The following is a 57671-nucleotide window of genomic DNA, read 5'->3' as shown; positions in this document are numbered from 1 at the left end:
GCGGGAGCAGTAAATAACAGATTTAAATTTAAAGATATAGGCGGCTCAAAAGAAGATACAACAATGCTGAAAATGGGTATATTCAAATCTACAGCTTTCGATAATAACGGAAGTCTGCAATGGACAGTATCGGGAGAAGGCTATATAGCGAGAAGTGATATGCACAGAAAATACTTGGTAGTAGATGAAATCTTTAATGCAAAATCGACATATAATTCATACGGAGTAGCGGTCAAGAATGAAATAAGCAAGGAATTCAGGACAAGTGAGAGAACAAGTATAAGACCGTATGGAAGTTTGAAGCTTGAATATGGAAGATTTGGAACGATAAAAGAGAAGACGGGAGAAATAAGACTGGAAGTAAAAGGGAACGATTATTATTCAATCAGACCGGAAGCAGGGATAGAGTTCAAATATAAACAACCAATGGCAGTAAGAACGCATTTTGTAGCGACATTAGGATTAGGATATGAGAATGAGCTTGGAAAGACGGGAGAAGTGAATAATAAAGCGAGAGTATCGTATACGAAAGCAGACTGGTTTGGAATAAGAGGAGAAAAAGAGGACAGGAAAGGAAACTTTAAAGCTGACCTGAACTTAGGAATAGAAAACCAGAGATTTGGAGCAACGATAAATGGAGGATATGATACAAAAGGAAAAAATGTAAGAGGTGGAATAGGATTTAGAGTAATTTATTAATATTCATATACAATTTAGTCAGTTATGATTTAAATTATATGAAAGAACTTGCTTTATAGTTAGACATTCCCTTTTTCAAAAATAAAAAATAAAAAAAAATAGGCTATCATTAAAAAGATACTTTTTAAGATAGTCTATTTTTATTTTATAAAAAATTTTATCTATATAGTTTTGGTAAAATAATGAAAAAAATTATGAAAAAGGGTCAAATAATACTTTTGAAATATATACAGGAGAAGCGGAAGCAGAAATAGTAATATTGAAAAAACCCGTAGAATATAGGTCAAAATATTTTAAAGATACAGCTCTTCCTGTATTTGATTTGTATAGTCTTCCAATAGAAGAAAATCGGGAAATAATGATATTTACTGATTATGATAATAGAATAATAAGAAAGGAAATACCTTTTTTTAAAAAACCGAATTATGATTTATTTTTTCATATTATAGACTATTATGGATTAAGATTTTATGTATTAAATAAATTGATATATGACAAATCGCAGGGAAATGACTTTGAACAGATAGAAAAGATATTGGATAAATATTCTACTCCGGATATAGAGATATTATCAGCTACTTATGATGAAGGATGGGAATGTGGAAATTTGGATAAAAGAAGTAAACATGAATGGATTCCTTTTATGTATGTTCAGGATGAAAAATGTGTTATTCCAAAAGATTCTTATGAGAACAAGTACGATATTTACTCTATAGAAAGAATAAAAAAATACGGAGAAAAGTTTGAAAAATATTTCAGTAAAGAAAGAAAATTTGAAGAAATAGACTGGAAAGAATTTTTAGAATATAATAATATTACGCCAATAATAAATTTCTATATCTATCGTAATACGACAGATAGACGTCTAATAAAAAAAGAGGAAGCTCAGAAATTATTAATGGAAATGAGTCCGTATTATAATAAAAAAACTTATCTTATAATATTACATACGGAAGATAAAAATGAAAAAAGATCTTATGTATGGTAAAAAAATAAAATCTCTCATTTTTCTTTAATGTTCGTATGATATAAAATTATTGTAAATAAAAATTAGGAGGTAAGTATTATGAAAATAGAAAAAAATTTAAAATCTATAGGAATTTTATTATTTTTGTTAGCAGGTTCATTTTCTTTTGCAGGATATAAGTCGGAACTGTCTGAAAGAATAAAACAATTTGAAAATGAAGCAGTCAATACAGGAAATACAACCGTAGAAATGACAGACGCAGCAGAAAAATACTATAAAAATGTCGATAATGAACTGAATACAGTGTATAAAAAACTTATTAGCGAACTTGAAAGAAAAAATAAGAGTAAAGCTAAAGAAAATTTAGTAAAAGCACAGAAAAACTGGATAAAACAAAGGGATGAAAAAGCTAAAGCTGTTCCAAGAGAGGGAACTGTAACTACTATAAATATTTATTATCTTATGGCAGAACTTACTCAGAAAAGAGCTTTGGAATTAGCTGAAATGCTTGATAATCTATCAAAATAGAACTTCGATTTTACTAAAAAATATTTTTCAGTTTGTTTATCATAAAAGAAGCTGTTAAAATTCAGTTATGTCAATGTGGGCTATAGTAGAGCAGAAAAAAATGAAACTCTAAATTTAAAAATAATAAAAAAGGAGAATGGAAATGGAAAATCAAAATTTAAATAATGAAAATCAAAGCCTAAATAAAACAGATAATGAAAAAAAAGAATATAGCAGAACTACACAAAAATTTGTTGCAAGGCTTTTTGGAGGAGGTATTGTAGCTCTTATAATAGGAATTTTTAGCGTAAATTTTTTATTAATTCTTTTAGGCGTCATTTTTACAGGAGCAGGAATATTTATGGCAATTAAAAATAAAAACCGTATCAGATGGAAATAATAAATATTGAAAATAAAAATAGGATGATGAGTATTATGAAAACAGAAAAAAATTTAAAGCTGATAATAGTATTATTTTTACTGCTAAATTCATTTTCTTTTGGAGGCTATAAGGAAGATTTGGAAAACAGAATGAAAACTGTTGAAACCAATATCAGTAATGACAATATAAAAACCTCTGATATGATTAATGCAGAAAATAGAAAGTATGAAGCATGGAATAAGGAAATGAATACAATATATAAAAAACTGTTAAATAAAATTGAAGAAACAAGGAAAGAATACAGCACCGATTATAAAAACGCATTAATCAAATCTCAGAAATCGTGGTTACAATTTAGAGATAATGAAGCTATCTTTAGTAGTATGCAGTATAAAGGAGGTTCTCAGGAAAGACTGGAATACATAGCTAAAAAAGCTGAATTAACAAAAATAAGAGTGTTGAAACTTGTAGAATATTATGACGAACTTGAACGTTAATGTGTCATACAAAAAATAACATTTATTTTATATAAATAAATGTTATTTTTTGGGTAATTTTTATAATTTTGAATATTTCTTTTATATATTATTTTTATGTCATATTCTTATATAATTTGATGAAATTTTATTTGTTAACATTTTTTATCATCAATAAATTCATCGTCAATCAGTTTTTTTAAATTTTCGGGCATATTTTCGATTAAAGGATTGGAATTATTCTCTTTAGTGCCGCTTTTATTGTTTTTATTATCTGAATTTGTATCATTATCGGCAGTGTCGCTGAATATTTCTCTGAAAAAACCGACTTCCAGTTCTTTGGAAAATACATTTTTCAATATAATCATTACAACAGGTCCTATAAGAAATCCCATAACTCCGAAAAACTTAAATCCTGAATACATTGAAATCAGAGTTACTAAAGGATGTACTCCTATATTTTGACTTATCAGCTTAGGTTCAAGCATCTGTCTTACAGACAATACAAGCAGATAAATGATAATCAGTGCCATTCCTAACTTTATATCACCAAGAATAAAGGATATTCCTGCCCAAGGGATTAAAACAATTCCTGCTCCAAGTATCGGCAATGCGTCAATCAAGCATATAATGATAGATATTAAAAGCGGATAAGATACATTGAATTTTAGGAAAAATAACAGATTAAAAGAAACGAGCAATTCAAAAAAACATATTGTCATAAGAATAATCTGTGCTTTAATATAAGAACCTAAGACAGTAAACATCTCATTTTTTATATTGTATACTTTTTTTAGCCATGATTCAGGAAGCTGTTGCTCCAGAAAATTTAAAATTTCTTTTTTATCAAGACTTATAAAAAATGTAGAGAGAACTGTAATACAGATATATATTATTATTGTAGGTATAGAAGTAACAAAATATATAAGTCCATTTATAAACTTGCCTATTTCTGTGGAACCTAAGGAAATAAATCCTGCTATTGACCTTTTAATCTGATCTGTAAATCCTTTTGGAAGATAGCCTAAATAAATATATCCCTGATCAACAGTATATGTCCATAATCTTTCAAATTCTTTGGCATATGTATTTATATTTCTGGATAATTTATAGATTTCTCCAAAAAGACGTAATGATACAATACTTATAAAACTAAGAAAAAAAATAAGAAATATTACTATTGAAATAATAGTTGAAAATTTTTTCGATAATTTAAGCTTATTTTGCAGAAAATTAGCGAAAGGTTGAGTAATCAATGAAAAAAATACTGCAATCACAAAGGGAAACAAAAATATTCCCAGTTTAAAAAGTAGTAAGACTACAATCAATATAAGTGCTATATACAGAATAAAGTATAATTTTTTAAAATCAAATTTTTTATAATTAGACATATTTCCCCCTGAATATAAATTTATTGTATATATTATAGACTAAATAATGAAAATTGTAAATACACAAAAATTAGATTAAGTATAATAAAATAAATATAAATATAATCCAAATATAAAAAAAGTTATACGTATAATAAATTTATATATAATAAAAAGCGTTTTCTAAGCATGAGGGAGTAAAATAAGTCTGATTTACATTTAGAAAGAAAGGGGAAGTTTATGCTGAAAGCAATTCCTGAAATGAAAAATAAAAAAATTCAGCTTTTATTTTTAATTTTTTTAAGTGCGTTGAGTCATGGAGCAACTTTGGATGATGTCATATCAGAATATGAGCAGAAATCATATACTACAAAAATAAATCAGGCTAACTTAAGAACATACGATATAAAAGATAAAGCGTTGAAGAAAGGAGACTGGAACACAATAAAACTTACTTCTGAAAATACTTATGAAAAAAATAAGACATACGACGGAATAAGTATGGAAAACACCGCAACTTTTGGAATGCTTTATTATAAAAACGGATATAATTTCACTAATAAGGAATTTACTGAAAATAAAGTCGGTGTAACTAAAACGCTAAATGATTTTTTTTATGGAGACAATAAATACAATAAAAATGTAAATGATATTTCGAGAGATATACAAAAAATCAATAATGAAACAACAAAAAATACGGAAATTCGTAATTTGATTGATTTGTATAAAAATTATAAGAATAAGGAAAAGGAACTGAGTCAAAATAAGATTTCCATGGATGGTAAGAAAAAAGATTACGATATCCTTACCAGAAAATATCAGTTAGGAACTTCTTCTAAATATGATTATGATTTGGCAAAGACTGAATATGAAACTGCTGAACTGAAATATCAGAATACAGAACGTGAATTGAAAATACTTGGTGAAACATTTATGATTTATAATGTATCACTTCCTAAGAAGGAAAAACTGGAAGATTTAAAAGCGGTAGAGCTGAAAAAAGAGGATTTTTATAACTTGAAATTATCAGAAGCAGAAAAAATAAAACTTAATGAAACTCTTAACAGCGAAAAGATAAAAAAAGAAAAATTTGATTACAATATTCCAAAAATTACAGCCGATGCGGGATATTCTTTTGAAAAAAAGAGCTTTACAGTGGGAGTAGGTGTAACTAAATCTTTCAAGTTATACAATGATACTATTGAAGACTTGAAAAATGAAGCAGAAAAACTGAGACTGGAATATGAACAGAAAAAGAATGAGATATTATCCAATGTGGGACAGGAAATGCTGAATTATACCACATATCAGACAAATGAGCTGATAAGCAAAAAAGCTCTGGATATAGCAAAAGAGGACTATACAATATATGCTAAAAAATATCAGCTGGGAACGGATACTTTTGCTAATTATGTAGAAAAAAGAAATACTTATGAAAAAGCCATTATGGATTATGAAATAGCCAAAAATGAACTTGCGGCTTATACAAGAAAAATCAAATATTATAAATAATTATATTAAAAGAAAGTTTTATGAGGTGATTTTGTGTTAAAGGAGAAATTGACCCCGCTTTATAAAAGCAGTAAAATAATAAGTTTTTTTATATTATTCTTATTATTTCTAATTGCCTGCGGGAAAAAAAATGATGCTCAGGAGTATGAAGTTACTACTGTAGAAAGAGGAGACATCAGTCTTTCCATTGAAAAAACAGGACAAGTAGTATCTGAAAATGAGGTTGCCGTCTATACTACGGCAAGTCAGAGAGTCAGTAAAGTATTTTTTAAAGCCGGAGATAATGTAAAAAAAGGCGATATCGTTCTGACATTTTATCCTGCCGATAAAAATGAAATTCAAAGAAAAATCCAGATAAAGAGTTTGGAAGTACAGCAAAAACAAAGAGATTTAAGAAATGCTTCCGAACTGAAAAAGATAGGAGGAGCTTCTGCCGTATCGGTAGATGACGCGAGAATAGCTTTACAGACTGCTCAACTGGAACTCTCTTCACTGAGAGAAGATTATTCACTGTTAGTGGATAATATAAAAAGTCCTGTTGACGGAGTAATAACGGCAATGACAGCTGATGAAAATTATCGTGTGAATACGGAAACAACATTATTTAAAGTATCAGATTCTAAAAATATGAAAGTGGAAGTCAGCCTGACCGATACTCAAATACAGAAAGTTGCCATAGGACAGAGGGTAGAAATAACATCCGATGCACTGCCTGCCGGTGAAAAAATTGAAGGAACAGTTTCCCAAATATCGGGAGTAGCAACTAAAAATACCAATTTAGATGAAAGTGATACAAAAGTTACTATAAAACTGAATGATGTTAAAAGTCTAAGACCCGGTGCTACAATAAATGCGACAATTTTTTATAATGAAAGTAAAAATATAATAAAAATTCCTTATAGTGCCGTAATGAATGAAAATAATAAATATTATGTATTTACCGTAGATAAAAGTAACAAAATAACTAAAAAAGAAATAGGAATAGGAACTAATGATGATTCCTATTACGAAATTACTTCGGGATTATCAGTGGGAGAAAGAATAATTACAGTAGTTGACGAAGCTCTCAAAGACGGAGATAAAATAAAAATAGTAGACCCTTCAAAAAATAGAAATAGCAATGAAGAGAATGCTCAAAAACAAAGTAAAAGGAAAAAAGGGGGTCCTGGAGGCCCTCCAATGTAAAAAAATAATAGTCAGAGGTAATTTTTATGATAAAAGTAAGCGATATAGTAAAAGTTTATAAAAACGGTAATATGGAACTGGAAGTTTTAAAAAAGTTAAATCTTTCAGTAAGTGAAGGAGAATATGTGGCTTTTATGGGTCCTTCAGGAAGCGGAAAATCCACTCTTATGAATATTTTAGGCTGTTTGGACAGTCTGACATCAGGAAAATATATTTTAGATAAACAGGATGTATCGACTATAAAAGGGGACGCACTGGCAGAAGTGAGAAATAAAAAGATAGGATTTGTTTTTCAAACTTTTAATTTGCTTCCTAAAATGACGGCAGTTGAAAATGTGGCACTTCCTGCCCTTTATGCAGGACTTAAAAAAAGTGAAAGAATTAAAAAAGCAACAGAAGCATTGAAAAGTGTCGGATTAGGAGACAGAATTCATCATAAACCTAATGAAATGTCGGGAGGACAAAGACAGAGAGTAGCAATTGCAAGAGCGATAATAAATAATCCGAGAATACTTTTAGCCGATGAGCCTACAGGAAATTTGGATACAAAATCAGGAGAAGAAGTCCTTGAAATATTTAAAAATCTGAATGATAAAGGTACGACTATAGTAATGGTTACCCACGAAGAAGATGTTGCTGAACATTGTAAACGAATAATAAGATTAAAAGACGGAGTAATAGAAAAAGATGAAATTGTTCATAACAGGAGAGGAGTATAAATGGATTTTCTTGAATTATTAAAACTGTCCGTATCAAATTTATTTAGTTATAAAGTGCGTTCTTTTCTGACAATGCTTGGGATAATAATCGGAATATCCGCTGTTGTAATGATGTCATCCCTTGGTGCGGGAGTTCAGGAAAATATTACAGGAGACCTGAATAAATTAGGAGTATCAAATTTTGATATATCAGTAGACACTTCACCCGGACAAACATATAAGACACAGGATTTGCTTACAACAAAAGACATAGAAAAATTAAAAAAAATAGAAGGAATTGAAGCAGTTACACCTACGTCAAGTACTTATGCAAGAATATCAGTAGGAGATAACACCAAAATGTTTATAGGAACGGGAGTAACGGAAGATTACTTTAAAATGTCAAATTATACAGTATTAAGGGGAAGAAAGTTTTTACCTAACGAATATAGAAAAGACGGGAAATATGTAATGATAGATAGTACAACGGCTGAAAAAATGTATCCGGGACAAAACCCGATAGGTAAAAAGTTGACTTTAAATTTTAGAAAAAACAGCCAGACTGTAACAATCGTCGGAGTATTTAAAGATCCTTTTGCAAGTCTGAGTATGGGTGAAGACGATCAGGTGCCTGCAATGGGGCTTCTTCCGAATAATTATCTGAACCATATAAACGGTAATGAACAGGATAAATTTACCGCTTTACAGGCAAAGGCGACGGACGCCAATGATATGGCAAGAGTAATGGAAGTGGTCAAGCAATCTTTAAAATCAAGAGGAAGCTCTCCCAATACTTATAGTGTAAGTTCCACAAGTCAGGGACTTGACCAGTTTAACAATATCCTTAGCATGCTTTCACTGTTTATAAGCGGAGTTGCTGCTATTTCGCTATTTGTAGGAGGAATAGGAGTTATGAATATAATGCTTGTAAGTGTTACCGAAAGGATTAGAGAAGTTGGACTTAGAAAGGCTATTGGAGCAAAGACAAAAGATATTCTTGTTCAGTTTTTAATTGAAGCTATTATTTTAACATTTTTTGGTGGTATAATCGGAGCAGTATTTGGGTATTTGACAGCTCTGCTGATAGGTATTTTTATAAAAACCACACCAATATTAAGTCCTACGGTAGTAGTCATATGTATATTTGTTTCGACTATGATCGGATTGATATTTGGAGTATATCCGGCTAAAAAGGCGGCTTCACTGGAACCTATGGAAGCGTTGAGAGTTGATTAAAAATTATTATTAAATATTTTTGTGATTTGAAAAAAGTTATTTTCAAAATGAAGAAAACAAGGATATAAGTAATTATATTCAAGAATAATTATAAAATATGATAAAATCAGGAGAGTATAAAAATGAAAAAAAAGATAATTTTAGACTGTGATCCGGGACATGATGACGCTATAGCAATAATGCTTGCAGGAGTTCATGAAAAATTTGATTTACTCGGAATAACTACTGTTGCAGGAAATCAAACTATAGAAAAAGTAACAATCAATGCTTTAAAAATATGTGATTATCTGAATTTGAACATTCCTATCTATAAAGGAATGACAGCTCCTCTAATGAGAAAAAGACAGATAATAGCTGAAGATTTTCATGGAAAAACAGGGCTTGACGGGATTAAACTTCCTGATACTGATAAAAAAGAAAAATCGGAACACGCTGTCAATTTTATAATAGATACTCTCTTGAACAGCAATGAAAAGATAACGCTTGTTCCTGTAGGACCGCTTACTAATATTGCAATGGCACTAAAACTTGAACCGTTAATAAAAGAAAAGATTGAAAAAATAGTTCTTATGGGAGGAAGTTGTAAAGGTGGAAATGTAACTCCTTATGCCGAATTTAATATCTATGCCGACCCTGAAGCTGCATCAATAGTTTTTTCTTCAGGAGTTTCGATAAGAATGATATCCCTTGAAGTAACAAATAAAACTTTGCCTGATGAGGTCATAATAAAAAAAATTAGAGACATAAATACGAAAAAGTCGGATTTTTTATATCAGATATTACATTTTCCTAAGAGATATGATGAAAACGGGAATTTTATCTATCATACACTGCATGATGTAGTTACTTTAGTTTATTTGATTGATGAAAATATAGTAAAATTGGAAAAAACTGACTGCGAGATAGAAATAAGAGATAGCGAAAGATATGGACAGACAATATGCGGTAAATGCGGCTGTTCGGATAGTTCGGAAAAATCAAGCTCGGATATTTATACATCTATAGAAATTAATCTGGACAAATTTTGGGATATTATCTTTAATGTAATAGAAAAATAATAGAGAATTATATGTCAGAATAAAAAAGAAAAGGTTTAAAGAAAACAGATTTCAAAAAGATAATATAATATTATTTAGTATAATGAAAATATAAAAATAACAATAGAAAGAACAAATAACAAAAAATAAAATATAGTAAGATATAATTCCTAAATAGGACTGTTTTAAATCGGAAATTATTATTTTTAATGACATTGAAAAAAATTTCTTGTCAATAAAGTGCTTATTTCCTATTTTAAAGCAGTCTTTTTGAATTTATTTTATTTTTTTGCTCTTGCTTTTTGTAAAAAATGAGGTATATTTATAATAAGAAAGTTATGTAAGCGGTTACATTTTGAAAGAAAATGAAATTTTTTGAAAAGAGGAGGTGAAAAAATGAAAAAAGCACTTGTAATAGGTAGTTTAAATATGGATATGACTGCAAAAGTTGAAAATCTTCCTAAATTAGGTGAAACTATTTTCAGCAATGAATTTTATGAGAGCTGTGGAGGAAAAGGAGCAAATCAGGCTGTTGCCATAGCAAAATTAGGAATGAATGTTGAAATGATAGGAATGACAGGAAATGACACTCAAGGAGAAAATTTAATCCAGAACCTGATTAAAAATAATGTTAAGTCCGATAATATAATTAAAAGTGATAAATTAACAGGAAGGGCAATCATAACAGTAGATAAAAACGGTAATAATAACATTATCGTAATTCCGGGAAGTAATTTTGAAATTACGCAGGAACATATTCAGAATAAAATTAATGTAATAGCTGAAAGTGATATAGTGATACTTCAAAATGAAATTCCCCTTGATGTGGTCAAATTTTCCCTTTCAAAGGCGAAAGAACTTGGAAAAATTACAATATTTAATCCTGCTCCCGCATCAAAATTAGATGATAAAATTTTTGCCAATACAGATTATTTAATATTAAATGAAACTGAAATGGAAGAAATTTTCGATATAGGAATTAATGATAAAGTCTATATAGGAAAAATATTTCATAAAAAGAAAGAGAACAATATAAAAAATATTATCCTTACATTAGGAGATAATGGCAGTGTTCTTTTTGATGAAAATGATAATGTCAAAAAATATGATGCTTATGAAGTAAAAGCAGTCGATACTACGGCAGCGGGAGATTCATTTATCGGTGCATTTGCCATGAAAATATGTGATTGCGGAGATACGGACAAAGCAATAAAATATGCAACAGCAGTTTCAGCCATAGTCGTTACAAGACAGGGAGCACAGGATTCAATTCCTACTAAGGAAGAAATAGAAGAATTTATTGAAAAAAATAAAGATAATTAAAATTTTTTATTTATTAATGTAAGCGATTACATAATACAGAATAATAATACTGGATTACAAGCTTTCATAAAACATAATTATATTAATTTGGAGGTAAATAAAATGAAAAAGTTTTTAAAAGTAACGTTATTATTATTAATCGGTTTATTATTAATTTCCTGCGGAAACGGGAAGAAAAATGACGAAAATGGAAAAAGTGGCAACGGAAAGAAAAAAATGAAAGTTGCAGTTGTATTTGCAGGGTTCTTAGGAGATAAATCATTTAATGACTCTGCTTATGAGGGATTGAAAAAGGCACAGGAAGAATTTGGAATAGAATTTAAAGTTCTCGAATCTAAAGTTCCGTCCGATTGGGAAACAAATTTTGTTTCAGCCGCTTCAGATGACAGCTATGACTTGGTTTTGGCAATATCTTCACAATTTACAGATATAGTAAATAATCACGCAGATGAGTTTAAAGATATGAAAATAGGGATTATTGACAGTGTAGTCAAAAAACCTAATGTTTCTTCGGTTATATTTGCTCAAAATGAAGGTTCTTTCTTAGCAGGTGCAGCAGCAGCGTTATTTACTCAAAAGACAGATATTCCTAATGTCAATGGAGAAAAAATAATAGGTTGGGTAGGCGGAATGGATATACCCGTATTACAGGATTTTTTGACTGGATATAAACAGGGAGCTGCTTATATCGATCCTCAGACAAAAGTATTAGTATCTTTTGCAGGAACTTTCAATGACCCGTTAAAAGGAAAAGAGCTGACTCTTGCCCAATACAGTCAGGGAGCAGATATTATAATGAATGTAGCTTCAAATACCGGTAACGGAATATTGGAAGCGGCTAAAGACAGTAAAAAATATGCAATAGGAGTAGATATAAATCAGGATGACATATATCCCGGCTTTATACTGACATCTATGCTTAAAAGAGTGGATGTTGCGACATACAATATGATAAAACAGGCATATGAAGGCAGTTTTAAAGGCGGAGAAATCGTAAGAATGGACGCAAGTAATGGCGGAGTTGGCCTGACAGATATGGCAGTAATAAAAAGTGCCTTAAAAGATAAATTTCCTGAGGACATACTGACAAAAATCAATGAATTAACTGAAAAAATAAAAAAAGGAGAAATAAAAGTAGAATCTTATCCGGGATTTAAAGTTGAATAAGTTCTAAAATAGGAGGAATTATTTTGAAAGAAATAATTAAAATGACAGATATTGTGAAAACTTTTGGAGAAGTTCAGGCAATAAAAAACGGAAATTTTAATTTATTTGAAGGAGAAATTCATTCATTAATAGGAGAAAACGGTGCAGGAAAATCTACAATGATGAAAATATTATATGGCATATATCCTATTGATGAAGGAAATATAGAAATATATAATAAAAAGATGAAAGATTATACTACAAAAGAGGCGATAAATCTCGGAATAGGTATGGTTCATCAGGAATTTATGTTAGTAAATGAAATGACAGTTCTTGAAAACATAATTCTCGGTTTTGAACCCAAACAGTCAATGGTCATGGTTGATTTTAATAAAGCTAAGACAAAAGTTTTGGAATATGTAAAAAAATATAATTTGGATATTCAGATAAATAAAAAAATAAAGGATATATCAGTTGGAGAAGCCCAAAGAGTCGAAATAATAAAAACTCTGTATAGAGGTGCGGATATTCTTATTTTAGACGAACCTACAGCCGTTCTTACGCCTCAGGAAACTGAAAAACTGTTTGAAATTTTGGATAATCTGAAAAAATCCGGAAAATCAATTATTTTCATATCTCATAAATTAAATGAAGTAATGAAAATCAGCGACAGGATTACAGTAATGAGAGACAGTAAATACATTGATACCGTATTGAAAAAAGATACTTCACCGACAAAACTGGCAAAAATGATGGTAGGCAGGGAAGTATTACTGGAAGTAAAAAAGAAGAAAATGGAAGCAGAAGAAGTTATTTTAAAAGTAGAAGATATTTATGTTCCAAGTGATAGAGAGCTATCAAAAATAAGAGGACTGTCCTTTTCATTAAAAAGAGGCGAAATACTGGGAATAGCAGGGGTCGACGGAAATGGACAAAAAGAACTTGTAGAAGCAATAACAGGTTTAAGAGAAGTTGAAAAAGGTAAAATATATTTCAAAAATACTCAAATATCAAATATGACGCCTCAATTTATAAGAAAAACAGGTATTGCACATATTCCCGATGATAGAAATAAAAGAGGTCTGAACAGAGAGATGAACATAAAAGAAAATTTAATAGCTACGAAATTTTCAGACAGTGCTTTTTCAGGCGTGATTAATTTGAAAGAAAAAGAAATTAATAAATTTTCTGAAGATACAATAAAAAAATTTGATATAAGACCTGCCAATTTTAATATTACGACTAAAAATCTGTCAGGAGGAAATGCCCAGAAAATAGTAGTTGCAAGGGAGCTGGAAAGCGATACTGATCTACTGATTGCATCCCAGCCTACAAGAGGAATAGATATAGGCTCAATAGAAACTATAAGAAAAAATATAGTTGAATATCGGGATAAAAATAAAGGTGTTTTGCTTATTTCCGCAGAACTGGAAGAAATATTGACGTTATCTGATAGAATACTGGTAATGTATGAAGGGAAAATAGTCGGAGACTTGGATTCAAAAAATGCAAATGAAGAAAACGTAGGATTTTTAATGACCGGAGGTAAAGAAAAAGATGTTATATAAAAAGATAATAAACAGTAAATATCTAAGTGTCTTATTTTCTATAATAGTCTGCGTTGTATTGAGCGGAATGGTTATGGCATTTATGGGAGAAAATCCTTTTGAAGTATATACTCAGTTATTTAAAAGTGCTTTTATAGGAAATTTTAACCTTGGAACGACAATTGAGAAGTTTGTTCCGTTATTGCTGACAGGACTTGCTTTTATTGTTTCATCACGTGTCGGTGTCTTTAATGTAGGAGTGGAGGGAGAACTGTATTTAGGAGCCATAGCGGCAGCATATGTAGGATACACACTAAAAGGTATGCCGTCTTTACTCCATATATTGATATGTTTTTTGGCAGCGATGATTATTGGAGCATTATGGGCATTTATTCCAGGATTTTTAAAGGCTTTCTATAATGTAAATGAGGTATGTGTAACCATATTGATGAATTATGTAGCAGTATATATAACTTCATATCTTGTAAGCGGACCTTTATCAGGAAAAACAGGGATTTCCCAGACTAAACCTATCGAGAAAAGTGCGGCACTCATAAAAATATTGAAACCGAGCAGAGCCAATGTAGGTATATTTATCGCGATAATAGTATGTATTTTAGTATATTACCTGCTGAAAAAGACAAAGTTAGGATTTGAAATACGTTCTACGGGAATGAATCCTAATTTTTCGGAATATGTAGGAATAAAATCAAAAAAAATAATGGTAACAGGGATGATGTTGAGCGGTGCAATAGGTGGATTGACAGGAGCTATTGAAGTTATGGGTATTTACGGCGTATTTTTGGATAATTTTTCTTCAAATATTGCATTTGACGGTATGCTGGCAGCATTAATCGCCAAAGGAAGTATAGTGGCATTACCGTTTTTAAGTCTATTTATTGCGGCTTTGAAATCAGGTTCATTGGGCTTGGAAAGACATACAGGTATTCCCAAATCTTTAATAGATATAATTATAGCAGTGTTTATTTTACTGGTAACAATGGAAAAACTGTTTGAATTTAGGAAAAAAATCAAAAAAGGAAAAGAGGTGTAGTTATGAATAAGATTTTTTCAGTAATAGACTATACGATTATTCATGCAACTGTCAGAGCAACTACACCAATTCTTCTGGCAGCTTTTGCATCTGTTATAACTCAGCAGGCTGATATACTGAATGTCGGAGTAGAAGGAATAATGCTGATGGGAGCATTTATAGCGGTTTATGTATGTTTTATAACAGGAAGCTGGATACTGGCAGTAATAGCTGCGGTAATAGCCGGCGTAATCATAGCGGCAATTATGGGAGTAGCACATTTGAAATATAAAGGAGATATATTTGCAGTAGGTACTGTCATTAATTTATTAGTCCTGGCATTGACAAGATTTTTATTGCAGCAGTTACTGGGAGTTTCGGGAAGTTTTACACTAAAAGATAATGTTTCAATACCGCAAATTCATTTGAAAATATTTGAAGGAAACAAAGTATTGAACAGTCTTTTTAATGATTATTCATTATTTGAAATTTTAAGCATACCTTTAATAATATTTTTATGGTTCTTACTTTATAAAACTGTATGGGGACTTAGAACAAGAAGTATAGGTCTAAATCCTGAAGCTGCAAAAACCGCAGGAATAGATGTATATAAAAGAAAATTTGAAGTGATATTGATTTCAGGAGTAATAGGCGGACTTGCAGGAGCTCATTTGTCTTTGGGATATTCAAACCTTTTTACTGAAAATATGACAAACGGACGCGGATTTATGGGAGTGGCTGCGATGTTCTTCGGTGCAGCAAATCCTATTTTTACAACTATCGGATGTCTAATATTCGGATTTACAGATTCAGTAGGAGCAAGATTGCAAGCTTACGGTTTTCCGTCCCAATTTGTACTTATGCTGCCGTATATTATTACGATTTCAATATTGAGTATCTCGATGATAAGACAGTATAAAAAAATAAAGAAAAGAAGAAGTGCAATATAAAAGGAGGAATATAGAAAATGCAAAAGGAAAAAATAATTTTGGATTGCGACCCCGGACATGATGATGCCGTAGCGATAATGCTGGCTGCGATAAATCCAAAAATTGAATTATTAGGAATTACAGTTGTCGCAGGAAATCAAAAACTTGAAAAAACGGTAAATAATGCTCTTAAGGTTTGTAATCATCTGAATTTGAATGTTCCTGTCTATTCAGGAATGTCAAGACCTATGATAAGAGAACAGCTGATTGCGGATGATATACACGGGGAAACAGGATTGGACGGTCCAAAATTTGAAGAATTGAAAATAAAGGCTGAAAATAAACATGCAGTAAATTTTATTATAGACACTTTAATGAATTCGGATGAAAAAATAACTCTTGTTCCTACAGGTCCGTTAACTAATATCGGAATGGCAATAAGATTTGAACCTAAAATAATAGAAAAAATTAATAGAATAGTATTAATGGGCGGTTCATATCAGTTAGGAAATATGACACCTGCAGCAGAGTTTAATATTCTTGCAGACCCCGATGCGGCACATATCGTATTCAGTTCGGGAGTGAAGCTGGTAATGATGGGACTGGACTTGACAAGACAGGCTTCGGCAACTAAAGAAGTAGTAGAAAAAATAAAATCACTGAATAACAAAGCATCAAAATTATTTGTAGACTTAATGGAATTTTTTGCAGCTTCTCAGAAAAATGTCTTTGGTTGGACTGCTCCTCCCGTTCATGATCCTACTACTATTGCATATATAATTGACCCTGAATGTATAGAAGTGAAACCTATGTTCTGTGAAATCGAACTTTGGAGCGAAAGGTCATACGGTAGAACATTATGTGATTATTTTGGAATACTTAAGAAAAAACCTAATGTCGACGTAGCAATAAAACTTGATTTTGACAGATTCTGGAACCTTGTTTATGAAAATCTGAAATTATATAATAATCACGTTTAGGAAGTGATATAATTGAGTAAATTATTAGATGTATTTGAAAAAAAGAAATCTGAATATTTAGACTATTTAAAAAAATTTATAGAGATAGATACTCAGACAATTGGTCATGGAATAAAAGGCGGAAATGAAAAAAACGGACAAATTTTTCTGGAAAATTTATTCAATGAATTAGGTGCTTTTAAAATCGAAAGGGAATATTTGGACGATGATATTTTGAAAAAAGCATTGGAAAAATATAATGAAGGAAACTTAGGACATAATAATAATGACAGATATAACCTTATAGTCGAATTTAAAGGGAAAAATGATAAAACATTGATATTTAACGGTCATGTGGATACAATGCCAATCGGAAATAAGGAAGATTGGAAATATAATCCCTTTGGAGAAATTACCGAAAAGTATATTTATGGACGGGGTACGACCGATATGAAAGGCGGATTAATGGCAGCAATTATGGCTATAAAACTGCTGAAAGACTCAAATATGGAATTACCCTGTAACATAATAATAAACTCTGTAGCAGATGAAGAGGGCGGAGGAAACGGCAGCATTGTTACGGCAATAAACGGAAATATTCAGGGAGACGGAGTTATTGTATGTGAGCCGTCAGATAATAAAATCTTAGTTGCCCATATGGGATTTGTATTTTTCAAAGTAAAAGTAAAAGGCATTGCACTGCATTCGGCTGAAAAATGGAAAGGAATAAATGCGATTGAAAAAGCAATCAAACTTATAGAAGCCATTAATGAACTTGAGAAAAAATGGCTTATGAAATACAAACATCCGTTACTTCCGCCTCCTACAATAAATGTAGGAGTAATAAAAGGAGGAAGTGCGGGTTCTACAGTTCCTGATTATTGTGAATTTGATTTGTGTATACATTATATTCCGGGTGAGATGTCATATAGTCAGGTAAAAAAAGAATTTGAAGAAAAAATATTTGAAAGGGCACAAGGAGACGAATTTTTGAAAAATAATATTCCTGAACTGGAAATATATCAAATGGGAAGCGGGTTTGAAATAAATCAGGAAGATAAATTTGTCAAATATATAAAGGAAACTTGTGCATTAACTGACAATAATATTGATATTGCAGGAGGAACGGCAGGAAATGATGCAAGGGTTTTTTCAAATATATCAAAAATACCGACTGTAATATTAGGTCCGGGACTTTTAAAAGATTGTCATACAATAGATGAAAGACTGGATATTAATGAATATTATAAATATATAATTAATTATGCCAATATTATATTGAATTTTAAATAAAAAATTTAGGAGGAAGATATGTCAAAAATATTAATAGCAGGAGAATCATGGACAAGTCATACTATACATATAAAAGGGTTTGATACATTTACGACAAGCACTTATGAAGAAGGTGTAAAATGGCTGAAAGAAGCTCTTGAAAAAGCAAATCATCAGGTAACTTTTATTCCAAATCATTATGCGAGTGAGAAATTTCCAAAAACTAAAGAAGAAATTTCGGAATATGATGTCGTAATATTGTCAGATATAGGCTCAAATACTCTGTTGCTGCCGGCAGCTACTTTTTCAAGAAGCGAAAAAACTCCCAACAGATGTGAACTGATAAAAGAATATGTCGAAAATGGAGGCGGATTTTGCATGGTAGGAGGATATATGTCTTTTACAGGAATAGATGCTAAAACAAGATATGGAGAAACGGAAGTAAAAGATATTTTACCTGTAAATTTGTTGAAATATGATGACAGGGTTGAAAAACCTGAAGGAATTGTACCTAAAACTGTGAAAAAACATGAAATATTTGAAGGTATAGAAGGTGAATTTCCTTTCTTTTTAGGATATAATAAAACTATAGCCGATAATACGAAAGGAGAAGTAATAGCGATTATAAACGAAGATCCTTTTATAGCGACAGGAAAATTTGGGAAAGGAAAAAGTGTGGCATTCACTTCTGACTGTGCACCTCACTGGGGCTCAAAAGAATTTGTGGAATGGAAATATTATGATAAATTATGGCAGAATATTATAAAGTGGCTCACTTCATAATAAATAAACATTGACAAGCACACCGTTAAAAATATAAAATAATGGGAAATAAAAAACGAAGCGAGTGAAACGGTGGTATTATGAAAATACAGGATATAGCAAGACTGGCAAATGTATCTGTGGCAACAGTCTCAAGAGTAATCAATAATAATGACAATGTGAAAGAAGAAACAAGGAACAGAATAAACAGGATTATAAAAGAAAATAATTATTATCCTAATCTGATTGCAAGAAATCTGTCCAAAAATGAGAATAATACAATAGGAGTAATCATTCCTGATATAAAAAATTTGTATTTTGCAAGTATAATGGACGGTATAGTGAATGAAGCCAATAAAAAGGAACTGAATATTATTTTAGGATGTACTAATGAAAGTTTTAGATTGCAGAAAAAATATATAGAATTATTTATAGAACAGAGAGTGAAAGGCATAATAATTGCAGTAACACAAAATTCTTATGACAAAGTCGAATTTTTTGAACAGATTTCTTCTAAAATACCGTTAGTATTAATTGATAGAAAAATAAACAGACAAATGCCGGGAGTATTTTTTGAAAATTTTTATTCATCTTATGGAGTTATAGAAAAATTTATAAAAAATAATAGAAAAAAAATAGGATTTTTAGCAGGCCCCCAGACAATAAGTACAGCAAAAGAAAGACTGGAAGGCTATAAAAAAGCTCTAAAAGATTATAATATTAAATGTAACGAAAAATTAATACTCTATGGAGATTTTACATTGGAAAGTGGATATGATTTGGGGAAAAAAATTTTAAAAAGGAAAATAGACGCCATATATATATCCAACAACTCAATGACTTTAGGTTTTTTAAAGGCTCTGAAAGAATTAAACATAGACTCAAAAGATATGGAAATAGCAACTTATGAAGATAACGAAATCATAAAATTTATTGATGAAAAAATAATTTCATACGATATACCTTTTTCGGAGCTTTCCCGAAAGAGTATAGAGATACTCGAATTATTATTGAAAAATGATACTTTGGATACAGTGATTGAATTAAATCTTTAGAAAATAAAAAAGCTGCCTAAAAATAGGAGAATAATCATAAAAATATTGAAACTATATTTATTCTCAATCCTATTATTTTTAAGACAGCTTTTTTTATATCTTTCAGATTAATTATATTCTATATTCGTTCCTTTTAGTTTCCTATATAATCGTATATAAACTAAATTTTTTTCAGTTATATACTCATTTAGTCATTATGTTATTATCAATATTTTTTACTATTTTGATCCTGATAGCATTCTTTAAAAAGTATCCGCACATCAATTTATATTTTATCAAGTTTTATTATTTAAGGTATGATATTTCCTGCTGTTCTATATATGTCATACCATTCTTCTCTTGTGAGAAAGATATTTGACGCTTCTGATATATCTGAAATACGTTTGGAGTTCATAGTTCCAATTATTACCTGAATTTTAGCCGGATGTCTCAAAATCCACGCTGTTGCAATAGCAGTATCCGTAACATTATATTTATTGGCAAGTTTGTTTATAAGAATATTTAATTCTTTAAATTTATCATTATTAAGAAACACTCCTTCAAAAAAACCATACTGAAAAGGAGACCACGCCTGTATAGTTATATCGTTGAGACGACAATATTCAAGAATTCCGTCATCTCTGTTAATAGAGTTGTCATTTTTCATATTTACATTTAGTCCGTTATCTATAATTCCGGAGTGCATAATACTGAATTGTAATTGATTTACGATTAATTTTTGATTTATATATTTTTGCAGAAGCTCTATTTGTCCACGGTTTTGATTACTTACTCCGAAGTATTTTACTTTTCCCTCTTTATGGAGAATGTCAAAAGCAGAAGCTACTTCTTCAGGTTCCATTAATGTATCAGGCCTATGAAGCAGAAAGACATCTATATAATCCGTGTTCAGACGTCTCAGGCTTTCATTTGCAGAATTAATAATGTGTTCTTTAGAAAAATCAAAATGTGTTTTATAACTTCCGTCAGGATAATCGCAAACTTTTATACCGCATTTTGTCTGAATAAATATACTTTCCCTTTTAATATTATTTTTTTTTATAATTTTACTGAAAATTTCTTCAGATTTTCCTCTTCCGTAAATATCCGCATGATCAAAAAAATTAATTCCTGTTTCGATAGAAGTACAAACGGACTTTTCAGCTTTTTCATAAGAAATATCAGCCATTCTCATACATCCAAGGGATATTTCGGAAACATTTAATCCAATTTTTCCTAAATCAACAGTTTTCAATGTTTTTCTCCTTTATTATAATCAATTTTTATTTTTTATTTCTTTCCAGTCAAGTGTTTTTGAATATTCTTTAATGAAAGCTGCAAAAATTCCTAAAAATAATCCTAAAAATAATGAACCTGCAAGAATTATTTTTTTACTTAAAGCCGGTTTTGTATTTAGTGAAATAAGTTTGACAATGGGATTTGTATCATTTTCCAGCAATTTGTAATATGCAAGTCTGGAAACAAGAGTATCACTTAATGAATCTTTCGTCGTTCTTATATCAACATTCTGATTTAAAAAATTATATTGTTCCTGTAAAAGTTTAATCTGGCTGCTCAAAAAATTATTCTTTTTATTTGTCAAGTATTCCGAAGCAAGCTTTACATATTCTTTGGAAAATTCTTCTCCTTCAAATTTATTTTTAGTGGAAAATTTGACTTTGATAGTAGGATTATTACTCTCAGACTGGGCAGTGAGCCTTGAAGACATTTCTTTTAAAAACTTTTCATCAGACAGTCCCGTGTTTTTTAATGTTTTAGAATTTTTCTTCAGGAAAAGAAAAAAGTCGAAAGAATTCAGTGAATATTGAGAAGTTTCTCCTATTTCATTTAGAACTCTGTCGTATCCGTATAGATTGATTTCAGATTTAAAAGATTTATTTGTAAATGCATATACTGTTCCTAATCCTGTAATCAAAATAGCTGTTACAATTATAAGAAAAATATTCCTGTAAAGTATTTTTATTATTATATTTGGATTTATTGACTGTTGTTTTTCGTTATTCATTGGTTACTTCCTTTCAATTTTTTATCATATAAATTTTATCAGAAAAACATATATAATACAAACTAAATTTTAAAAAAATTCATAAAAAATATTTCTGTAACTATTTTTTAATGATAAAATATGATAAAATAAAAAATACATTATAAAGTAGAACTAAAAATAATAATACAAGAAATCATTCAATAATAACAGTGATAAATCACAAAATAATAAAATGAAAGGATAAAATCTTATTATGTATATAAATGAAGCAGTAGAAGAAATTCAAATATCAGATATAAGAAAAATATATGAAAAAATGCAGACATACAAAAATACTATAAATATGTCTCTTGGAGAACCTGATATTGATGTACCTCAAGAAATAAAACAAGCTGTGGCTTATCATGCCTTAAATACAAAGATAAAGTACTCTCCTGTGGGAGGAATGCCTGAACTAAGAGAAAAAATAGCGGATTTTTATAATAAAAATTTTGGAGGAAACTTTACCTCTGATAATGTCCTTGTAACGGTCGGTTCTACAGAGGGACTGGCTTCTATTATGAAAACTGTGATTGCTGCGGGAGATGAAATATTAATACCGACTCCTGCATACGTAGGATATGGCTCATTGATAAAATTATCAGGCGGGATACAAAAATATATTGATTTAAAAGGAAATGACTTCAAATTGACAAAAGAAATACTGGAAAAATATATAACATCCAAAACAAAACTTATAATTCTCACAAATCCCAATAATCCGTCAGGTACAACATTAGATGAGGAAGAAATGGAAAAAATTGTAAAATTTCTGAAAGATAGGGAAATATATCTTTTAAGTGATGAAATATATGCTTCCATAGTTTTTGAAAAATATACTTCTTTCGCAAAATATTCGGAAGAACTGAAAAAACAGCTTATAATAGTAAGCGGTTTTTCAAAATCCCATTCAATGACAGGATATAGGATAGGCTATATAATTACAAATCCTGAATTACAACTTCAAATAAAGAAAGTGAGCCAGTATAATGTTACAAGTACATCTACATTATCACAGTATGGAGCATTGACTGCCCTTGAAAAACATTCTGACAGAAAAGAAGTTTCAGAAATTTACAGAAAAAGAGTAGAATATTTTAAAAATGAACTTGAAAAAATAGGATTTAAATGTCTTGAACCCAAGGGAGCATTCTATATTTTTGCGGGATATGAAAACATTGAGAAACTGAAAAATATTAAATCTTTAAATTTTGCACTGGAATTACTTGAAAAAACAGGTCTTGCAATAGTTCCCGGTTCTACATTTCAGGTAGAAGGATATGTCAGATTTTCTATAGTACATGATATTCCTGTATTAAAAGAAGCTATTGAAAGATTAAAAAATTACATAGGAGTATAAAATTTTTTTAATAGACTATTTATCTGAATATTTTTGAAATTTAAAAATCGATAATCTTGCAAATTTGCAGAGAATAACAAAAAATAAAACAGGTCATAAAATTTTCGTAAAGAAATAAAATATAATGGAGAAAATAATGAAAAAAATGGATAATATGGAAAAAGTAGAAAAAAAATCATTAAAAAAGGGAGATTTATTAAAATTAAAAATTTCAAATTTAGATACGAAAGGAAGAACCTACGGTTTTCATGCAGAAAATAAAATTTATGTCAACATTAATGCAGCAGCAGAACAGACTGTTGAAGGAATTTTTGTAAAAAGACGACGTAAATACGAGCTGATAAACTGTAAAATAATTGATTTTGCAGGAAGAAAAAATATGATTTATGATGATATTGCCAGACAGAATGGCGGATGTAATTATCAATATTATACTTATGGAGAACAGCTCGCAATAAAGACAGAACATATTAGAAAAGAATTGAGTCGGATTATCAAAAATGACTATATTTTTGAAGAACCGATAAAAAGTCCAAAGCCTGAAAAATACAGGAATAAAATGGAATTTAGTTTTGGAAATATGGAAAAAGGCGGAGAGATGATTTTAGGGCTGCATCGTCAGAACAGCTTTCATGATATTGTAGAAGTTGAAGGTCTGAAATTAATGGACGATAATTTCAATAAGATATATATTTTTTGTAATGAATTTTGTAAAAAATTTTCTAAAGAAACAGGGCTTAATTTCTATCATAGATTAAGTCATATCGGCTTTTTTAGAAATTTGGTAATCAGAAAGGCGGAATTTTCAAAACAGATTTTAGTTAATATTATAACAACTACTCAAATTGATGAAGCAGAAAAAGAAAAATTTCAAAAAGAATTTAAAGAAGGACTGCTCGCATTAAAATTAACTGATAACTTTAAAATTACAGGTATTTTGCATACATTTAATGATAACTTATCAGACATGGTCATCTCTGAAAGTGAAACAATTTTATACGGAGAACGGGATTTGATTGAAAAACTTTTGGGATTAAAATTCAAGATAAGTCCTTATTCATTTTTTCAGACAAATTCTGACGGAGTCGAATTGCTTTATGAAAAAGTAATGGAATATATTGACAATATTGATGAGACAAAGTTCGATATAAAAGAAGAAAAAATAAAAGATACAAAGGACTGTGTTATTTTTGATTTATTCAGCGGAACGGGAACAATAGGACAAATTGTATCCAAAAAAGCAAAATATGTATATGGAATAGAACTTATAGAAGAGGCTGTAAAAAAAGCCAATGAAAATACTGAACTAAATAATATAGAAAATGCTGAATTTATTGCAGGAGATGTATTTGAAAAACTTGAAGAACTGGAAAAAAGAGAGATAAAACCTGATATTATAATCCTTGATCCGCCAAGAGCCGGTGTAGGAGAGAAAACAATAACAAAACTAATGAAATATAATGCTACAAATATAATTTATGTTTCCTGTAATCCGAAAACATTGGTTCAAGATTTGATAACTTTTCAAAATAATAGTTATAAAATAAAACAAGTCTGCCCTGTGGATATGTTTCCATTTACACCGCATATGGAAGTGGTAAATCAGTTAGTCAGAGAATAAATAAATTTTCATATTTATTTTGTTATTTAAGTGAAGAATATTATTTAAGTAGAAAATAAAAAAATTTATTTGAAAAAATCAGCAAAAGGTATTGAAAATATTACTATAAATAATATTTTTCTGAAATTTGACAAATTTATAATACCTGTGTTATTCTAAATATTATATTATTTTAAAATAAAATAAAAATTCCAAAAATAATTAATATTTTAAAATATAAAAAAATATAGAAAAGGGGAAGATTATGGCTATTGCATTAAATAGAAGTAAAAACGATTTTACAAATAATCCATTTTTTAAAGCAGTAAGTAGTGTAGCAGGTAATATAATTACAAAGACACAGGAAGTAACAAGTAATGTTGTTAATGAAACTAAGAAAATAGCAGGAAATATTGCAAGAGGAACTAAACAGGTAGCGGGAAATGTAGCAAAAAGTACTGTAAAAATAGCAAAAAATATAGCTAATGAAACAAAAAAAATAAGAAATAATGTAGTTAGTGAAACGAAAAGAATAGTCAACAATGTTAAAAGAGAAACTAAAAGAGTGGCCAGCAATGTAGCCAAAGGGACAAAAAAAGTAGCAGAAAATATATCAAAAAGTACAGTTAAAGTAATAAGCGATATCTCAAATGAAACAAAAAGAGTAATCCGCAATGTAAATAAAGAGACAAAAAGAATAGCGGGTAATATAGTAAAAGGGACAAAACAAGTAGCAAGTAATATAACTAAAGGAAATTTTGCAGTTCTAAATGGTGTAGTAAAGGATATAGCAAAAGAAACCTCAAAAATAGTAAGAGGTGTGGCTAAGGAAAGTTACAGGATTGCAACTAATGTAGCCAAGGGGACATCAAAAGTAATAAGTGGTATAAGCAAAGAAGCAGGAAAAATAGTAAAAAATATTGCAAGGGAAACGAGTAGAATAGTAAGGGATGTAACTAATGAAACTAAGAGAATAACAGGCAACATAATAAAAGGAACAGCGGGAGTAGCAAAAAACATAATTAAGAGTACGGCTAAAATAGCAAATGATGTAAATAAGGAAACAATAAAAATAGTAAAAGACGTGGCTAAAGAAACAAACAGAATAAAAGATAATGTCATTAAAAATGTAAAAACTGTCTTATATAACGCTTCAAAACTTCCCATTATAGGTTCTAATGCAAGGGACTTACATGCACTTCTACAGGAAGCGGAAATAGAACAGATAAATAAAGAACTGGATGCACAGGAAGAAGAGCAAGATAAAAAGACTTTTTATGATAAAATATCCAATATGGAGCTTGATGAATCAACAGTATCAAATAGAGTTGGAGCAACAGACGGTTCTGCTGATAAATCTATTTATAACAACTTTAAGAAAGGTGAATTAAAAGTAGGAATGGATATTACTATTGGTAGTGGAAATGGAAAAGAAAAACTTAAAATCCTTGAAATAATGGATAAGACAAAATCAGGGATTAGAGGAATTGCAGTAGGAAATATGAAAACAGGAAAAGTAGAAATTATTTTAGAGGGAAGTATGCCACCAAACGAATTTTTTAAAAATCCAACGAAAGTCACTAAGCATTGGCTAAATAATATGCAGGGTAATATGAGAAGAACTTCATCGGGTTTACTAAAAGGAGCAACATCACTAAATCTTCCTAATTTTAGTGATGTATACAGGTCTAATGAAAATGGGACACCATTAGATTATCAGGAAGCTTTGGAATTTTCAAAAAAAATTCAGAATGAATATAAAAACGGAAAAAATGGATTTAAGGGATTAGTAAGAGTTAGTGGACATTCGAAAGCAGGAGGAGCCTCAATTTATATAGCATCACATCTAAATATAGAAGCAATAGCAGTAGACCCTGCACCGGTAAGTAATCCTGGAAGATATTTATATAATAATAAAATTCTTACAGTTATTCCAAATAATGGAGATGCTCTTTTAAACTATACAAGAGAGAATTCTAAAGGTGCAACAACTTCTATTTCTAAAGTATATGGGATAGGTGAGCTTGAAGTAAAAAAAGTATTTGAGAGCTTAAATCCACTTTCTATATCATATGGAGTAGACAAATTGGAAGAAAATATTAAAAATATTATGAAGCCTCCAAGAACAAGTCATTTACCTGCAGTGAAAGTAGCTGCATTCAAAGATAAAAATGGGAAAATTGATAATCATAAAACAGATCCTGATGATGTTAGAAAAAAAGAAATAGAAATGTTGAGAGATATAAAAATCTATAAATCTAACAAAAATAGAGGAAGATAAATATGAAAATAAATAGAAAAACAAAATGGATACTATTTATAGTTATCATCATAAGTGTATGGATTATAAACCATAAGGTATTTATACCCAAGAGGGAGAGAGAAGAATATCTTGATAATACAACAGAAACTCTATATAAAAATTTCAAACTCAAAATAAATAAAAATGACTATAAAGCAAAAATTTTTCATGATACAAGAAATTTAATAGAACCTTTTCATTATTATTTTTTAGAGAAAAAAAATAATAATATAAAATATACCCATTTTATTGAAAAATGGGATGAATGTGGTCGTCCTTATTTTGATATTGGAAATGAACATACAAGTTTTTTTTCAAAAAGTGAAATAATAGAACTAATACGTTTATTAAAAATTTATGGATTTGGACCATATTTTGTAAATGAATTTATTTATGATAAAAGTAAGGGAAATGATTTTGAAAAAATAGAACAAATTCTTTCAAAATATGAAAAAAAATATAATTTGTCTTCCGATACAGGTGGATATTCTTGTATTAGTTTCATAAAAACAAGTAAATTTGTAAGTTCATCTATTTTAAATGTGGATGCTGATTCTGAAGATTATTATGAAGTATTACAAATTGAAAAAAAATTCATCTCATATTTCTCGATTGAAAGGGATTTTGATAAAATAGACTGGTATGAGTTTAAAAAATATTTAAATATAAAACCAATTTTATCTTTCTATTCAGATGCAAGTAAAGAAGAATTACAAAAATTATTAGAAGAAATAAAGCCATATTATAATAAAAATGAGTATATTATAACTTTTTCAAGCAAGAAAGGTGAAGATATTTGGTAATAGAGTTATTGTGTTTTCATTGGAGAAGAATTTGATTATTATTTAAATTTAAAAACTAAGAAAGGAACAGATTATGTATAAATCAAATAAAAAGAAAAAACTAATACTTATATTTTTATCGATTATTATATTGTTTTTCCTGATTACTACATTCTATCCTATAATAAAAAGAGAGATATATTTCAATAAAACTTTTGATAATATATATTCTAATCTTAATGTTAAAATAAATAAAAAAGATTATAAGGCGATAAAGTACAAAGATTATAATTGTTATAGATTAGAAAATAAAAATACCGAAATTGCAAAATTAAAATCAAAATATATAACTATTTATAGCTCAATTTATTGTAATAAAAGCTATATAAATTATTATATATCTGATTATTATGAATTTTATGTAAAAAAAGGAGCAAAAGAATTATTTTATCTGATAAAGCATTATGGCTTTGGACCATATTTTGTAAATGAGTTTATCTATGATAAAAGCAAAGGAAATGATTTTGCGAAAATAGAAGAGATTTTTTCAAAATACAGAACAAAGTATAAAGACACTGTAGATAATTATCTGACTTTTGTAGAAGTGAATAAAGCGGGAGCTGGAGGAATTGTAAATATAGATGCTAATCCTAATGATGAGTCTAAACGGTCAGAATACCAGAAAAAATTTGCCTCGTATTTCTCAGTGAAAAGAGATTTTGAAAAAATAGACTGGTATGAATTCAAAAAAACTATGAATATAAGACCTGCATTAGCATTTTTTATAGATGTGAACAAAGATGAGATGAAAAAAATATTTGAAGAAATAAAACCGTATTATAATAAAAATGAGTTTATTATTGTACTATTAAGTAACGACGGAGAATCAATTTGGTAATATTTATTAAATAGATGATTTTTATTAAATAAATAATTCTATATAATGGTAAATAATAATGTTTCAAATATAATTTATATTTTCGGTAATTTGAAAATATTTATATATATCACTGTTAATTTAATCTATATTGACTAAAATGAAAATAATAAAAAATAGTTAAAAATATGAAATAATAAAGATATTAATAATTTAAATTAAAAAAAATAAATTTTAAAGTTAGAGAAAGGAAGAAAAACAAAATGAAAACAGATTTTAAAGAAGACAATAAAGCGAAATTATTAGCACATCCGGTAGTAAAAATTTTTGAAGAAACTATGGATACAATCCAGGCAGGAAATATAGATGAAGTATTTGATTTAAATGAAGAAGAAAAACAGTCATTTGAAATTTTAGAAAAACCGATAAAAAGAATAAGATACAGAATAATGAATGTAAAGGAAGAAAATGGATTTTCTATTTTAAGTGTTAGTTTAATAATTTCAAATTTGAGTAAAGCAAAGAAAAAATTATTTGAAAAAGTTGAAAAATTAAGATTTAAGTTAAATAAGAAAAGTGAAAAAGAAATAGAAAAAACTACTCTAAAGTGGTTCAAAGAAATTATTGATGAAGAGGTAGACGGAGAAGATGCGAAACGTAATATAGACACTATTACTATCAAATATAAAAAAGTCGGAAATGAATGGGTAGTAGAAGACGATTCGGAACTTGTCAAAGCATTTGGATTTAGGATAGAATAAACATTAAATAAAAAAGAATATTTATCAGATGATTATTTTAAAAATAGAAAATCTTCTAATTAAATATTCTTTTTTTGATTTTTTATTGTTAGTCTTTTGTTTAGTTTTTACTGATTTTATTTAAAAAATATGCTGTAATCATTGCTTCCTGTTACTTTTGTATAAAGCCATAAACAGAAATATATAATTCCTGCTATATATATAATAAAAAATATCACATTGAGAATTAAAAGTATCATACTATATTTACATGCTTTTCCATAAGAATCAAAGAACTTTTTTAAATCTTTACCATTTTTATTAATACAAAAAATTTTTAAATCTTTTGAAGCATTTAAAAGTTTAATCGAAATTATAATCGTATAAATACCTCCTATTAAACCGATTATAGATAATGTCGATATAATTCCATTTATTATGCCTAATATTCCCATTATTTTATTATATAAAATAATTTTTCTGAAATCATTTAATAATTTTAAATCCAAGTCAAAAGTAATTATTTCAGAAATATGAAAATTATTTGATTTTAATTGCAGCTTCTGTTTATTTTTAGTTTCTGATATTTTATTGAATATTTTTTTTATTTTCATTTTTTTGTTATTTTCTTTAAAATCCATAAATTATCCCCTTTCTTTATGAATTTTATTATATTATAAGTTTCATATTTTAAAATGATAATTTTATTATAATTTTCAGTTTGTTATTTAATTTATTATTTAATCGAAATCTAACTCACTATATCTGAAAATATTCCTATCATAAGGATAAATATAAATGTTCCAAATGAAAGAATAATAAATGTTAATAAAAAAATCAAATAATATTTTACAGATTTGGCTGCATGTATAATGGCTAATCTAAAATTTTCTTCATCCTTTTTTATAACAGCCTGCTCCAAATTATCTCCTGCCTGATAAACTTTCAATCCAATAAAAATAAATGGAACACCAATAATAGCACCTATTATAAGTAGACAGTACATTACACCGAGAACAATGAGAAGGATACCAAATATTTTACAGACAATGGAAAGAAATTTCATATTTTTTGACATTTCAGTATCCATTTTGAGGGGTATAATATCAACATCATCTTTTTCATTTTTCGGAGAAACTGACAATTTTTCATATACGCTATCTTTAAGACTTGGATATGTGTCCAATTCTCCTGTCGGCTTTTTTTCATCTTCCAATTTTTTTCTTATATCATCTTCTATACTCACTTTTGAGCCTCCTTTCAAATTATATAGATTCTAATATAATTAGAAATAATTGTCAATAAAAACTGTTAATTAGATAGAATAGAGATTTATAACTACCCTTATTTATATTAATTATAAGATATTAATATAATTTATGTGAGTAGAAGAAATTTAATTATAACTGCATATATGGATTAACTTTTGAAGTTATAACATGAACTTGCCTGAGATTAGCGGCAATTACAAATAAAATATTTATAGAAAAAATTTTATAAAAATGTTATAATTCAATAAATATCAATATTATATCAAAAAAGGCTATTTCAAAAATTGGAAATTTATAATAAAAATAATACAAAAAATGATGATTATAAAGTTTTTATATTTTGACAAATTGTGAAATTTAATAAAAAAGGATGAATAAATGTTATTTTTTGTATATTTTATATTTATTTTTATTTTGAGAAAGCCTTTAATTTTAAGTAAGAAAGGAAAGTTTAAATGATAAAAAAATTATTGGCATATATAAGAGAATACAAAAAGCCATCTATTTTATCTCCTATATTTATTGCATTGGAAGTATTGTTGGAAATACTGATACCATTTTTAATGGCTTCAATAATAGATGACGGACTTAATAAAGGAAATCTTCAGCATATATATTTTATAGGATTTATAACTTTAATAATGGCTATGTTTTCCCTTTCGGCAGGATTTGCAGGGGGAAGAAATGCGGCAAGAGCGTCAGCAGGATTTGCAAAAAACATAAGAAAAGCCGTATTTTACAAAATACAGAATTTTTCTTTTACAAACATAGATAAATTCTCAACCGCAGGACTTATAACAAGATTTACGACAGATATTGCAAATATACAAAATTCTTATCAGATGATACTGAGACTTCTAGTAAGAGCTCCGTTAATGCTTATATTCGCGACATTGATGACTGTCTATATAAGTCCCGAATTGTCAACAATATTCCTTGGAGCAATTTTAATACTGGGAATAGTAATGGCAGTGATTATATTCTTAGTTCATCCGATTTTTACAAGAGCTATGAAAAAATACGACAGAATAAATTCGGACCTTCAGGAAAATATAAATGGAGTAAGAGTTGTAAAAGCCTATGTAAGAGAAGATTATGAGATTAATAAATTCAAAAAATCTACGGATACATTGAAAAATACAATGTTAAAAGGAGAAAAAATCATAATATTTGTAGCACCCGCAATGCAGTTCTGCATGTATTCCTGTATTGTACTTCTTTCATGGTTTGGAGCCAAAATGATTGTAACCGGCAACCTTACTACAGGACAGCTGATGAGCTTATTTTCATATACGGCAAATATTCTTATGAGCCTTTTGATGTTTGCAATGGTTTTGGTAACGATAACTCTTTCGAGAGCGTCAGGAGAGCGGATAGTAGAAGTTCTGGATGAAGAGCCAAGTATAAAAAATCCCGAAAACCCTGTATATGAAGTAAAAGACGGTTCAATTTCTTTTGAAAATGTGAATTTTAGTTACAGCAATAATCCCGAAGTTTTAAATTTGGAAAATATCAATCTAAAAATCAATCAGGGAGAAACAATAGGAATTATAGGGGGAACCGGAAGTGCCAAATCAGCTCTTGTTCAGCTTATCCCGAGATTGTATGATGTACTTGGAGGAGAAGTCAGGGTCGGCGGAGTAAATGTAAAAAACTATGATATAGAAACTCTCAGAAAAAATGTAGCTATGGTATTGCAGAAAAACATACTTTTTTCAGGAACAATAAAGGAAAATCTTATGTGGGGAAATAAAAATGCTACTGAAGAAGAAATGATACGTGCCTGCAAATTAGCTCAAGCAGATGAATTTATACAAAAATTTCCTGATAAATATGATACTTATATAGAGCAGGGAGGGTCAAATGTTTCAGGAGGACAAAAACAACGTCTATGTATAGCAAGAGCTTTACTGAAAGACCCTAAAATATTGATTTTGGATGATTCAACAAGTGCTGTGGATACAAAGACGGATAAACTTATAAGAGAAGCTTTTAAAAACGAAATACCTGATATTACAAAGATTATTATTGCCCAAAGGATTTCATCTATAAAAGACGCAGATAAAATAATCGTTCTTGATGACGGTAAAATAACGGGGATTGGTGTCCATGAAGAACTTATAATTTCAAACAGTATTTACAAGGAAGTCCATGCTTCTCAAGAAGAAGGAGGAAATAAAGATGAGTAAAACCGATAATAATAACAGAAACAGAGGAAAAGAATTGAAAGCTCTTATCCGTCTGCTCGGATATATGTTCAAATTATACAAATTTCAGTTTATAGCCGTCATAATACTCATATTATTAAGCTCATTAAGCATGGTTGTAGGTACTATGTATACAAAACAGCTGATTGACGGATATATCACCCCTAACATAGGAAATCCTAATATCGATTTTGCTCCTCTTCTAAAAATTATAGGAGCAATGACAGCTATATATTCAGCAGGAATTATATGTACATATTTATATGAAAAGTTTATGATAGTCGCAGCACAGGGAACATTAAAACAGCTTAGAGATGATGTGTTTTCGCATATGGAAAGACTTCCGATAAAATATTTTGATACTCATGCCCATGGAGATATAATGAGTGTTTATTCGAGCGATATAGATACACTTCGTAATATGATAACTGAAAGTCTGGCTCAAATAATATCATCAATAATAACAGTTATAAGTGTACTTATATCAATGTTTATACTGGATATACCTCTGACGATATTTACACTGATTATGGTAGTAATTATGTTGAGTACTACGAAAAGTATAACGTCAAAAAGCGGAGCAAACTTTAAAGAACAGCAGGAAAATATCGGAGTCGTGAACGGATATATCGAAGAAATGCTTGAAGGATTGAAAGTTGTCAAAGTGTTTTCCTATGAAGAAGAAGCCAAAAAGAAATTTGATATTTTAAATGAAAAATTATTTGAGAGTTCCAATAACGCCAATAAATATGGAAATATTTTAGGCCCGATTATAGGAAATCTTGGAAATATAAATTTTGTTCTTACGGCTTCAATAGGAGCTTTTATTGCCCTTTCAGGTATAGGAGGATTTACTTTAGGGGGACTTGCTTCATTTTTACAGTTTACAAGAACTCTAAATCAGCCCATATCTCAGACAGCCCAGCAGATTAACTCCGTTACGCTGGCAGCAGCAGGGGCATACAGAGTATTTAAAGTCCTTGATGAAAAACCTGAATTTGACGAAGGATACGTTAAACTTGTAGATGCTGAAATTGATAATAAAGGAAATATAGTAGAAGTTGACAGACACACAGGAATATGGGCATGGAAACATCCTCATGAAGACGGAAGTACAACATATGAAAGACTTCTTGGAGATGTTGTTTTTGAAGATGTTGATTTTGGATATAATGAAAATAAGATTATATTACATAATATAAATTTATATGCAAAACCCGGAGAAAAGATTGCCTTTGTAGGAGCTACAGGAGCAGGAAAAACAACTATTACAAATCTGATAAACAGATTTTATGATATACAGAACGGGAAAATAAGATATGACGGTATAAATATTCAGAAAATAAATAAATCCAACTTAAGAAAATCATTGGGAATAGTATTACAGGATACACATCTGTTTTCAGGTACAGTTGCCGATAATATCCGTTATGGAAAACTTGACGCCACTGATGAAGAAGTGCATGCAGCTGCAAAACTTGCTAATGCTCATCATTTTATCAAACATTTGCCTAACGGATACGACACTTATCTAAGTAATGGCGGAGCCAATCTTTCCCAAGGACAGAGACAGCTTCTTTCCATAGCAAGAGCTGCCATAGCTGACCCGCCTGTACTTATACTTGACGAAGCAACTTCGAGTATAGATACGAGAACGGAAAAAATAGTTCAGGAAGGTATGGATAAGCTAATGAAAGGCAGAACAGTATTTGTAATAGCTCATAGACTTTCCACTATTAGAAATTCCGACGTGATAATGGTTCTGGAACAGGGAAGAATAATCGAAAGGGGAAATCATGATGAGTTGCTGAAACAAAAAGGAACTTATTATCAGTTATATACAGGAGGATTTGAACTGGAATAAAGAGAAAAATAATTAGAGAGGAATATATGAAAGATAGTCTAAAAAAAAGAATGTTAAAGTTTTTAAAATATATCTTTTTAGTTTTCCTTATCCCGTTTATCTTTGTTCAATTCCTGATTTTATCAGGATTTGAAAATCAATCGGATAAACAGGTCGACTATGTTATAATCTTAGGCGGAAGAGTATACGGAGATAAGCCGTCCCGTTCTTTAAATGAAAGAATAAAAACTGCTACAAAATATTTAAAAAAACATAGAGATATAAAAGTGATAGCTTCGGGAGGCACAGGAAAAGGAGAAAATATTTCTGAAGCGGAAGCCATAAAAAGGGAACTGATTAGAAACGGAATTGATGAAAATAGAATTATAAAAGAAGATAAATCTACAAATACGGTAGAAAATTTAAAATTCAGTCAGGCAAAAATAAAGGAAAATGAAAGTAAAAATAAAGAAGAAAAAATTAAAATACTTATAGTTACAAACGATTATCATATATATAGAGCAAAAAAAATTGCAAATTTACTAAATTATGAGGCTTATGGACTGGGAGCTCCAACTCCCTTAATTTCATTACCGAAATCATACCTCAGGGAGTTTGCATCAATAATTAAATATTATTTTATAAAAAACAGTATAAAATAATAGGAAATATGTGGTATAATAATATAAATTGAAAAATATTTTATGAAAAAGAGGATGAAAATGAAAAAATTATTATTAGCAGCATTTTTAGTATTGGGAGTTCATTCTTTCAGCTGTGAATTTATGAAAAATCCTGATATTTTACTTGGAAGAGTAATTAATAAAATAAAACAGGAAAAGAAAACTGATGAGATCTTCTGTGATAGTGAAGAATTGAGAATGGCTTATTATATTATTGAAAATGGTGATTATAATCTGAACATCGGTATAAAGATAAGAATAGGCGAAAAAACTACAAATAACGATTTTAGAAATGATTTTTATAGAAAATTGACTGATTATTCCAAACTTTTACAATCAGTAGACAGAAAAAATCTCAATGGATTGCCTCTTCCTGACAAGGAAGTTTTAAGATTTTACGGTCAGATAGATGTCAATAAAAATTTCTTTTTTATTGGAAAATATGAATATGACAGAAAAACTAATAAATACAAAATGATTGTAAGTTCTCAAGGAAAACAGATTTTTGACCAAATGGGATTATTTACAGGAGTAAATGTAGAATACTCTGATGAAATTATATTTTAATTGTAAAAAATTTAAATAAAATTCAAACTGACAGGAGTAAAAAATGAATCCGAAAAAAATAAGAAAAGCAGTTATTCCGGCAGCCGGCTTAGGTACAAGAGTTTTACCTGCCACAAAAGCACAACCTAAAGAAATGCTTGCCATAGTTGATAAACCCGCATTACAGTATTTAGTAGAAGAACTCATAGAATCAGGAATAGAGGAAATATTAATAGTAACAGGAAGAAACAAGGTTTCTATTGAAAATCATTTTGATTATTCCTATGAGCTGGAAAAAACTTTGGAAGAAAGTGGGAAAAAAGACTTATTAAAAGTAGTACATGACATTTCAAAAATGTCCAATATTTATTATGTAAGACAGAAAAAACCTTTAGGTCTTGGACATGCTATCGGATGTGCCGAAGCATTTGTGGGAAATGAGCCTTTTGTTGTACTGCTTGGAGATGATGTAATGTATACCGATACTCTTAAAGGACAAATTCCGGTAACAAAACAGCTTATTAATAAATACGAAGAACTAAAAGGCGGTAATATTTTAGGAGTACAGGAAGTACCTAAAGAAAATGTCAATAAATACGGAATTATCAAACCTTTAAGACAAATTGACCCTTTGACAGTCGAAGTCGAGGATTTTATTGAAAAACCTTCAGTTGAAGAAGCTCCGAGTAGACTTGCAGCATTGGGAAGATATGTATTAGAACCCAAAATATTTGAATTTCTAAAAAATACTAAACCCGGAAAAGGTGGAGAAATACAATTAACTGATGCCATACTTGATATGAAAAAATCAGGAGATAAACTATATGCGTATAATTTTGAAGGACTTAGATATGATACAGGGGATAAATTTGGAATGTTTATCGCAAATGTTGAATTTGGATTGAGACATCCTGAATTAAAAGAAAGAGCGAAAGAATATCTGAAAAAACTATGTGAAGAAATAAAATAATATATTTAATTGGATTTAATTTAATATATTTAGACAATTTATAATTATTAAAAATGCAATACTTTCTTATTTGGAAATTTTTTACCAATAAAATCTATTCGGAGAAATAAGATTATGAGAAAAAAATTCAATTTATCACAAAAAAAACGGTCATTTTTTATATTTTTTACTCTATTTCTGTTAGGAAGTCTTTCTATTAATGCAGCAAATATCGCTAAAAAGAAAAATGATAATAACGAAGGATATAAAGAGATATTAAAAGAACTTCAGAATATTAAAGAAAAAGAAAAGAAGATAAATAATCAACTTGAAATGACAAAATGTACCGTTACCACGAAAAGAAAAAGTAAAATGCCTGCCTGTAAAAATGTGGCAGCTTTTTCCCAGAATACTACTTCATATAAAAATAATAAAATACTAAAAGTATATCCATCCAAAGACGAAGATTTATTTGAAACACCTATTACTGCAGAATCAATCACAAAAAATGATAAAGGAAAAATTTCAGATTCAGAAAGTTTCAGTAAGAAAACAAAAGAATATAATGCAAATTATGAATACGAAGTTAATAATGATACAAAAATAGGTGTAGGATTAAACCATAAAGATAAAGAAATAAGACAGCGTATAGGTCAAAGAAATCATAAGAAAAATATTGATGACAACAATATTTCTATAAGTTCTCAATACAAAAAAGATGGAATTATCTATAAAGGAGAAATTGGATATGGAACGGGATATTCTTATAAAAAGGGAATTAAAAACAGTGCTCCTCAAAACAACTATGATTATGTCAGTTCCAAAGGAAATATTTCTTATAAAAAAGATTTAGGAAATAATGCTGAATTTATTCCGTCAATTGAAGTGGAATTAAAAAGTGTCAATGAAAGGACTGCCGTAAAAGACGGAAAAAGCTATATGTCTCGAAATCACTCTGATATAGTAACTTCAGCAGGAGTAAAAGTCCAGCAGGAATACAATGATAAAATCAGTTGGGAAGCAGGAACTGAATATAAGCAGAACCTTAAAAATATGATTACAAATAAAGGGAATTATAACAAAACTTTGAATAATGAAACTTACGAGCATGGAACATTAGTTACCGGAGGAAATATCAAATATCAAAAAGACGATTCGATGACGTATAAATTGGGATACAATTTTGAAAAAAATAAACTCTATAATAATCATGTCATAAATTTTGGTGTTATTTATCAGTTAAAAGATTAGAAATTTTTGGAGGATAATATGCTGATTGGAGGGAACAAAGAAACTAAAAAAATTGATGATTTCTCTATAAATACATTAGAAATACCAAGCATTGTCTTAATGGAGAATGCAGCTGTTTCTTTTATGAAGCATATTGATTTGACTTTCAGTAATTATCTTGTAATATGTGGAAAAGGTAATAATGGCGGAGACGGCTATGCAATAGCAAGACATTTAAACACAGCAGGTAAAAATGTTATAATTTTCTGCATTGACAGTCAGAATATGAGTAATGATTGTAAAACAAATTATGACATATGCAAAAACCTCGGAATAGAGATACATTATGATTTCAAAAATTTAGATAGTTTACTTATTAATTCTGAAATAATAATAGACAGCATTTTCGGAACAGGCTTAAATTCAGAAATAGAAGGTATATACAAAGAAATTATAAAAAAAATAAATCAATATTCATCGAGAACTCCAATATATTCTGTAGATATTCCTTCAGGAATAAACGGAAGCACGGGAGAAGTTATGGGAGTAGCAGTAAAAGCCCATAAGACTGTTTCTTTTGTTACATTTAAAAGAGGATTTCTAAACTTGAAGAATATTGAATTTTTTGGAAATATAAAAGTAGAAAATATAGGAATAAATGAAAATAATTTTTTAAATCTTATAAACGAGTATTATTTAACAGAAAAAGAAATTAAAGAATACATTATCGGACGTAATTTTTTATCCCACAAAGGAGATTTTGGAAAAGTTTTGATTTTTGCAGGAAGTAAGGGCTTTTCAGGAGCTGCTAAAATAACTGTAAATTCATGTGTTAGAAGCGGTGCAGGTTTAGTTACTCTACTTACTTATAATAATATTGCAAGTGAGATAATTACAGGAATATCCGAAGCAATGTCTATAGGTATAAATGTTGAAGAGTTGTCTGTATCTGATTTTAATAAAATTGAAAAACAACTTTTAAATTCTGACGTTATAGGTATAGGTCCGGGCATAGGCAAATCAAAAAATTCACTTTTAATATTTGAAAAATTACTGAACCATGAAAATAATAATAAAGGTAATAAAATAAAAGTCATTATTGATGCTGACGGATTAAATTTATTATCTGAAAACAGAGAACTATTTAATAAAATAAGAGATAGAGCTATTTTAACGCCTCATCTAATGGAATTTTCAAGATTATCAGGTTATACTCCCGATGAGATTGAAAAGAATAAATTTGAGATTTGCAGAGAGTTTGCTTTGTCTAAAAATATAATATTGTTATTAAAAGGGAAAAATACTTTAATAACAGACGGCAAAAAAGTATATATAAACAGTACGGGAAATCCTTATATGGCAAACGGAGGTATGGGAGACTGTCTTACGGGAATAATTACTTCTTTGGCGGGACAGAATTATGATTTAATAGAAAGTGCAAATATAGGAGCATTTTTACATGGATATATTGCGGATGAACTATTTAAAAAGCAATACATAATAAATGCCTCACATATAATAGAAAATATCCCAAAATATATGAAAAAACTATTTTATAAAAAATAATTATTTGTCAATATACAAATAATAAATATGAAATAACTTAAAATTTAATTTATTTAGGAAGTTGAAGAAAATGAGTATAAAACCGATTACAAAAGAATATAAAACTATTGAAGAATTTTTAAAATTTAGAAATATTGACTGTCTAACAGATATTCAGGAATTAAAAGAGAGCAAAAATATAATAATTTTAGGAAATTTTGACGGAATTCATAAGGGACATGGAAAAATATTTGAAGAAGCTGTAAAAAAAGCCCAAAATAAAGGATATAAGACAGTTATTTATACATTTTCAGAATACCCTTCAAAAAAAGAAAACAGAATTACAACTTCATCAGAAAAGCTCGAACTTATTAATAATTTTGATATTGATTATGTTTTTCTTGATGAATTTGAAGAAATAAGAAATTTATCTCCCGAAGAATTTATTGAAAATATTCTTGTTAAAAAACTAAATGCAATAGAAATATATTGCGGATTTAATTTTACTTTCGGAAAAAATAAATCAGGAAATATAGATACTTTGGAGAATATTCTTAAAGAAAAATATAATAATAAAATTATTCTCAATGTTCAAACTCCTGTTCTGGATAGTGAAAATAAGATAATAAGCAGTACAAGAATAAGAGAATATATCAAAGAAACTAATTTAATCAAGGCAAAAGAATTATTAGGACATAACTTTATCATTATGGGAGAAGTTATTCATGGAAAAAAATTAGGAAGAACCTTAGGATTTCCTACGGCAAATCTAACTTTTAGAAATAGAATTTACCCCGGATTTGGAGTATACGGAGTTTACGTTCATATAGAGGGAGAAGACAATATTTATCATGGTATAATGAATATCGGAAAAAATCCTACGGTAAAATTTAATTCTTTGAGTGTAGAAACCCATATATTCGATTTTGATAAAGATATATACGGTAAAATTATTTTGATAGAAGTATTGGAAAAGGTAAGTGATGAGAAAAAAATGAATTCACTGGATGAGCTTATTGAAAAAATCAGAGGTAATGTTAATAACTGGAGAAAAAGAATAAATGAAAAATACCATAATAAATGTGAAAATAGATAATTTTGAAGGGCCGCTTGATCTTCTCATACATTTAATTGAAAAAAAACAGATGAAAATTACTGAAATTAATATTTCTCAAATAATAGATGACTATCTCAATTATATAAAACAGCAAAAAGAAGAAAATCTCAAAATAAAAGTCGAGTTTCTCATTATGGCAACAGACCTTATTGAGATAAAGGCATATTCAATATTAAATAAAGAGAAAAAAGATGAGAAAATAGAAAATCTGGAAAGAAAAATATTGGAATATAAACTTTTTAAAGAAATTTCAGAGCTATTTTCAGAATATGAAAATGAATATAACATTCCATATAAAAGAACAGGAAGTAAAAATATTGAAACTGCTATGATAGAATACGATATTTCAGGACTAACACTGGAAACACTTATGAATAGCTTTAAAGCATTATTGGAAGTGGAAGATAAAGAAAAGATTATATTAAATTTGGAAGAAGAATATTCCACAGAAGATGCAGCAGATGAAATAAGTGAATTAATAGAAACAAAAAATAGGATAGATTTTAGTGTATTGCTGAAAAACAAATTCACAAAATCAAGAATAGTTTCATTATTTTTATGTATCCTTGAAATGTTTAAAAGTGGATATATTGATATAATAAATGAAGGAAAAGAATTTTATATACAAAAATTATCTTCTTAATAGAAAGGCAAAATTTTAATGTTTAAATCAAGTTTTATTGTTATGGCTATAAATATGCTTAGTAGACTACTCGGTCTAATAAGAGAAATGATTATAGGTAGTATGTTTGGAGCTACCGGTTTAACTGATGCGTATGTCAGTGCCACAAAAATACCGAATTTTTTTACAACTTTATTTGGAGAAGGTTCATTAGGAACAGTTTTTATACCTATTTATAATAGAGGAATTGAAGAAAATGGAAAGGATAGGACAAATGATTTTGTATATTCAGTATTGAATCTGATAATAGCATTCACATCTACTTTATCCGTTGTAATGATTGTTTTTTCAAGACAAATATTGAAAATAACTACAGGATTTAATGACCCTCAAAGATTTGAAACGGCTAACAATTTACTAAAAATAGTAGCATTTTATTTTCTTTTTATTGCTCTTTCGGGAGTAGTGTCCTCTCTGCTAAATAACTATAAAAAATTTGCTGTGGCAGCTTCCACAGGTTTGATCTTTAATCTGACTATCATAATAGGGACAATTATTTCAGCTAAAAAGATTGGAATATACGGTTTAGGAGTGTCATATTTATTATCAGGAGTTTTCCAGCTTGGAATGATGTTACCTCAATTCTTTCAAATAATGAAAAGATATAAATTCATATTTAATCTGAAAGATCCTTATGTTATTGAGATGTTCAAACTTATGATACCTACATTAATCGGGATATTTGGCTATCAAATAAATGAAATTGTGGATAACAGATTTGCAACAATGCTTCCCGCGGGAACAGCAAGTGCATTAAATTATGCAAGTAGATTATATTTATTACCAATAGGTGTATTCGCAATATCGTTATCGGTCGTAATTTTCCCGACTTTATCCCAAGCAGTAGTCAAAAATCAGAAAAAAAGAGTAAAAAATACTATTCAAAAAGGTTTAAATATGTTAGCTTTTTTAATTATCCCGTCATCTACGATATTAATGGGATATGCAGAGCAGATAGTAACTCTCGTATATAAAAGAGGAAATTTCTCGGACAAAGGAGTTATAATAACAGCAGGCTCATTAAAATTTTATGCTTTAGGATTGTTATTTTTCTCAACAATTCATCTTCTCACGCGAAGCCACTATGTATATAAGGATAGAACCTTACCTGTTATATCATCATTTGTCGCAATATTTATAAATATCATTCTGGACTTTCTTCTCTATAAGCAGTATAGGCATATAGGATTGACCGTCGCAACATCTTTTTCAGCGATGATAAATTATTTAATATTATTAATATCTCTGAATAAACGGCATATCAAAATAAATAATCTTATTTATCTGAAATTCCTCGTATTATCTCTTGTAATATCTTTAGCATCTTTTTATATATCAAATATGATAAAGGTATCTACATTGGGTAAATTTGGGATTTTAATAAATATAACAGTATTTGGATTATTATATTTAGCAATATGGTCTGTCCCTATAATGTTATCAAAACCGAAAAAATAATATGATTGTATATAAGAATAATTAAATAGTAAAAAATCATCTTAACGATGATTTTTTTTATTAAATCAAACATTATCAAACATCAATAGTAATAAAAAATAAACTTTGCGTCAGTTTATCTTATAATAGAATGAATAGTTTATTTTTAAACTGATACATAGTTTATTCGGTGATTGTGGAAAAGTGGAAATATTATTCGTTATGTATTTTTAAAAAACACACGGTAAATACTTGTTTAAAATAAAAATGATATAAGTTATAAAAAGATAACAAGATTTTTTTTGAAAAAATGTGGATAAGTTATTTGATATTTTTTTAAAATGAGGCAGTTTAATGATAGTGTTTAATAATTTGTTCTGATTTTTAATTATGAGAAGTAAAAGGAGAAAGTGTTTCTGATAATTATAATAATGATTATTATAAACGAGATAGAATTCCTTGAATGTAAAATAAGAAAAATAAGGAAGGGATAATGAGTTATCTTAAAAATGAAAATACAGAAAAATTTCAGAATATATTTATAGAATTAGACTAAAAAAACTGTTTTAAAATATAGAAATAATATAAAATTTTTTTATATTAAAATCTCTATTTCCAAAACAGTTTTTAGGTATTTAAATAATTTTTAGCAATATTCAAAATCCAAAATATCCTTTTTAATATCTTTGATAAGGAATGCAGATAAATCATTTAAATTTGTTTGTGATAGAATAAATAATTTAGATAATATTTTCCCGGTAAATACTTTCTTAATCTGATCAATTTCATTTAATGTGTGATTTTTCAAGAAATTAACAACTTCATCGGCTTTTTGCAGCAAATTATCAGCGGAATTTGAAACCACTTTAAATCTTTTATCTGATATAAATCGTTCATACAAAGTCAAATCTTTATTTATTCTGATTCCCATTTTTTTCTCTTCGGCAGTGGCTTTGGAGAACTGGTCATAAATATCTGCATAAAGCATATCATTCGGACCTTCAAATATAGTAAAAGGTCTAAAATCAATAGCAATATTGCTCATAGGATGTCCGGATTCAAATCCTTTAGCTCCTAACAGTTTCTGTGCTGTCCTTGCAGCTTCATAAGTGTAATCAGTTGAGAGACTTTTTATTATATTAGCCTCCATAAGTTTATCCGACACTGACTTATCAGGCGAAATATTATTACAAGTATAATCATACATAATTTTTGATGCCTCATATCTTTTCTCGATTTCTTTTATTTCCCACTCAACGAATTTTATCTCGTTTTTAGAATATTTCTTTATATTCTTCAGGATATATTCCATAATTCCGTGGGTCATACCTATAAGTTGCAGACGACTTCTTATAAATATATTTTGGAATTCTCTCAAAGAATTTGCTTTAGAGTCAGAAAGTTTTATTAAATATTTCGAAGGAATAGAAGCATCAATTTTATTAACAGCGTACCTTACCGCTTTTAGGCCTTCAGATTTCAATACATCATATTCAATATATTCTTTAGGAACAAATATAAGACTTATCGTTTTTGAAAGTCTCCCATCTTTTTTCTCTTTAGCAGCGACAAGAAGAAAATCACTTTGAGAATTTCCTTGCCAATATTTGGAAGATTTTAGATGTATCGTATTTTCATCAATATATTCATAATATGATTGCATTTCTTTAGCAATGGCAGATCCCGAAGTTTCAGGTTCAGTAATAGCAAGACCTCCTCCTTCGCCTTTAAATATAAGCTCCAAACCTTTAGCAATCTGTTCAGAATTACCAAATTCAGTGAGCGGTTGCAATACTAAAGCTCCCTCAATTCCCGTTCTTAATGTTACAGGAACCCCATAATTTCCTGCAATCCTCAATACTTCTTGAATTTCAAACTGATTAGTTTTTCTCCCTCCTAATTTTTCAGTTAAGAAAGGAAGAAGAAGACCTTGTTTTTTGATGTAAAGCCATTTGTCTTCCGGAAGATAGTTCATCAAATTTATTTTATCAATATTTTCATGAGAAAATATATCATTAAAAGCTTTTTTTATGTTGTTTAGAAACTCATTAGTATTCATCTTTATAAGAGTTTCATCAATAAAGTTCAACATCTATAAACCTCCTAAAATTTATTATATAAAAATGTATAACAAGTGTTATTATAACATAAAGTATAATTTATAACAATATAAAAGCTTATAAAATATATTATTCACATAAAATATTATTTATTATTATTTGGGATTTTATAATCAGATTATTCAATATTTTGAAATTATGATACGATCTAATAAAAGCAAACAAAATAAATTATCTGTAGTTATATTTAACATTTGACAGATAAAGTAGAGTATTAAATATTATCTCTTATCTTAATTTTTTTCTTCAATAAAAAAATGAGAAATACTACAAACTCTATATATCAAAGAATAGGTACAAAAATCATATCTACAAATACAAAAAAAGAACCCCGAAGGGGTTCTTAAAAGGAGTTTATGAAGAAAAAAGTATATTGCTTTTGGTCAATATAAGTATATCGTTTTACAATTAGTTTCCACTTTGGATGATATTTATTTTATATTTGAAATTTGATAGTATTTTAGTAGAAAAGATACAAATAATGGATTGTTGAAGCTGAAAAATATGTAATTATATAGTATGGAATATTTAAGAGGTTATTATATTCCATAATTTTATAGCACAGTATAATATTTTATAATAAATGCGGTTTTTAGATTATTAGATTATCAATTTTAGGAATTTAGAAGTTATTAGAAATAAAAGAAAAAAATAGGAGAACAAATAATTTAATAATATTCATATATAATTTTGCCTATCAAAATTGATTTATATCCATTTTTTCTTAAAAATATAACTTGAAGAAGTGCTTTTTATATCATAAATTATACATAACATATATTATCGGACTTAAAAATAAAAAACAAAAATAATAAAATTTATATCACTATATCAAATATTTCATAAAAATATTCTTAAAACATAAATTTATAAGATTTTCTTTTTATAGTATATATCATTTTATCATTCATTTTATTTATTATTATTTTTTATTTTTTATTCTCATTCATCATTATTATTTATATACTTATAATAAATATTTTTTTGTTTCAAAAACTCTTTATCATCTATAGAAAATGCAGTTAAAATAAATCTTGTATGCCGAATATTTTTTTGACTTGAGACAACAACAAAATAAATTTTATCTCCAATTTTTTTTTGATAAAAATGCTCCTTTTTTGATTTAGACCGTTTGGTCACATAATCAGGGTTTATTAAGGCCATTTCAATAATTTCGAGATCAATATCAGAATGCTTTTTTAAGATATGCTCTTCATATTGATTTTTCTGAAGTACAACTTTTTGATGTAATTTTGCATAAAATTCATATATTTCTATTTTTTTTCCTGTTTTTGTATATCTAATTTTATCTATCAATTCTTTATTCTCCAAATATAATTTTAAAATTTCAGTTAAATATATAATTGTCCGATAATATTTTTAAAAATTTTATATGCTTATATTTTTTAGTAAATTTTATCTGATTTATTTCGTCTTTTATTTTATTTTTTTTTCTATAATTTTTAAAGAAATAATAAAATTATAAAGATAACTCTCAAATTAGACTTTCTTTTATTTTATTCAGTTTTTGGCAGATTTATTTTATATTTTATTATCAATAATCTAATTACTAATATTATAATAAACATTGCTAACATAGTCGGCGTTTTTAGAAATTTAAATTCCACTATAAATATATGGCATACTACTCCTCCAACAAATGATAGAACCGCATATATATCTTCTTTCAATACAATTGGAGTTTCAGTAACGAGCAGATCTCTAATTATTCCTCCGCCTACCCCTGTTAATGTTGCCAAAGTTGCTGTGGTCATTATGTTTAATCCCAGACTTATACTTTTATTTGCTCCGATTAGTGTAAAAGCAGCTAACCCTATTGAGTCAAACACCAGATTTGATGTTATGAGTATTTTATATAATTTTATTTTTCTGTGCCATGTTATTTTTGTAGTATTTTTTATTTTTTTCATAAATTTATATATTATACCTGAGGCTATAATCGAGATATATAGTCCTTCAGGATTTGTCAGTGCATCAGGTATCTGATTTACAAGTACATCTCTCAAAATTCCTCCTCCGGATGCAGTAATTATAGCAAGTAATGCAACTCCAAATATATCGAGTTTATGTTTTATCCCTTTCATTACTCCTGAAGCTGCAAAAGCTATTGTTCCGATATAATTACAAATCATTAGGAATATATCAAATTTCAATTTTTTTTAGGATTTTAAATAAAGAATATGAGAATAAACTTCAGTTAAATTCCTTTCTCCTTTCTGTTTTCTATTTTTCACTTTTTAAAAGAATATTCTGATTTAGTATTTAAAATTTGGAAATTTAAATTTATCATCATTTATTAAATTTCATATAAGTCATATATCAGTTCCTGTGGTATTTTTACTTTCAATTTCCACAAAATAATCATCGGTTTATCGCCATAACTTTTATAATAATCAGCATTCCCAAGATATATAAACGGATTTGTTTTATTTCCGTTCATAAAAGCATATTTTCTTATAAATATATGAACTTTTATCCCTTTTTCCTTATGTTTTATAAACATCTGACCTACACTTGATTCATGAAAAGTTTTAGGCTGACTTATCCATTGAATAATATCGTCAGCATGCAGTGAATTATCATATTTCAAATTTTCCTGAGTAATATGCGACTTATCATTGGTGATAAAAAGACATATATCTTTGTCAGTATTGGCATAGCCCGCACGCCATGTTCCTTTAGGAACTTTAGAATCAAGAAGTATCTGCAAATCTGTTCTCATATATTCTTTATGTGTAATAAGTATATTGTTATTAAATTCCTCAAGATTATTTTTTCTGAATTCGTTTAATCCTAATATAAGGAGCTGATTAAGTCTTTTATCAAATTCCGGGAAAAATTCCGAAAACAGTTTTTCATATTTTTTTGAAATTTGATAACCGTATAGTGTATTTTCCAATATATTATCTTCGGACATTTCTTTAAAAATTCTATTTATGACATATTCTTTTTTAAATTCAGATTTTATATAAAAATATTTTTTATATTCTTCCAGAATGTTTTCATTAGTTATATAATTTATAATTTTTTTATTTAAATTTTGACCTTTAAATTTACGTTCTAAGAAGATTTTTATAATCAAGTAAGTAAAAGGTTCGTTTAAAGTTAATTTTCTTTCCATATAAGTCAAAAATTCGTTTTCCAATATTTCAAGCTCATAATTTTTTTGAAAATTACTATTTTCAAACTGAATTTGAGCCTCATAAAAAGAACCTGCCTTTAAAGTCAGTTCAATAAACAGCTTTATATTTGAATTAAAATCTGAAACACATAAAATTTCATTTTCAGATTTCCCTATTTCGTTTTTATATTCTAAATACAACTCTTTCAATATATTTTTGGAATTAAAGTTAATTTTTTCAATCTTATTTATAATTCTTTCCTGACATATTCTATCAAGCTCAATATAAGAGCCTCCGGGAATATTTGAAAACTGATTTCTAATCTCATCTATTATCTTTTCTTTTTTGTCATATAAATAATTTTTATTATGTATTTCTTCAGAAAAAACTTTAGTAATCAAATAATCCTTTTTATGATTTCCAATAAAATCTATTATAGTAACAAAATCTTTGGTTTTTGATTTTCTCAATCCTCTGCCTATCTGTTGTATAAAAATTGTAGATGATAATGTCGGTCTTAAGAATAAAAGAAGATTTATATCAGGAATATCAATTCCTTCATTTAAAATATCTACAACACATAAAATATTAATCTTTTTATTTTTAAAATCATTTAGAATGTTAGACCGTTCGGTCTTACTTGTTTTTGCAGTTACTGTTTCAGAAATATATCCTTTTTTGTTAAATTCTTTTTTCATATATAATGCATGTTCAATATTCTGACAGAATGCAACAGCACTTAATATTTTTCCGTCATATCCAAATTTTTTAATTTTATCCGTTATATAATTTGTTCTTATTGGCTGCGACAGTTTTTTCAAAAGAATTTTGTCATCATAAACACCGTTTTTATATGGAATTTCATCATAATTAATGGTGTTATCATTGACTCCGAAATAATGAAAAGGAACTATCAAATCTTTTTCCATAGCTTTTTTTAGTCCAATTTCCCCGACTAAATTATAATCACAAAGAGCCAATATATCTTTTCCATCCATTCTTTCAGGAGTTGCTGTAAGTCCTAAAAGAAATTCAGGATTAAAATAATCTATTATTTTTTTATAGCTGTCTGCACTTGCATGATGAAACTCATCAATTATTATATAATCAAATCTATTATTATCAAAATCTTTATAACAATTTCTAAGAGACTGGATTGAAGCAAATATCATATCAAATTCTATTTCTTTTTTTCCATTATATATTTTTCCGAAATCATTTTCAGTTATACCCAATATATTTGAAAAAACTTTTGCAGCATTTTCAAGTAATTCTTCTCTATGAGCGATAAAAAGAAAATTTCGTCCGATAATGTTTTTGCTTTTGAAAAAATATTTTATATCCATTGCCGCCAGATATGTTTTTCCCGTTCCTGTGGCTGCCACTACAAGTCCTTTTTTATATCCTGCATCCCTTGTATCTCTAAGTTTTTCAAGAATTTCTTTCTGCATACTGTTAGGTTCAAAATTTCTTTTTTCAGTCTGTATTTTTTTATAATCAAATGTATTTATGAGACTATTTTTATCCTTATATTTCTCATATTTCTGAATAAAATCTTCTGTCAATTCAATTGCTTCATTACTGTTCCACAGTTTTTCGAACTGTTCTAAAGATTTATTATAAATATCAAGGAAATTACTGTCTGTCAGCTTTACATTCCATTCTTCAGCAGAATATAAAGCACTCTGACTTATATTTGAAGAGCCTATTATACATGTATGATATTTTTCTTTTTGAAAAAGATAAGCTTTTGTATGAAAACTCTCATTGGAATTATTATAAATTCTTACTTTTATATTTTTATAGGATAACAGTTTTTTCAGAGCTTTAGGATCTGTTATGTTTAAATATACGGATGTAATTATCTCTCCTTTTATCCCTTTTTCTTCAAGCTCATCAAAAATACTTATAAGCAGCTGAATTCCCGAATATTTTATAAAACTCACTATAAAATAAAATTTTTTGCAGCTTAAAAGCTCTTTTTTCAAATAAACAAAAAAATTCATAAATTTAGCTTTTTCATTGATAATAAGGGTATTCAACTTATCGTTCGGAATAATGTTTTCATCTATTCTGAGAGGGATTTCCAGTTTTTTTCCTATCTGATTTTCAATATATTCCAGAACATTCTGATAATCATTTTTCTCAATAAACGAAGAAATATTATTGGAAAAATATTCTGAAATTTCAAATTTTAAAATTTCAGAATAATTATCCATATTTATGATTTTTCCATTTTTATTACCTTTTTCAAGTAAAATTCCCATTTACTCACTCCAAATTTATGAATTTATTATTTTATTCAATAGATTATTTATAGCTTAAACTTTAAAATTATACACACGCCAAGATATCGAATTTATATTAGTCATAAAAATGATTATAGAATAAAATATCCTGATTATTATTCTTTATTCAGAAATCCGCTTATTCTCGGTTTTCCAAACGGATTTTTGGACATTTTATAAAATACTCTGAAAGTAATCAGCACATCATACAAACTCTCGTGTAACTGATTTTCATTTATAGGCACATTATAAAATTTAGCACATTCCATTAATTTAGGCCATTTATACGAACCATATTCATTCAATCCTACCCTTACTATATCAATATTTTCTGTCATAGTATCAAACTGATTTTTCAAAGGAAAAGGAATAAAGCTCCTGTCAAACTTTATATTATGAGCAACAAAATGTTTTGTATCCTGACAATATAAATAAAATGAATCCATATCTTCCTTAAATGTAGACGGATAATCCGTGTTTTTCCTTTTCTCGGCAATCACATCATCGGTCAGACCGTTTACATTTATTGCCCCGAAATCTATTGCTTCACCTTCATTTCTAAAATAAAATCTATCGTATTCGGAAACTTTTTCCCAACTGTTCTTTTCAAAGTCATAACTTACTTTTATTGCTGACATTGATAAAACAGAACTTCCTATTTTTCCATTCGTTTCAACATCAAAAAATATTATATTCTTTTTCATAGCAAACCTCTATTTTTTAATAAATTTATCGTATTCAGCTATTTTAATCATTTAATTTCAATACTGATAAAAATGCTTCCTGCGGTATTTCAACATTCCCAATAGCCTTCATACGTTTTTTCCCCTCTTTTTGTTTCTCCAACAGTTTTTTCTTACGTGTTATATCTCCTCCGTAACATTTAGCTAATACGTTTTTTCTAAGAGCTTTTATTGTTTCTCTTGCTATTATCTTTGTGCCGAGTGCTGCCTGTAAAGGTATTTCAAACTGCTGTCTCGGAATTACATCTTTCAGTTTTTCTACGATAGCTCTTCCTCTGTAATAGGCATTATCCCTATGAGCTATAAAAGAAAAGGCATCTACAGGATTACCGCTGACAAGAATATCGACTTTTACAAGGTCCGATTCCTTATAGCCTATCATTTCATATTCAAAAGAAGCATAACCTTTAGTTCTGGATTTCAATTTATCATAAAAATCTATTACTATTTCAGCCAGAGGCAAATCATAGCTAATCATTGTACGCGTATCATCCAGATAGTTCATATTGAGAAATATACCTCTTTTTTCCTGACACAGTTCCATAACATTTCCTACATAGTCCTTTGGCACTATTATAGTACCCTTGACATAAGGTTCTTCTATATATTTTTTTCCTGCCGGAAATTCTGCAGGATTGTCTATTATGAGCATATCACCGACTTCAGGAGTAACATGATACTGGACTGACGGTGCTGTAGATATAAGGTCAATGTTAAATTCTCTTCTTAGTCTTTCTACTATAATTTCCATATGAAGCAGTCCTAAAAATCCACATCTGAAACCAAATCCCAATGCCAATGACGTTTCAGGTGTATAAGTCAATGAAGCGTCATTCAGTTGTAATTTTTCAAGGGCTTCCCGCAAATCTTCATAATCATCGGTAGATATAGGATAAACTCCCGCAAATACCATACTTAGTGCGGGTCTATATCCTGCAAGAGGTATATTCGTAGGGTTTTTAACATGCGTTATAGTATCTCCTACCTGGGTATCTTTTATGGACTTTATCCCTGTAATTATATAGCCTACAGAACCTACAGCGAGTTCTTCCGTTTCTTTCATTTTAGGAGAAAAAATCCCTATTTCGAGTACATCAAATTCTTTTTCTGTGGACATAATTTTGATTTTATCCCCTTTGGAAATTTTTCCTTCGACTATTCTTATATATGTAATTACTCCTCTAAAATCATCATAATGTGAATCAAATATCAAAGCCTTCAAGGGGCTATCAATATTACCTTTAGGTTCAGGAATATATTGTATTATTGCCTCCAATAAATCTTCTATTCCGATACCCGTCTTTCCCGATACAAGGACTGCATTATCCGAAGGAAGACCTATAACATCTTCTATTTCCAATTTTACTTTATCAGGATCGGCAGACGGCAAATCAATCTTATTTATAACAGGCAATATTTCCAAATCATTTTCAAGAGCAAGATAGACATTTGCCAGCGTTTGTGCTTCTATTCCCTGAGCAGCATCCACGACTAACAAAGCTCCGTCACATGCAGCTAAAGACCTTGAAACTTCATAAATAAAATCCACGTGTCCCGGTGTATCTATCAAATTTAATTCATATATTTCGCCATTTTTTGATTTATAATTAAGAGTTACCGCTTGAGCTTTTATCGTTATTCCTTTTTCACGCTCCAGATCCATACTGTCAAGCAACTGGTCTTTCATCTCTCGTTGAGTAACCGTACCTGTTACTTCCAGCAGTCTATCGGCAATCGTTGATTTCCCATGATCTATATGTGCTATTATAGAAAAATTACGTTTATTTTTTTGATTCAGCATTCAAAATACTCCTTTGATTTTAACTATTTGCTTTACTAAATATTATATAATAAGTAACGATATATTTCAAGTTGCTTTTTTTGGAAAAATCCTTTATAATACTTAAAATCAGTGAGAGGAGAAATTTAATGTTTAAAGAATTTAAAGAATTTATTTCCAAAGGGAATGTTATGGATTTGGCGGTTGGAGTTATTATAGGAGGTGCATTCGGTAAAATAGTAACTTCATTAGTTGATGATATGATTATGCCTATTTTAGGAATTATATTGGGAAAAATCAATTTTACAGCTCTCAAACTTGTTATTACTCCTGCTGAAGGTGATAAACCTGAAGTGGCTGTGTTATATGGCAGCTTTATTCAAAATGTTGTTAATTTCTTAATAATGGCTTTTGTTATTTTCTTAATGGTAAAAGCTGTCAATAAATTAAGAAAACCCGCTAAAAAAGTAGAAGAAATTATTGAAGAAATTCCTACAAAAGAAGAAACATTATTAACTGAAATAAGAGATATACTAAAAAATAAATAAATTCAGAATATAAATAAATTCAAAATTGGTTTCCCGAATATTTTGTTTTTATAATCTAAGTGTTTCGGGAGATGAAATATTTTTACTTAATATAAAATATATTCTAAAAAATTAAAACTAATAAAAAAAAGAGGGTGTCTTATAAGCCCAAAATAATTTTACTAATATAGATATTGTATATTTTTAAAAATCAAAATACATTATTTTTATTGATTTTATATAAATAGTAAAATATATAAAATTTATAATTTAGTAATTTTATTTACCTTATAAGACAGCCTCTTTTTTATATGTAATTTTTTCTAAAATAATTTATTCAAATTTTATCCCCTGTTCCAGTGCAGCAAATATGCATCCGCAGTAACATTGCCTATAAACATCATATTCCTTGCACATTTCTACCGAACGACTGTATCCATTATTTTTTTTGAAATCTGATGGCAAATATTTTACATCAAAAATTTCCTGAATTTCAAGTCCTATATGATTTATAAGTTCGCTATTTTTATGAGGGCTTAACGTCAATGCACTCCCAAAATAATCATATCCCAATTCCTGTGCTTTTCCTGCAACTATGTCAAGACGCATCTGAAAACAGACAGTACATCTTGCACCGCCCTCTTTTTCCCTTTCAAGTCCTTTTACTTTTTTATAAAAATCTACAGGTTTGTATTCATCCTCTATAAATCTGACATTATTGCCTGTTTTTGCATTAAATTTTTCTATAAATTCTTTTTGGACTAAAGCTCTTTTTCTATATTCCGCTTCAGGATGTATATTGGAATTTGCAAATAATATAGCTACATCTGCAAACTCCGTCAAAAATTCCAGCGTATATGTACTACATGGAGCACAACAGCTATGAAGTAAAATTTTGGGTCTTAAATTCTTGTTTTTCCAATCAGTTATAAGTTTTGTCAATACTGTATGATAATTGATTTTCTGATTTGGATTCATTCTGTTTAAAATATCTTTCGCGTCTTTTATATCTTCTTCTAACAATTATACTCCTTTATTATATCAATATATCCTCTTTTAAACATTTCAAGGATACATAAAGTTAATATTTTAATGATATTATCTGTTAATACTGTTATACTCTTCCAAAGCTTTTTTCAATATTTTCATTCCATTTTCTATTTCAGTCAAATTATGAGTACAGAAAGAAAATCTTGCTTCTTTCATTCCTTTATCTTTTCCTGAATAAAATCCGGGTCCCGGTGCAAACATCAATGTTTGATTTTTATATCTGTATTCTGTAAGTAACCATAATACAAACTTTTCTATATCGTCAACAGGAAGTTCTGCAAATATATAAAATGCACTGTCAGGCTTAAATGAAATTACTCCAGGCATATCTCTTAAATGATTATACATCAAATCTCTTCTTACTTTATATTCAAGTCTCACATTATCAATATATGTATCCAGTGTATTTATTAAATTCGTACTTGCAAACTGTTCAATTGTGGAAACTGCAAGTCTTGCCTGACATAATTTCAGGGCCTGTGCTATAAACTCTTTATTTTTTGAAGCAACAACTCCTATTCTTGCTCCACATGCACTGTAATGTTTGGAAATACTGTCAATGAGTATTGTTCTGTCGCTGACTTCGGGTACTGTCATAAATGACCTGTATTCAATATCATCGTCATATATGAACTGTCTGTATACCTCGTCAGTAATTATATAAAGATCGTGTTCCAGAGCAATTTCTTTTATAATATCCATTTCTTTATGAGTAAATACAATTCCTGTCGGATTACTCGGATTTGAAAACATTATCGCCTTTGTTTTCGGTGTAATAAGCTTTACTATTTCTTCTTTTTCAGGTAAATGATAATTATTTTGAATAGTTGTTTTAATAGGTATTAGTACCGCACCGGCAGCCTTTAAAAAACTGTCATAATTGGAATAATAAGGTTCAGGTACTAAGACTTCATCTCCCGGATTACATATAGTTTGTAAAGTTATCTGAATAGCCTCACTTCCACCGTTAGTTATAAGCATATCCCCGGGAAAAATATTCATCCCTGACGCTATATAAGATTTTGAAAATGAATTTAGAAGTTCTGCAAGTCCTGCAGAATTTGCATATTTTACTATCTTCTCCTTATAATTATGCAGTCCGTCAAAAAACGTGTCAGGCGTCTGTACATCAGGCTGACCTATATGCAATTCATAAACTCTTACTCCATTTTTTTTAGCTGTATCTGCATACGGAACCAATTTTCTTATTGGCGAATATTGCATATTTAAAACTCTTTCCGAAAATTCCATTTTTTGTTAAATCCTTTCTGTAATATCTTTAATTTTATTATTTTATCTCTCAATTATTTATAATTTCTAATCATCTATATTTTCTAATTATTTATATTTTTCGTTTAATGCTTTTAATATTGAATAAGTTTCCAAATCCATTTTTCCGTCAAATAACTCAGGTCTGAAATGATACTGGAAAGCCTTTATTACATTCTGTGTCTGTTTATCCCATTGATTAGTTATATCAATAGCATATCCAAATTTTTTCAGTTCTTTCTGTATCTCGGAAACAGGCAATGTTGAAAAAGTTTGTATATATTGATTTTTAAAATCTTCTTTTACAGCTTCATCATACCACATTCCAAGATTATATTCCGTATACAGCATTTTCCACGGTAAAAGCGGACCTGGGTCCTGCTTTCTTTGGGGTGCAATATCCGAATGGCCTAAAATATTTGTAGGAGGTATTTCATACTTTTCAGATAAATACTTCAATAATACTGCCAGATTTTTGATTTGAAAATCTTTATAAGGAACAAATTCATCTACTTTTATATATCCGGGATTTACTATTTCTATACCTATCGAACTGTCATTGAGATTTTTAGAAGTTTTCCATTCACTAACTCCTGCATGCCATGCTCTTCTATCTTCATCAACCAACGCATAAACAGGATCTGTTTCCACATCGGATATTAAAAAATGAGAGCTAACTTCCTGAGTTGTCAAAACCTCAAGGGAACGATCTCTGTTTAATGCTGTATAATGAACTATTATAAATCTTTCTCTATTATTGTATCCTTTTGACCTGTATTCCTTATCCAAAGTTATTTTTCCCGCATCATTTTTTATTATTTCTTTTTTTGCGGTTTTTGTTTCTGCGGGAGGTTTTTGAATATTTTTTGATACATCTTTATTATGAGAATAGCCCGCATTTGATAAACAGAATACTAAACATAAAAATAATAGTTTTTTTACTCTTTTTTGCATTTTACGCCTCCTTCGGAATTTTATTCTTAACTGCCATTATATAGACTAAAGCCAATATAGCCATTATCATTTTTATAATCCCGTTTATGCCGGAATCAAAATCTACCCATATTAAAATTACAGTTACAATATTAAGTAGAGATATTATAATCAGGAATATATTTTTTGTATCAAACAAATAAAATATATTCATAATCGATGAAAAAATAAATACAAGTCTTATAACTCCAAATAAATATTCAATTACTATATTGCTGTTCAGCAAATCATTTACGTAAGGAGAACTTGTCAGAAAAATCCGACTCAATCCACATCCAATAAGTCCTGTCAGAAAAAACATTTCAACTGACTGTTTTCTTTCGGAAAGATTATTATCACTTATAGATTGAAATATAATCCCCCAAAATAAAACCTCGAACACAAATAATATAACCGTTGAAAAAAGAAGAACTATATTTGCATAATCTTTATTCACTGTTTTGTAAAATAGTAAATTGGACAAAAA

Annotated in this window: 51 protein-coding genes (2 of these 51 running past the window's edge); 36 read left to right on the top strand and 15 right to left on the bottom strand. The window is 28.6% G+C overall.

All coding sequences use genetic code 11. The features are described from left to right. The 5 genes from ACO5J6_RS03035 to ACO5J6_RS03015 form a co-directional block, all read left to right on the top strand. A protein-coding gene (locus ACO5J6_RS03035; protein WP_485641975.1) for an autotransporter-associated N-terminal domain-containing protein crosses the window boundary here: on the top strand, nt 1-699 show its 3' portion. It extends 10473 nt beyond the left edge of the window; 699 of the gene's 11172 nt are visible here — the last part of the coding sequence; its start codon lies beyond the left edge, outside the window; its stop codon occupies nt 697-699. A 259-nt stretch (nt 700-958) separates the two neighbouring features. Further along, on the top strand, nt 959-1687 hold the full coding sequence (locus ACO5J6_RS03030) for a hypothetical protein (protein ID WP_485641974.1): 729 nt from the start codon (nt 959-961) through the stop codon (nt 1685-1687). 78 nt (nt 1688-1765) lie between these two features. Then, nucleotides 1766-2194: a lysozyme inhibitor LprI family protein gene (locus ACO5J6_RS03025; protein WP_485641973.1), complete on the top strand. Its 429-nt coding sequence runs from the start codon at nt 1766-1768 to the stop codon at nt 2192-2194. 142 nt (nt 2195-2336) lie between these two features. Next, the gene (locus ACO5J6_RS03020; RefSeq protein ID WP_485641972.1) at nt 2337-2573 is read left to right on the top strand and encodes a hypothetical protein; all 237 of its coding nucleotides are present in this window, start codon (nt 2337-2339) and stop codon (nt 2571-2573) included. A 35-nt stretch (nt 2574-2608) separates the two neighbouring features. Continuing rightward, entirely contained in the window at nt 2609-3052 is a 444-nt protein-coding gene (locus tag ACO5J6_RS03015; RefSeq protein WP_485641971.1) for a lysozyme inhibitor LprI family protein, read from the top strand. A gap of 134 nt (nt 3053-3186) precedes the next feature. Here the strand turns inward: ACO5J6_RS03015 and ytvI are convergent, their stop codons facing one another. After that, entirely contained in the window at nt 3187-4422 is a 1236-nt protein-coding gene (ytvI, locus tag ACO5J6_RS03010; RefSeq protein ID WP_485641970.1) for a sporulation integral membrane protein YtvI, read from the bottom strand. Nucleotides 4423-4641: 219 nt separating this feature from the next. On the opposite strand from ytvI, the gene ACO5J6_RS03005 reads away from it, so the two are divergent. The 14 genes from ACO5J6_RS03005 (at nt 4642) to ACO5J6_RS02940 (ending at nt 20095) form a co-directional block, all read left to right on the top strand. Then, entirely contained in the window at nt 4642-5913 is a 1272-nt protein-coding gene (locus ACO5J6_RS03005) for a TolC family protein (RefSeq protein WP_485641969.1), read from the top strand. Nucleotides 5914-5946: 33 nt separating this feature from the next. Then, nucleotides 5947-7098, top strand: coding sequence for an efflux RND transporter periplasmic adaptor subunit (locus ACO5J6_RS03000; RefSeq protein ID WP_485641968.1), 1152 nt, complete (start codon nt 5947-5949; stop codon nt 7096-7098). A gap of 26 nt (nt 7099-7124) precedes the next feature. Beyond that, nucleotides 7125-7817 carry an ABC transporter ATP-binding protein gene (locus tag ACO5J6_RS02995; protein WP_485641967.1) on the top strand — a complete coding sequence of 231 codons (693 nt, stop codon included), beginning with the start codon at nt 7125-7127 and terminating at the stop codon, nt 7815-7817. Beyond that, entirely contained in the window at nt 7818-9032 is a 1215-nt protein-coding gene (locus ACO5J6_RS02990) for an ABC transporter permease (RefSeq protein ID WP_485641966.1), read from the top strand. A gap of 122 nt (nt 9033-9154) precedes the next feature. Beyond that, nucleotides 9155-10090 (top strand): nucleoside hydrolase, encoded by a 936-nt coding sequence (locus ACO5J6_RS02985; RefSeq protein WP_485641965.1) that lies wholly within the window; start codon nt 9155-9157, stop codon nt 10088-10090. A 375-nt stretch (nt 10091-10465) separates the two neighbouring features. After that, the gene (gene rbsK, locus ACO5J6_RS02980) at nt 10466-11392 is read left to right on the top strand and encodes a ribokinase (RefSeq protein ID WP_485641964.1); all 927 of its coding nucleotides are present in this window, start codon (nt 10466-10468) and stop codon (nt 11390-11392) included. A 102-nt stretch (nt 11393-11494) separates the two neighbouring features. Beyond that, on the top strand, nt 11495-12559 hold the full coding sequence (locus ACO5J6_RS02975) for a BMP family lipoprotein (RefSeq protein WP_485641963.1): 1065 nt from the start codon (nt 11495-11497) through the stop codon (nt 12557-12559). 23 nt (nt 12560-12582) lie between these two features. After that, nucleotides 12583-14106: an ABC transporter ATP-binding protein gene (locus ACO5J6_RS02970; RefSeq protein ID WP_485641962.1), complete on the top strand. Its 1524-nt coding sequence runs from the start codon at nt 12583-12585 to the stop codon at nt 14104-14106. Then, nucleotides 14096-15139 carry an ABC transporter permease gene (locus tag ACO5J6_RS02965; RefSeq protein WP_485641961.1) on the top strand — a complete coding sequence of 348 codons (1044 nt, stop codon included), beginning with the start codon at nt 14096-14098 and terminating at the stop codon, nt 15137-15139. The genes ACO5J6_RS02970 and ACO5J6_RS02965 overlap by 11 nt, the downstream gene beginning before the upstream one ends. 2 nt (nt 15140-15141) lie before the next feature. Then, the gene (locus ACO5J6_RS02960; protein WP_485641960.1) at nt 15142-16068 is read left to right on the top strand and encodes an ABC transporter permease; all 927 of its coding nucleotides are present in this window, start codon (nt 15142-15144) and stop codon (nt 16066-16068) included. Nucleotides 16069-16085: 17 nt separating this feature from the next. Continuing rightward, nucleotides 16086-17027: a nucleoside hydrolase gene (locus ACO5J6_RS02955; RefSeq protein ID WP_485641959.1), complete on the top strand. Its 942-nt coding sequence runs from the start codon at nt 16086-16088 to the stop codon at nt 17025-17027. A gap of 12 nt (nt 17028-17039) precedes the next feature. After that, nucleotides 17040-18299: a M20 family metallopeptidase gene (locus tag ACO5J6_RS02950; protein ID WP_485641958.1), complete on the top strand. Its 1260-nt coding sequence runs from the start codon at nt 17040-17042 to the stop codon at nt 18297-18299. 18 nt (nt 18300-18317) lie between these two features. Beyond that, entirely contained in the window at nt 18318-19061 is a 744-nt protein-coding gene (locus tag ACO5J6_RS02945; protein WP_485641957.1) for a glutamine amidotransferase, read from the top strand. Nucleotides 19062-19141: 80 nt separating this feature from the next. Further along, complete coding sequence (locus ACO5J6_RS02940; RefSeq protein ID WP_485641956.1) at nt 19142-20095, top strand: LacI family DNA-binding transcriptional regulator; 954 nt, start codon at nt 19142-19144, stop codon at nt 20093-20095. Between the two features lie 289 nt (nt 20096-20384). Here ACO5J6_RS02940 and ACO5J6_RS02935 read toward each other — a convergent pair whose 3' ends face one another. Together ACO5J6_RS02935 and ACO5J6_RS02930 are read right to left on the bottom strand one after the other, a co-directional pair. Then, a complete protein-coding gene (locus ACO5J6_RS02935) occupies nt 20385-21329 on the bottom strand; it encodes an aldo/keto reductase (RefSeq protein ID WP_485641955.1) in 945 nt (314 codons plus the stop codon). Nucleotides 21330-21350: 21 nt separating this feature from the next. Continuing rightward, entirely contained in the window at nt 21351-22100 is a 750-nt protein-coding gene (locus ACO5J6_RS02930; protein ID WP_485641954.1) for a lipopolysaccharide biosynthesis protein, read from the bottom strand. 235 nt (nt 22101-22335) lie between these two features. Between ACO5J6_RS02930 and ACO5J6_RS02925 the strand changes: the two genes are divergently transcribed. The 6 genes from ACO5J6_RS02925 to ACO5J6_RS02900 all read left to right on the top strand — a co-directional run bounded on the left by ACO5J6_RS02925 (nt 22336) and on the right by ACO5J6_RS02900 (nt 29803). After that, on the top strand, nt 22336-23481 hold the full coding sequence (locus ACO5J6_RS02925; protein ID WP_485641953.1) for a pyridoxal phosphate-dependent aminotransferase: 1146 nt from the start codon (nt 22336-22338) through the stop codon (nt 23479-23481). 154 nt (nt 23482-23635) lie between these two features. Beyond that, nucleotides 23636-25102, top strand: coding sequence for a 23S rRNA (uracil(1939)-C(5))-methyltransferase RlmD (rlmD, locus tag ACO5J6_RS02920; RefSeq protein WP_485642011.1), 1467 nt, complete (start codon nt 23636-23638; stop codon nt 25100-25102). A gap of 244 nt (nt 25103-25346) precedes the next feature. Beyond that, complete coding sequence (locus ACO5J6_RS02915; protein ID WP_485641952.1) at nt 25347-27362, top strand: hypothetical protein; 2016 nt, start codon at nt 25347-25349, stop codon at nt 27360-27362. A gap of 2 nt (nt 27363-27364) precedes the next feature. Then, nucleotides 27365-28186, top strand: coding sequence for a hypothetical protein (locus ACO5J6_RS02910; RefSeq protein ID WP_485641951.1), 822 nt, complete (start codon nt 27365-27367; stop codon nt 28184-28186). 73 nt (nt 28187-28259) lie between these two features. Further along, nucleotides 28260-29063, top strand: coding sequence for a hypothetical protein (locus ACO5J6_RS02905; protein WP_485641950.1), 804 nt, complete (start codon nt 28260-28262; stop codon nt 29061-29063). Nucleotides 29064-29305: 242 nt separating this feature from the next. Further along, nucleotides 29306-29803 (top strand): hypothetical protein, encoded by a 498-nt coding sequence (locus ACO5J6_RS02900; protein WP_485641949.1) that lies wholly within the window; start codon nt 29306-29308, stop codon nt 29801-29803. 116 nt (nt 29804-29919) lie between these two features. Here ACO5J6_RS02900 and ACO5J6_RS02895 read toward each other — a convergent pair whose 3' ends face one another. Next, on the bottom strand, nt 29920-30423 hold the full coding sequence (locus tag ACO5J6_RS02895; protein WP_485641948.1) for a DUF5362 family protein: 504 nt from the start codon (nt 30421-30423) through the stop codon (nt 29920-29922). A gap of 110 nt (nt 30424-30533) precedes the next feature. Next, nucleotides 30534-31028, bottom strand: coding sequence for a DUF5362 family protein (locus ACO5J6_RS02890; RefSeq protein ID WP_485641947.1), 495 nt, complete (start codon nt 31026-31028; stop codon nt 30534-30536). Nucleotides 31029-31508: 480 nt separating this feature from the next. Between ACO5J6_RS02890 and ACO5J6_RS02885 the strand changes: the two genes are divergently transcribed. The 10 genes from ACO5J6_RS02885 to murJ all read left to right on the top strand — a co-directional run bounded on the left by ACO5J6_RS02885 (nt 31509) and on the right by murJ (nt 43313). Continuing rightward, nucleotides 31509-33242: an ABC transporter ATP-binding protein gene (locus ACO5J6_RS02885; RefSeq protein WP_485641946.1), complete on the top strand. Its 1734-nt coding sequence runs from the start codon at nt 31509-31511 to the stop codon at nt 33240-33242. Next, nucleotides 33235-35124 carry an ABC transporter ATP-binding protein gene (locus tag ACO5J6_RS02880; RefSeq protein WP_485641945.1) on the top strand — a complete coding sequence of 630 codons (1890 nt, stop codon included), beginning with the start codon at nt 33235-33237 and terminating at the stop codon, nt 35122-35124. Before ACO5J6_RS02885 ends, ACO5J6_RS02880 begins: the two co-directional genes overlap by 8 nt. A 26-nt stretch (nt 35125-35150) precedes the next feature. Beyond that, nucleotides 35151-35765, top strand: a complete 615-nt coding sequence (locus tag ACO5J6_RS02875) for a YdcF family protein (RefSeq protein ID WP_485641944.1) — start codon at nt 35151-35153, stop codon at nt 35763-35765. Between the two features lie 60 nt (nt 35766-35825). Then, nucleotides 35826-36353 carry a hypothetical protein gene (locus ACO5J6_RS02870; protein ID WP_485641943.1) on the top strand — a complete coding sequence of 176 codons (528 nt, stop codon included), beginning with the start codon at nt 35826-35828 and terminating at the stop codon, nt 36351-36353. Nucleotides 36354-36396: 43 nt separating this feature from the next. Continuing rightward, entirely contained in the window at nt 36397-37302 is a 906-nt protein-coding gene (gene galU, locus ACO5J6_RS02865; protein ID WP_485641942.1) for a UTP--glucose-1-phosphate uridylyltransferase GalU, read from the top strand. A 114-nt stretch (nt 37303-37416) separates the two neighbouring features. Next, on the top strand, nt 37417-38532 hold the full coding sequence (locus tag ACO5J6_RS02860) for an autotransporter outer membrane beta-barrel domain-containing protein (protein ID WP_485641941.1): 1116 nt from the start codon (nt 37417-37419) through the stop codon (nt 38530-38532). 18 nt (nt 38533-38550) lie between these two features. Further along, nucleotides 38551-40077 (top strand): NAD(P)H-hydrate dehydratase, encoded by a 1527-nt coding sequence (locus ACO5J6_RS02855; protein ID WP_485641940.1) that lies wholly within the window; start codon nt 38551-38553, stop codon nt 40075-40077. A 70-nt stretch (nt 40078-40147) separates the two neighbouring features. Next, the gene (locus tag ACO5J6_RS02850; RefSeq protein WP_485641939.1) at nt 40148-41152 is read left to right on the top strand and encodes a bifunctional riboflavin kinase/FAD synthetase; all 1005 of its coding nucleotides are present in this window, start codon (nt 40148-40150) and stop codon (nt 41150-41152) included. Then, nucleotides 41118-41816: a segregation and condensation protein A gene (locus ACO5J6_RS02845; RefSeq protein ID WP_485641938.1), complete on the top strand. Its 699-nt coding sequence runs from the start codon at nt 41118-41120 to the stop codon at nt 41814-41816. The genes ACO5J6_RS02850 and ACO5J6_RS02845 overlap by 35 nt, the downstream gene beginning before the upstream one ends. An 18-nt stretch (nt 41817-41834) precedes the next feature. Then, a complete protein-coding gene (gene murJ / locus ACO5J6_RS02840) occupies nt 41835-43313 on the top strand; it encodes a murein biosynthesis integral membrane protein MurJ (RefSeq protein WP_485641937.1) in 1479 nt (492 codons plus the stop codon). A 625-nt stretch (nt 43314-43938) separates the two neighbouring features. On the opposite strand, the gene ACO5J6_RS02835 is transcribed toward murJ, so the two are convergent. The 6 genes from ACO5J6_RS02835 to lepA all read right to left on the bottom strand — a co-directional run bounded on the left by ACO5J6_RS02835 (nt 43939) and on the right by lepA (nt 53387). Continuing rightward, complete coding sequence (locus tag ACO5J6_RS02835) at nt 43939-45384, bottom strand: acyl-CoA dehydrogenase family protein (RefSeq protein WP_485641936.1); 1446 nt, start codon at nt 45382-45384, stop codon at nt 43939-43941. A gap of 970 nt (nt 45385-46354) precedes the next feature. Beyond that, nucleotides 46355-46729 (bottom strand): helicase, encoded by a 375-nt coding sequence (locus tag ACO5J6_RS02830; RefSeq protein WP_485641934.1) that lies wholly within the window; start codon nt 46727-46729, stop codon nt 46355-46357. A gap of 200 nt (nt 46730-46929) precedes the next feature. Further along, entirely contained in the window at nt 46930-47565 is a 636-nt protein-coding gene (locus ACO5J6_RS02825) for a trimeric intracellular cation channel family protein (protein WP_485641932.1), read from the bottom strand. A gap of 164 nt (nt 47566-47729) precedes the next feature. Continuing rightward, nucleotides 47730-50822 (bottom strand): DUF3427 domain-containing protein, encoded by a 3093-nt coding sequence (locus tag ACO5J6_RS02820; RefSeq protein WP_485641930.1) that lies wholly within the window; start codon nt 50820-50822, stop codon nt 47730-47732. 137 nt (nt 50823-50959) lie between these two features. Next, nucleotides 50960-51547 carry a 3'-5' exonuclease gene (locus tag ACO5J6_RS02815; protein ID WP_485641928.1) on the bottom strand — a complete coding sequence of 196 codons (588 nt, stop codon included), beginning with the start codon at nt 51545-51547 and terminating at the stop codon, nt 50960-50962. 43 nt (nt 51548-51590) lie between these two features. Further along, nucleotides 51591-53387, bottom strand: a complete 1797-nt coding sequence (gene lepA, locus ACO5J6_RS02810; RefSeq protein WP_485641927.1) for a translation elongation factor 4 — start codon at nt 53385-53387, stop codon at nt 51591-51593. A 128-nt stretch (nt 53388-53515) separates the two neighbouring features. On the opposite strand from lepA, the gene mscL reads away from it, so the two are divergent. Next, nucleotides 53516-53914, top strand: a complete 399-nt coding sequence (mscL, locus tag ACO5J6_RS02805) for a large-conductance mechanosensitive channel protein MscL (RefSeq protein WP_485641925.1) — start codon at nt 53516-53518, stop codon at nt 53912-53914. A gap of 312 nt (nt 53915-54226) precedes the next feature. Here the strand turns inward: mscL and ACO5J6_RS02800 are convergent, their stop codons facing one another. The 4 genes from ACO5J6_RS02800 to ACO5J6_RS02785 form a co-directional block, all read right to left on the bottom strand. Further along, on the bottom strand, nt 54227-54871 hold the full coding sequence (locus ACO5J6_RS02800; RefSeq protein WP_485642010.1) for an epoxyqueuosine reductase QueH: 645 nt from the start codon (nt 54869-54871) through the stop codon (nt 54227-54229). A gap of 120 nt (nt 54872-54991) precedes the next feature. Beyond that, the gene (locus ACO5J6_RS02795; RefSeq protein ID WP_485641924.1) at nt 54992-56194 is read right to left on the bottom strand and encodes a pyridoxal phosphate-dependent aminotransferase; all 1203 of its coding nucleotides are present in this window, start codon (nt 56192-56194) and stop codon (nt 54992-54994) included. Nucleotides 56195-56281: 87 nt separating this feature from the next. Continuing rightward, nucleotides 56282-57166, bottom strand: a complete 885-nt coding sequence (locus ACO5J6_RS02790; RefSeq protein WP_485641922.1) for an N-acetylmuramoyl-L-alanine amidase — start codon at nt 57164-57166, stop codon at nt 56282-56284. Nucleotide 57167: 1 nt separating this feature from the next. After that, nucleotides 57168-57671, bottom strand: the 3' portion of a protein-coding gene (locus ACO5J6_RS02785) for a hypothetical protein (protein ID WP_485641920.1). The gene runs 51 nt beyond the window's last position; 504 of the gene's 555 nt are visible here — the last part of the coding sequence; the start codon falls outside the window, past its right edge; its stop codon occupies nt 57168-57170.

The sequence above is a fragment of the Pseudoleptotrichia sp. genome, assembly GCF_057270515.1.
Note: the sequence above shows the minus strand (reverse complement) of the source record. Positions and strands in the feature narration are given on the sequence as shown.

What these genes read in the sequence shown, in the direction of transcription:
- ACO5J6_RS02945 (WP_485641957.1), top strand. Translation starts at nt 18,318, where the DNA reads ATGTCAAAAATATTAATAGCAGGAGAATCATGGACAAGTCATACTATA.
- ACO5J6_RS02915 (WP_485641952.1), top strand. Translation starts at nt 25,347, where the DNA reads ATGGCTATTGCATTAAATAGAAGTAAAAACGATTTTACAAATAATCCA.
- ACO5J6_RS02850 (WP_485641939.1), top strand. Translation starts at nt 40,148, where the DNA reads ATGAGTATAAAACCGATTACAAAAGAATATAAAACTATTGAAGAATTT.
- ACO5J6_RS02940 (WP_485641956.1), top strand. Translation starts at nt 19,142, where the DNA reads ATGAAAATACAGGATATAGCAAGACTGGCAAATGTATCTGTGGCAACA.
- ACO5J6_RS02900 (WP_485641949.1), top strand. Translation starts at nt 29,306, where the DNA reads ATGAAAACAGATTTTAAAGAAGACAATAAAGCGAAATTATTAGCACAT.
- ACO5J6_RS03025 (WP_485641973.1), top strand. Translation starts at nt 1,766, where the DNA reads ATGAAAATAGAAAAAAATTTAAAATCTATAGGAATTTTATTATTTTTG.
- ACO5J6_RS02800 (WP_485642010.1), bottom strand. Translation starts at nt 54,871, where the DNA reads ATGAATCCAAATCAGAAAATCAATTATCATACAGTATTGACAAAACTT.
- galU (WP_485641942.1), top strand. Translation starts at nt 36,397, where the DNA reads ATGAATCCGAAAAAAATAAGAAAAGCAGTTATTCCGGCAGCCGGCTTA.
- ACO5J6_RS02790 (WP_485641922.1), bottom strand. Translation starts at nt 57,166, where the DNA reads ATGCAAAAAAGAGTAAAAAAACTATTATTTTTATGTTTAGTATTCTGT.
- ACO5J6_RS02820 (WP_485641930.1), bottom strand. Translation starts at nt 50,822, where the DNA reads ATGGGAATTTTACTTGAAAAAGGTAATAAAAATGGAAAAATCATAAAT.
- ytvI (WP_485641970.1), bottom strand. Translation starts at nt 4,422, where the DNA reads ATGTCTAATTATAAAAAATTTGATTTTAAAAAATTATACTTTATTCTG.
- ACO5J6_RS02925 (WP_485641953.1), top strand. Translation starts at nt 22,336, where the DNA reads ATGTATATAAATGAAGCAGTAGAAGAAATTCAAATATCAGATATAAGA.
- ACO5J6_RS02910 (WP_485641951.1), top strand. Translation starts at nt 27,365, where the DNA reads ATGAAAATAAATAGAAAAACAAAATGGATACTATTTATAGTTATCATC.
- ACO5J6_RS02990 (WP_485641966.1), top strand. Translation starts at nt 7,818, where the DNA reads ATGGATTTTCTTGAATTATTAAAACTGTCCGTATCAAATTTATTTAGT.
- ACO5J6_RS02795 (WP_485641924.1), bottom strand. Translation starts at nt 56,194, where the DNA reads ATGGAATTTTCGGAAAGAGTTTTAAATATGCAATATTCGCCAATAAGA.
- ACO5J6_RS02835 (WP_485641936.1), bottom strand. Translation starts at nt 45,384, where the DNA reads ATGTTGAACTTTATTGATGAAACTCTTATAAAGATGAATACTAATGAG.
- ACO5J6_RS02905 (WP_485641950.1), top strand. Translation starts at nt 28,260, where the DNA reads ATGTATAAATCAAATAAAAAGAAAAAACTAATACTTATATTTTTATCG.
- ACO5J6_RS03015 (WP_485641971.1), top strand. Translation starts at nt 2,609, where the DNA reads ATGAAAACAGAAAAAAATTTAAAGCTGATAATAGTATTATTTTTACTG.
- ACO5J6_RS02870 (WP_485641943.1), top strand. Translation starts at nt 35,826, where the DNA reads ATGAAAAAATTATTATTAGCAGCATTTTTAGTATTGGGAGTTCATTCT.
- ACO5J6_RS02895 (WP_485641948.1), bottom strand. Translation starts at nt 30,423, where the DNA reads ATGGATTTTAAAGAAAATAACAAAAAAATGAAAATAAAAAAAATATTC.
- ACO5J6_RS02965 (WP_485641961.1), top strand. Translation starts at nt 14,096, where the DNA reads ATGTTATATAAAAAGATAATAAACAGTAAATATCTAAGTGTCTTATTT.
- ACO5J6_RS02855 (WP_485641940.1), top strand. Translation starts at nt 38,551, where the DNA reads ATGCTGATTGGAGGGAACAAAGAAACTAAAAAAATTGATGATTTCTCT.
- ACO5J6_RS02975 (WP_485641963.1), top strand. Translation starts at nt 11,495, where the DNA reads ATGAAAAAGTTTTTAAAAGTAACGTTATTATTATTAATCGGTTTATTA.
- ACO5J6_RS03020 (WP_485641972.1), top strand. Translation starts at nt 2,337, where the DNA reads ATGGAAAATCAAAATTTAAATAATGAAAATCAAAGCCTAAATAAAACA.
- mscL (WP_485641925.1), top strand. Translation starts at nt 53,516, where the DNA reads ATGTTTAAAGAATTTAAAGAATTTATTTCCAAAGGGAATGTTATGGAT.
- ACO5J6_RS02860 (WP_485641941.1), top strand. Translation starts at nt 37,417, where the DNA reads ATGAGAAAAAAATTCAATTTATCACAAAAAAAACGGTCATTTTTTATA.
- rlmD (WP_485642011.1), top strand. Translation starts at nt 23,636, where the DNA reads ATGGAAAAAGTAGAAAAAAAATCATTAAAAAAGGGAGATTTATTAAAA.
- ACO5J6_RS02995 (WP_485641967.1), top strand. Translation starts at nt 7,125, where the DNA reads ATGATAAAAGTAAGCGATATAGTAAAAGTTTATAAAAACGGTAATATG.
- ACO5J6_RS02880 (WP_485641945.1), top strand. Translation starts at nt 33,235, where the DNA reads ATGAGTAAAACCGATAATAATAACAGAAACAGAGGAAAAGAATTGAAA.
- ACO5J6_RS02875 (WP_485641944.1), top strand. Translation starts at nt 35,151, where the DNA reads ATGAAAGATAGTCTAAAAAAAAGAATGTTAAAGTTTTTAAAATATATC.
- ACO5J6_RS02960 (WP_485641960.1), top strand. Translation starts at nt 15,142, where the DNA reads ATGAATAAGATTTTTTCAGTAATAGACTATACGATTATTCATGCAACT.
- ACO5J6_RS02845 (WP_485641938.1), top strand. Translation starts at nt 41,118, where the DNA reads ATGAAAAATACCATAATAAATGTGAAAATAGATAATTTTGAAGGGCCG.
- murJ (WP_485641937.1), top strand. Translation starts at nt 41,835, where the DNA reads ATGTTTAAATCAAGTTTTATTGTTATGGCTATAAATATGCTTAGTAGA.
- ACO5J6_RS02815 (WP_485641928.1), bottom strand. Translation starts at nt 51,547, where the DNA reads ATGAAAAAGAATATAATATTTTTTGATGTTGAAACGAATGGAAAAATA.
- ACO5J6_RS02985 (WP_485641965.1), top strand. Translation starts at nt 9,155, where the DNA reads ATGAAAAAAAAGATAATTTTAGACTGTGATCCGGGACATGATGACGCT.
- rbsK (WP_485641964.1), top strand. Translation starts at nt 10,466, where the DNA reads ATGAAAAAAGCACTTGTAATAGGTAGTTTAAATATGGATATGACTGCA.
- ACO5J6_RS02885 (WP_485641946.1), top strand. Translation starts at nt 31,509, where the DNA reads ATGATAAAAAAATTATTGGCATATATAAGAGAATACAAAAAGCCATCT.
- ACO5J6_RS03005 (WP_485641969.1), top strand. Translation starts at nt 4,642, where the DNA reads ATGCTGAAAGCAATTCCTGAAATGAAAAATAAAAAAATTCAGCTTTTA.
- lepA (WP_485641927.1), bottom strand. Translation starts at nt 53,387, where the DNA reads ATGCTGAATCAAAAAAATAAACGTAATTTTTCTATAATAGCACATATA.
- ACO5J6_RS02825 (WP_485641932.1), bottom strand. Translation starts at nt 47,565, where the DNA reads ATGATTTGTAATTATATCGGAACAATAGCTTTTGCAGCTTCAGGAGTA.
- ACO5J6_RS02930 (WP_485641954.1), bottom strand. Translation starts at nt 22,100, where the DNA reads ATGAATAACGAAAAACAACAGTCAATAAATCCAAATATAATAATAAAA.
- ACO5J6_RS02955 (WP_485641959.1), top strand. Translation starts at nt 16,086, where the DNA reads ATGCAAAAGGAAAAAATAATTTTGGATTGCGACCCCGGACATGATGAT.